Source organism: Variovorax gracilis (assembly GCF_030317115.1).
Lineage (GTDB): Bacteria > Pseudomonadota > Gammaproteobacteria > Burkholderiales > Burkholderiaceae_C > Variovorax > Variovorax gracilis.
On the sequence record NZ_JASZYF010000006.1, the window covers coordinates 1 to 56,356 of the forward strand.

Annotated in this window: 54 protein-coding genes; 30 read left to right on the top strand and 24 right to left on the bottom strand. The window is 64.7% G+C overall.

What is annotated here, in order from left to right; genetic code table 11:
* On the top strand, positions 1–1,322 hold a 1,322-nt coding region (locus QTH97_RS13705), incomplete at its 5' end, for a hypothetical protein (RefSeq protein ID WP_286568741.1).
* Positions 1,323–1,326: 4 nt separating this feature from the next.
* Positions 1,327–1,704, top strand: a complete 378-nt coding sequence (locus tag QTH97_RS13710; protein WP_286568743.1) for a hypothetical protein — start codon at positions 1,327–1,329, stop codon at positions 1,702–1,704.
* A gap of 101 nt (positions 1,705–1,805) precedes the next feature.
* Here QTH97_RS13710 and QTH97_RS13715 read toward each other — a convergent pair whose 3' ends face one another.
* Both QTH97_RS13715 and QTH97_RS13720 read right to left on the bottom strand, forming a co-directional pair.
* Positions 1,806–1,991, bottom strand: a complete 186-nt coding sequence (locus QTH97_RS13715; RefSeq protein ID WP_286568744.1) for a hypothetical protein — start codon at positions 1,989–1,991, stop codon at positions 1,806–1,808.
* 67 nt (positions 1,992–2,058) lie between these two features.
* Positions 2,059–3,114 carry a sugar phosphate isomerase/epimerase family protein gene (locus tag QTH97_RS13720; protein WP_286568745.1) on the bottom strand — a complete coding sequence of 352 codons (1,056 nt, stop codon included), beginning with the start codon at positions 3,112–3,114 and terminating at the stop codon, positions 2,059–2,061.
* 176 nt (positions 3,115–3,290) lie between these two features.
* Between QTH97_RS13720 and QTH97_RS13725 the strand changes: the two genes are divergently transcribed.
* On the top strand, positions 3,291–4,172 hold the full coding sequence (locus QTH97_RS13725) for a gamma-glutamyl-gamma-aminobutyrate hydrolase family protein (protein ID WP_286568747.1): 882 nt from the start codon (positions 3,291–3,293) through the stop codon (positions 4,170–4,172).
* Here the strand turns inward: QTH97_RS13725 and QTH97_RS13730 are convergent, their stop codons facing one another.
* Both QTH97_RS13730 and QTH97_RS13735 read right to left on the bottom strand, forming a co-directional pair.
* Entirely contained in the window at positions 4,173–4,349 is a 177-nt protein-coding gene (locus tag QTH97_RS13730) for a hypothetical protein (RefSeq protein WP_286568748.1), read from the bottom strand.
* 17 nt (positions 4,350–4,366) lie between these two features.
* The gene (locus tag QTH97_RS13735; protein ID WP_286568749.1) at positions 4,367–7,291 is read right to left on the bottom strand and encodes a DNA topoisomerase III; all 2,925 of its coding nucleotides are present in this window, start codon (positions 7,289–7,291) and stop codon (positions 4,367–4,369) included.
* A 181-nt stretch (positions 7,292–7,472) separates the two neighbouring features.
* Here QTH97_RS13735 and QTH97_RS13740 point away from each other — a divergent pair, with 181 nt between their 5' ends.
* Genes QTH97_RS13740 through QTH97_RS13750 form a run of 3 tightly spaced genes read left to right on the top strand, consistent with a single transcriptional unit; the run spans position 7,473 to position 9,102 of the window.
* The gene (locus QTH97_RS13740; protein WP_286568751.1) at positions 7,473–8,117 is read left to right on the top strand and encodes an SET domain-containing protein; all 645 of its coding nucleotides are present in this window, start codon (positions 7,473–7,475) and stop codon (positions 8,115–8,117) included.
* Positions 8,118–8,119: 2 nt separating this feature from the next.
* Positions 8,120–8,917, top strand: a complete 798-nt coding sequence (locus tag QTH97_RS13745; protein WP_286568752.1) for a biotin--[acetyl-CoA-carboxylase] ligase — start codon at positions 8,120–8,122, stop codon at positions 8,915–8,917.
* Positions 8,914–9,102 carry a sporulation protein gene (locus QTH97_RS13750; RefSeq protein ID WP_286568753.1) on the top strand — a complete coding sequence of 63 codons (189 nt, stop codon included), beginning with the start codon at positions 8,914–8,916 and terminating at the stop codon, positions 9,100–9,102. Before QTH97_RS13745 ends, QTH97_RS13750 begins: the two co-directional genes overlap by 4 nt.
* Here QTH97_RS13750 and QTH97_RS13755 read toward each other — a convergent pair.
* From QTH97_RS13755 to QTH97_RS13765, 3 genes are all read right to left on the bottom strand, one after another.
* On the bottom strand, positions 9,099–10,571 hold the full coding sequence (locus QTH97_RS13755; protein ID WP_286568754.1) for a sensor histidine kinase: 1,473 nt from the start codon (positions 10,569–10,571) through the stop codon (positions 9,099–9,101). The two genes, QTH97_RS13750 and QTH97_RS13755, sit on opposite strands and share 4 nt — an antisense overlap.
* 160 nt (positions 10,572–10,731) lie before the next feature.
* The gene (locus QTH97_RS13760) at positions 10,732–11,406 is read right to left on the bottom strand and encodes a response regulator (protein ID WP_093165483.1); all 675 of its coding nucleotides are present in this window, start codon (positions 11,404–11,406) and stop codon (positions 10,732–10,734) included.
* Between the two features lie 70 nt (positions 11,407–11,476).
* A complete protein-coding gene (locus tag QTH97_RS13765; RefSeq protein ID WP_286568758.1) occupies positions 11,477–11,962 on the bottom strand; it encodes a MarR family winged helix-turn-helix transcriptional regulator in 486 nt (161 codons plus the stop codon).
* A 146-nt stretch (positions 11,963–12,108) separates the two neighbouring features.
* Here QTH97_RS13765 and recA point away from each other — a divergent pair, with 146 nt between their 5' ends.
* Positions 12,109–13,191: a recombinase RecA gene (gene recA, locus QTH97_RS13770; RefSeq protein WP_286568759.1), complete on the top strand. Its 1,083-nt coding sequence runs from the start codon at positions 12,109–12,111 to the stop codon at positions 13,189–13,191.
* A 75-nt stretch (positions 13,192–13,266) separates the two neighbouring features.
* Positions 13,267–13,716 (top strand): recombination regulator RecX, encoded by a 450-nt coding sequence (gene recX / locus QTH97_RS13775; RefSeq protein WP_286568761.1) that lies wholly within the window; start codon positions 13,267–13,269, stop codon positions 13,714–13,716.
* A gap of 121 nt (positions 13,717–13,837) precedes the next feature.
* Here the strand turns inward: recX and argC are convergent, their stop codons facing one another.
* Entirely contained in the window at positions 13,838–14,761 is a 924-nt protein-coding gene (gene argC / locus QTH97_RS13780) for an N-acetyl-gamma-glutamyl-phosphate reductase (RefSeq protein ID WP_286568762.1), read from the bottom strand.
* A gap of 183 nt (positions 14,762–14,944) precedes the next feature.
* Between argC and sucC the strand changes: the two genes are divergently transcribed.
* From sucC to QTH97_RS13865, 17 genes are all read left to right on the top strand, one after another.
* Entirely contained in the window at positions 14,945–16,111 is a 1,167-nt protein-coding gene (sucC, locus tag QTH97_RS13785) for an ADP-forming succinate--CoA ligase subunit beta (protein ID WP_286568764.1), read from the top strand.
* Between the two features lie 9 nt (positions 16,112–16,120).
* Positions 16,121–17,014: a succinate--CoA ligase subunit alpha gene (gene sucD / locus QTH97_RS13790; RefSeq protein ID WP_286568766.1), complete on the top strand. Its 894-nt coding sequence runs from the start codon at positions 16,121–16,123 to the stop codon at positions 17,012–17,014.
* A 91-nt stretch (positions 17,015–17,105) separates the two neighbouring features.
* Entirely contained in the window at positions 17,106–17,792 is a 687-nt protein-coding gene (locus tag QTH97_RS13795) for a TerC family protein (protein WP_286568767.1), read from the top strand.
* A 26-nt stretch (positions 17,793–17,818) separates the two neighbouring features.
* Positions 17,819–18,628: a Stp1/IreP family PP2C-type Ser/Thr phosphatase gene (locus QTH97_RS13800; protein ID WP_286568769.1), complete on the top strand. Its 810-nt coding sequence runs from the start codon at positions 17,819–17,821 to the stop codon at positions 18,626–18,628.
* A gap of 67 nt (positions 18,629–18,695) precedes the next feature.
* On the top strand, positions 18,696–19,352 hold the full coding sequence (locus tag QTH97_RS13805; protein ID WP_286568770.1) for an FHA domain-containing protein: 657 nt from the start codon (positions 18,696–18,698) through the stop codon (positions 19,350–19,352).
* Between the two features lie 39 nt (positions 19,353–19,391).
* Complete coding sequence (locus tag QTH97_RS13810; protein WP_286569096.1) at positions 19,392–21,659, top strand: CHASE2 domain-containing protein; 2,268 nt, start codon at positions 19,392–19,394, stop codon at positions 21,657–21,659.
* Between the two features lie 39 nt (positions 21,660–21,698).
* Positions 21,699–22,496 carry an MBL fold metallo-hydrolase gene (locus tag QTH97_RS13815; protein ID WP_286569097.1) on the top strand — a complete coding sequence of 266 codons (798 nt, stop codon included), beginning with the start codon at positions 21,699–21,701 and terminating at the stop codon, positions 22,494–22,496.
* Positions 22,497–22,701: 205 nt separating this feature from the next.
* A complete protein-coding gene (locus tag QTH97_RS13820) occupies positions 22,702–23,175 on the top strand; it encodes a pilin (protein WP_286568771.1) in 474 nt (157 codons plus the stop codon).
* A gap of 201 nt (positions 23,176–23,376) precedes the next feature.
* Positions 23,377–24,006: a class I SAM-dependent methyltransferase gene (locus tag QTH97_RS13825; protein WP_286568772.1), complete on the top strand. Its 630-nt coding sequence runs from the start codon at positions 23,377–23,379 to the stop codon at positions 24,004–24,006.
* Between the two features lie 38 nt (positions 24,007–24,044).
* On the top strand, positions 24,045–25,859 hold the full coding sequence (locus QTH97_RS13830; RefSeq protein WP_286568773.1) for a sulfatase-like hydrolase/transferase: 1,815 nt from the start codon (positions 24,045–24,047) through the stop codon (positions 25,857–25,859).
* Positions 25,860–26,193: 334 nt separating this feature from the next.
* The gene (locus tag QTH97_RS13835) at positions 26,194–26,700 is read left to right on the top strand and encodes a type IV pilin protein (RefSeq protein ID WP_286568774.1); all 507 of its coding nucleotides are present in this window, start codon (positions 26,194–26,196) and stop codon (positions 26,698–26,700) included.
* Positions 26,694–27,272, top strand: coding sequence for a GspH/FimT family pseudopilin (locus tag QTH97_RS13840; RefSeq protein WP_286568775.1), 579 nt, complete (start codon positions 26,694–26,696; stop codon positions 27,270–27,272). Before QTH97_RS13835 ends, QTH97_RS13840 begins: the two co-directional genes overlap by 7 nt.
* 2 nt (positions 27,273–27,274) lie before the next feature.
* Positions 27,275–27,796: a type IV pilus modification protein PilV gene (gene pilV, locus QTH97_RS13845; protein WP_286568776.1), complete on the top strand. Its 522-nt coding sequence runs from the start codon at positions 27,275–27,277 to the stop codon at positions 27,794–27,796.
* Positions 27,797–27,800: 4 nt separating this feature from the next.
* Positions 27,801–28,955, top strand: coding sequence for a PilW family protein (locus QTH97_RS13850; protein ID WP_286568777.1), 1,155 nt, complete (start codon positions 27,801–27,803; stop codon positions 28,953–28,955).
* Entirely contained in the window at positions 28,952–29,542 is a 591-nt protein-coding gene (locus QTH97_RS13855; RefSeq protein ID WP_286568778.1) for a pilus assembly PilX family protein, read from the top strand. The genes QTH97_RS13850 and QTH97_RS13855 overlap by 4 nt, the downstream gene beginning before the upstream one ends.
* Positions 29,543–29,553: 11 nt before the next feature.
* Positions 29,554–36,330: a PilC/PilY family type IV pilus protein gene (locus QTH97_RS13860; protein WP_286568779.1), complete on the top strand. Its 6,777-nt coding sequence runs from the start codon at positions 29,554–29,556 to the stop codon at positions 36,328–36,330.
* Positions 36,331–36,392: 62 nt separating this feature from the next.
* On the top strand, positions 36,393–37,085 hold the full coding sequence (locus QTH97_RS13865; RefSeq protein WP_286568780.1) for a TonB family protein: 693 nt from the start codon (positions 36,393–36,395) through the stop codon (positions 37,083–37,085).
* 8 nt (positions 37,086–37,093) lie between these two features.
* Here the strand turns inward: QTH97_RS13865 and QTH97_RS13870 are convergent, their stop codons facing one another.
* Positions 37,094–37,429, bottom strand: coding sequence for a hypothetical protein (locus QTH97_RS13870; RefSeq protein ID WP_286568781.1), 336 nt, complete (start codon positions 37,427–37,429; stop codon positions 37,094–37,096).
* A 47-nt stretch (positions 37,430–37,476) separates the two neighbouring features.
* Complete coding sequence (locus tag QTH97_RS13875; protein ID WP_286568782.1) at positions 37,477–37,953, bottom strand: DUF4124 domain-containing protein; 477 nt, start codon at positions 37,951–37,953, stop codon at positions 37,477–37,479.
* A 186-nt stretch (positions 37,954–38,139) separates the two neighbouring features.
* On the opposite strand from QTH97_RS13875, the gene QTH97_RS13880 reads away from it, so the two are divergent.
* On the top strand, positions 38,140–38,436 hold the full coding sequence (locus QTH97_RS13880) for a putative quinol monooxygenase (protein ID WP_286568783.1): 297 nt from the start codon (positions 38,140–38,142) through the stop codon (positions 38,434–38,436).
* A 47-nt stretch (positions 38,437–38,483) separates the two neighbouring features.
* Here the strand turns inward: QTH97_RS13880 and QTH97_RS13885 are convergent, their stop codons facing one another.
* The 7 genes from QTH97_RS13885 to moaC form a co-directional block, all read right to left on the bottom strand.
* Positions 38,484–42,344 (bottom strand): pilus assembly protein, encoded by a 3,861-nt coding sequence (locus tag QTH97_RS13885; protein ID WP_286568784.1) that lies wholly within the window; start codon positions 42,342–42,344, stop codon positions 38,484–38,486.
* 56 nt (positions 42,345–42,400) lie between these two features.
* Positions 42,401–43,078, bottom strand: coding sequence for a pilus assembly protein PilX (locus tag QTH97_RS13890; RefSeq protein WP_286568785.1), 678 nt, complete (start codon positions 43,076–43,078; stop codon positions 42,401–42,403).
* A gap of 2 nt (positions 43,079–43,080) precedes the next feature.
* Positions 43,081–44,364 carry a PilW family protein gene (locus QTH97_RS13895; protein WP_353655631.1) on the bottom strand — a complete coding sequence of 428 codons (1,284 nt, stop codon included), beginning with the start codon at positions 44,362–44,364 and terminating at the stop codon, positions 43,081–43,083.
* 2 nt (positions 44,365–44,366) lie between these two features.
* Entirely contained in the window at positions 44,367–44,735 is a 369-nt protein-coding gene (locus tag QTH97_RS13900) for a type IV pilus modification PilV family protein (RefSeq protein ID WP_286569100.1), read from the bottom strand.
* A gap of 99 nt (positions 44,736–44,834) precedes the next feature.
* Positions 44,835–45,434, bottom strand: a complete 600-nt coding sequence (locus tag QTH97_RS13905; RefSeq protein WP_286568786.1) for a GspH/FimT family pseudopilin — start codon at positions 45,432–45,434, stop codon at positions 44,835–44,837.
* A 12-nt stretch (positions 45,435–45,446) separates the two neighbouring features.
* Entirely contained in the window at positions 45,447–45,926 is a 480-nt protein-coding gene (locus QTH97_RS13910) for a type IV pilin protein (protein ID WP_286568788.1), read from the bottom strand.
* Between the two features lie 224 nt (positions 45,927–46,150).
* The gene (gene moaC, locus QTH97_RS13915) at positions 46,151–46,645 is read right to left on the bottom strand and encodes a cyclic pyranopterin monophosphate synthase MoaC (RefSeq protein WP_286568790.1); all 495 of its coding nucleotides are present in this window, start codon (positions 46,643–46,645) and stop codon (positions 46,151–46,153) included.
* Between the two features lie 54 nt (positions 46,646–46,699).
* Here moaC and QTH97_RS13920 point away from each other — a divergent pair, with 54 nt between their 5' ends.
* Complete coding sequence (locus QTH97_RS13920; protein WP_286568791.1) at positions 46,700–48,286, top strand: M48 family metalloprotease; 1,587 nt, start codon at positions 46,700–46,702, stop codon at positions 48,284–48,286.
* A 60-nt stretch (positions 48,287–48,346) separates the two neighbouring features.
* Here the strand turns inward: QTH97_RS13920 and QTH97_RS13925 are convergent, their stop codons facing one another.
* From QTH97_RS13925 to QTH97_RS13935, 3 genes are read right to left on the bottom strand one after another with little or no spacing between them, the layout of a single operon-like run.
* On the bottom strand, positions 48,347–48,700 hold the full coding sequence (locus tag QTH97_RS13925) for a phage holin family protein (RefSeq protein WP_286568792.1): 354 nt from the start codon (positions 48,698–48,700) through the stop codon (positions 48,347–48,349).
* A gap of 17 nt (positions 48,701–48,717) precedes the next feature.
* The gene (locus QTH97_RS13930; RefSeq protein ID WP_286568793.1) at positions 48,718–49,182 is read right to left on the bottom strand and encodes a hypothetical protein; all 465 of its coding nucleotides are present in this window, start codon (positions 49,180–49,182) and stop codon (positions 48,718–48,720) included.
* Positions 49,183–49,232: 50 nt separating this feature from the next.
* On the bottom strand, positions 49,233–49,970 hold the full coding sequence (locus QTH97_RS13935; protein WP_286568794.1) for a TerC family protein: 738 nt from the start codon (positions 49,968–49,970) through the stop codon (positions 49,233–49,235).
* A gap of 419 nt (positions 49,971–50,389) precedes the next feature.
* Here QTH97_RS13935 and QTH97_RS13940 point away from each other — a divergent pair, with 419 nt between their 5' ends.
* Positions 50,390–50,851: a DUF3717 domain-containing protein gene (locus QTH97_RS13940; RefSeq protein WP_286568795.1), complete on the top strand. Its 462-nt coding sequence runs from the start codon at positions 50,390–50,392 to the stop codon at positions 50,849–50,851.
* Positions 50,852–50,879: 28 nt separating this feature from the next.
* On the top strand, positions 50,880–51,185 hold the full coding sequence (locus tag QTH97_RS13945) for a putative signal transducing protein (protein ID WP_286568797.1): 306 nt from the start codon (positions 50,880–50,882) through the stop codon (positions 51,183–51,185).
* A gap of 50 nt (positions 51,186–51,235) precedes the next feature.
* Here the strand turns inward: QTH97_RS13945 and QTH97_RS13950 are convergent, their stop codons facing one another.
* From QTH97_RS13950 to QTH97_RS13965, 4 genes are read right to left on the bottom strand one after another with little or no spacing between them, the layout of a single operon-like run.
* On the bottom strand, positions 51,236–51,796 hold the full coding sequence (locus QTH97_RS13950) for a YaeQ family protein (protein WP_286568799.1): 561 nt from the start codon (positions 51,794–51,796) through the stop codon (positions 51,236–51,238).
* On the bottom strand, positions 51,796–53,175 hold the full coding sequence (gene purB, locus QTH97_RS13955) for an adenylosuccinate lyase (RefSeq protein WP_286568800.1): 1,380 nt from the start codon (positions 53,173–53,175) through the stop codon (positions 51,796–51,798). Before purB ends, QTH97_RS13950 begins: the two co-directional genes overlap by 1 nt.
* Positions 53,176–53,211: 36 nt before the next feature.
* The gene (locus QTH97_RS13960; RefSeq protein ID WP_286568802.1) at positions 53,212–54,276 is read right to left on the bottom strand and encodes a M48 family metallopeptidase; all 1,065 of its coding nucleotides are present in this window, start codon (positions 54,274–54,276) and stop codon (positions 53,212–53,214) included.
* Entirely contained in the window at positions 54,273–55,415 is a 1,143-nt protein-coding gene (locus QTH97_RS13965) for a YjgN family protein (protein WP_286568804.1), read from the bottom strand. Before QTH97_RS13965 ends, QTH97_RS13960 begins: the two co-directional genes overlap by 4 nt.
* 100 nt (positions 55,416–55,515) lie before the next feature.
* Between QTH97_RS13965 and QTH97_RS13970 the strand changes: the two genes are divergently transcribed.
* A complete protein-coding gene (locus QTH97_RS13970; protein WP_286568805.1) occupies positions 55,516–56,127 on the top strand; it encodes a glutathione S-transferase N-terminal domain-containing protein in 612 nt (203 codons plus the stop codon).
* Positions 56,128–56,356: the final 229 nt, after the last annotated feature.

Sequence of the window (56,356 nt, forward strand, 5' to 3'; positions counted from 1 at the left end):
GCACGATGGTCTCGATGGCGGTGCTCAACGCCGTGGCGTCGCTGGTGCTGCAGATGATGCAGCGCGTGGCGGCGGCCTTGTGGAGTGCCGATGTCGTCAACGCCCTCACGGAGCTGGATGCCGAGGGCTTCACCAACCAGGCGCTGCAGCAGGGCGGCTTCGGGCTGCTGATGACGGTGCTGATCGTGTGCGCACCGCCGATGGCCGCGAGGTTCTTCCGGGGGGCGATGAGGAGCTTCATGCCGTTCTCGGCGTTTGGGCAGGGGCAGGCAGCGGCATCGACGGCGCATCGGCAGGTAGAGCCCCACACCACAGGCATGGACCGAGATGCCTTCCGTCTGGCCACCGGAGGCATAGTGGATGAAACCAAAAATGGCGTCATCGGGCGGAACGACAACTGGGCCAATGCGTCAGCGACGCTTGCGTCGCCTGATAGCATCGTGTCGAGCCGGCGAACGTCCAACAATCCATACGGGTTGCCGGCCGCTACGTCCGGACTGTCAACGGATTTGCCGGGTCCGAAAGAATCAACGAGATTCGATGATGGCGCTGGCTTGGCTCAGCACGAGTTCACAGATCGAACGCGGCAAGCCTATGGAGCGGGAAGACTGCAACAGGCTAGCGACCGGACGTCTGGCATCGCTGAGACGGTCCACTCTGAGGCGATGGAACGAGCGCGCGCAGGAGCCGTTTTCCGGGATGCTGCCAACGTGTTTGGTGCCAAGGCCGTCACAGCTTACAACAATGGCAACGCCACCGAAGGCGATCGCTTCCTCAAATACTCGGCCGACTATTCGACGGAGAGTGCAAATGAGTTTGCGAGATCCAAGGCGCTCGAAGCCACCGCTCCAAAGTTCATGGTACCGGAACCGTTGATTCGCTTGTCGCAACTAGACCCATCTGACACCTACTATTTAGCGGGGGCCGTCACCGGGGCTGTCGTCAAAGGAAGCACTCTTCAGGCGGGAATTTTTATGAATCCTGGCCGCGGTGCCTCTGCTTTCGATTTTGGGATCACGTGGTCCACAGGTTCAGGCTGGGGGCTCGACGTCACTGCTTCTTTGGCTGCCGGATTTAGTAGAGGTCCGGCGGACAATCTTGCGGGCAGCTCGGTTTCGAATAATGTGGGAATTTCCATGGGCCCGGGTTTTGGCCAATCCAGTACTGTGATCGATGGCAAGGTAGCGGGCGGATCTCTCAGCATAGGAGTAAAGAACCTTGGAATTCCTGGAGGCACTGCATCAACCATGGACATGACGACCCGTACTTTTGGATATAGCGACATTCGCAGATTTTTTAGTGAACTGCAAAGTGACGACTGACGCTATGGCTGCATTACTAAGAAGATTTTTCTGCGTCTGGACTGCATCCTTTTCATCGGCATATTTCGTTTTCTATTTTTTCCTTGTTCCGTCTTGGATTTCTGAAGAATCAAAAAGAGCGATAGCAGCAACGATGCTTGCAATACTGTTTTCGGCAGTGATTGCAGCCTCTCTCTCTTGGCTTGGAATTTTGCTAAATTTCGCCAGATTGATCAGAGGAAAGCAAGACCGAATGGCCCCGGATCAAATTTTCCTGCTGCAATTGAGTGATAGAAATTTGGACACTCAAGGCAAATTGGCCAAGAGGCGAATGGTTGTATACATCGTCTTGTTTCTGCTTTCTCTTGCCTTGGGCGCAGCTCCAAAATTCATAATAGGCTGACGTGTCTTTGCACAAGGCAGCGGCCAACGTGCATAAAGGACGACCAAGCAGTCTTGATGGGTTTTTCGCCAGAGGGCTGCCCCAAGCCATCAACGGGCTTTTCACCGCTCGTCCGATCCGCTTGAAAAGGTCATCGACCAGAACCTGGCCTGGACCCAGCTGGCCGCAGGCGCCATCGACAGCGTCCAAGTGCCCGTGAGCGACCTGGCCACCGCCAAGGCGAAGGCCACTGCCGTGCTCATCGCCACCCTGGGGACGGCCCTGCTGCCGATGTACCAGTTGTCCACGGCGCTGATCCTCGGGTTCGCTCCGCTCTTGTGGCGGCGGCCTTGTGGAGTCCCGCCGGCACGGGTGTCAAGTGATTCCGAGCATCTTCTTGTTGGCGGCCGTATTGACCCCGCCACCCGCAAAATCATCGAACGCCCGGTCCGCCACGCGGATGATGTGCTGCGCAATGAACTCCGCCCCTTCACGCGCGCCATCCTCGGGATGCTTGATGCAGCACTCCCACTCCAGCACCGCCCAGCCCGGGAAGTCGTAGGCGGCCATCTTCGAGAAAATCGCGCCGAAGTCCACCTGTCCGTCGCCCAGCGAGCGGAAGCGCCCTGCCCGGTTCAGCCACGACTGGAAGCCGCCGTAGACGCCCTGCTTGCCGGTCGGGTTGAACTCGGCGTCCTTCACGTGAAAGATCTTGATGCGCTCGTGATAGTGGTCGATGTAGTCGAGGTAGTTGAGCTGCTGCAGCACGAAGTGGCTCGGGTCGTAGAGCAGGCAGGCGCGCGGATGGTTGTTCACGCGGTCGAGGAACATCTCGTAGGTCACGCCGTCGTGCAGGTCCTCGCCCGGGTGGATCTCGTAGCAGACGTCGACGCCGGCCTCGTCGAAGCGGTCGAGGATCGGCCTCCAGCGCCGTGCGAGCTCGTCGAAGGCTTCCTCGATGAGGCCGGGCGGGCGCGGCGGCCAGGAGTAGAGGTACGGCCATGCCAGCGCGCCGGAGAAGGTCGCGTGGGCTGTCAGGCCGAGGTGGGCGGAAGCCTGTGCGGCGTAGTGCAGTTGCTGGACCGCCCATTTCTGGCGTTTGGCCGGATCGTTGCGCACTTCGGCCGCGGCGAAGCCATCGAAGCCTGCGTCGTAAGCAGGGTGCACCGCGACCAGCTGGCCCTGGAGATGCGTCGACAGCTCGGTGATCTCGAGCCCGTGCGTCGCGAGCGTGCCCTTCACTTCGTCGCAATAGGTCTTGCTCTCGGCCGCCTTCTGGAGATCGAAGATGCGGCCGTCCCAGCTCGGGATCTGCACGCCCTTGTAGCCAAGGCCCGCCGCCCAGCCGGCAATGGCGTCGAGCGAGTTGAACGGCGCGGTGTCGCCGGTGAACTGGGCCAGAAAAATGGCCGGCCCCTTGATGGTCTTCATCGCTTGTCTCCTGGTCAATCGGCGCAAATGATGCACTGGATTGCGATCGCACAGGGTGAGGTGCCGTCCGACACGCCCCGGCGCCCGAGGGCGGTGTGCGCGTTGCGCAGGAACGTTTCACAATGGGCGCTCTGTCCACCCCGAGGGCGGCGCGCTTGCGCGGTGCCCCGATAGCGATGTCACAAACGGTTTCCGGGCGTCTGAAGATCGGCTTGTCCGCCTGTTTTTCCCATGCCGACCCCGCGCGCTCCTTGTTCACCAACAAGACGCTGCAGTACGTGGAGCAGTCGATCGCTCACTGGCTGATGTCGGCGGGAGCGATGGTGGTGATGGTCCCCTGTCCGACCGGCGAGACGGCACGTGGCGACACCAAGCTCTCGCACTATGCGGAGTGGCTCGACGGCGTGGTGATGCACGGCGGCGCGGACGTCTGGCCCGGCAGCTATGGCGAGGTGCCGCTCAAGGACGCGTGGGTCGGCGACCGCATCCGCGACCTCTACGACCTCGCGCTGGTGGAGGCCTTCGAGCAGGCCGGCAAGCCCATATTCGGCGTCTGCCGGGGCTTGCAGCTCATCAATGTGGCTTTCGGCGGCACGCTCTACCAGGACATCGAGGCGCAGCATCCCAACGCGCAGCGGCATCGCGATCCGGTCACCTACGACCAGAACTTCCATGAGATCCGGGTCACGCCGGGGTCTCGCCTCGCGCACCTCTATCCGGGCATGGAGACCGCGCGCGTCAACAGCATCCATCACCAGGGCGTGAAGGACCTCGCACCCGGTTTCGAGGTCGAGGCCTGGAGCATCCCCGACCATGTGGCCGAGGCCATCCGCCGCCGGCCGGACCGCGGCCGCAGCTACATCGCGGCGACCCAGTGGCATCCCGAGTTCCATCAGTACGGCGCCACCGACACGGTCGACGACACGGCCATCCTGCAGGACTTCCTCTGGGCTTGCGCGACAGCCAAGGTCAGCCCGCGCGGGCCGCTGCGCACCGCGCCCGGCCGCATCCGCAACCGCGCAGCGCGGCTGCTGCGGCAGGCGCTGCTGATGACCTGACTAGCGGCCGCTCTGATTCTTGTAGCCGCTGACGCCGGCATCGATCGTGCCGAACACGGTGATGCCGCTGCTGCCCGTGCTGCCGCTGGAGGCCGAGCCGCCGCCGGCGCCCGGCGCGGCGCAGCCGGCGAGCAGGCACACGGCTGCCGCGAACGAGATGGCAAGGAACTGCTTCATGCGAATCTCCGGTCTGTTTACGCCAGGTGCTTGCCCACGATCCCGGCCAGCTCGAACATCGTCACCTGGTCCTTGCCGAACACCGGCTTCAGCTTGGCGTCGGCATTGATGGCGCGCTTGTTGGCCGCATCCTGCAGGCCGTTGGCCTTGATGTAGTCCCACAGCTTCTTGATGACCTCGGTGCGCGGCACGGGCTCCGCGCCGATCACCGCAGCCAGTGCGTCGCTGGGCTTGAGCCCGGCGCCGGGCTTGCGCGGTGCCTTGGGCGCCGCGGCCTTCTTCGCTGCGACCTTCTTGGCGGCCGGCGCCTTTGCGGCCGTCTTCTTCGCCGCCGCCGGTGCGGCCTTGAAGGTCTTGCGCGGCGGGAACTTGCTGGTCCGGGGCTCGAACTCGAATGCGACCTTGCCCTCCTCCTTGTTCCACGCAAGGAAGGCCTTGAACGACCGGCGCGTACGCATCGAGACGAACTTGTCGAGCAGGTCGGTCTTGCCGGTGGCGAGCAGCTTTTCGACCTGCGCGCGATCCACCGGCTGCTGCAGGATGATCTTGCCGGTCTTGAAGTCGCAGCTTGGCGTGGGCTGCGCCTCGGTCGGCACCGACTTCTCGCAGACATAGTTGCTGCCGTACTCGAACACGCGAGCGGCACATTTCGGGCACGGGCCGAGCGATTCCTGGCCGGCGAAGTCGACGATCTCGCCGGTCTCGGCGTTCTTGTCGTCGCCGAAGTCGAACTCCAGCTTCCAGTTCTTCGCCTCGTCGTCGAACTTGAGGACGATCTCCGAGGTGAAAGGCCAGCCAGCCTTGGAGCGGAAGCCCTCCAGCGGCCCGATCTGCTTGTCGCGCAGCAGTTGCTCCGCCTCCTCCACTTCGAAGGTGCGGCCCGCGGGCGACTTGCCGAAGGAAAAGCCGCAAGGCTCCTGCCCGGGTTTGCCGGTGCAGGAATAGCGGCGGTAGTTCTCCTTCACCACGCCGCCGCAATTGGGGCACGGCGTTGCCAGCGTGGCGTAGTCGCCGGGCACGGTGTCGCGGTCGTACTCCTTGGCCTTCTTGACGATGTGCTCCGTCATCTCGGCGATCTCGCGCATGAAGGCTTCGCGGCTGAGCTTGCCGTGTTCCATCTGCGCGAGCTTGTATTCCCATTCGCCGGTGAGCTCGGCCTTGGACAGTTCCTCCACGCCGAGGCCGCGCAGCAGCGTCATGAGCTGGAAGGCCTTGGCGGTCGGGATCAGCTCGCGGCCTTCGCGGTGGATGTACTTCTCGGCCAGCAGGCCTTCGATGATCGCGGCGCGCGTGGCGGGAGTGCCGAGGCCCTTCTCCTGCATGGCCTCGCGCAGCTCGTCGTCGTCGATGGTCTTGCCTGCGCCTTCCATCGCGCCGAGCAAGGTGGCTTCCGAATAGCGCGCGGGCGGACGGGTCTTCAGGCCCTTGGGCTCGACGGATTCGACCTTCACCAGCTCGCCGGGCTTCACCGGCACGAGGCGCTTGCCGTCCTTGTCGTCTTCCTTCTCGTCGTCTTGGGCTTCCTTGCCGTAGATGGCGAGCCAGCCCGGCTTCACGAGCACCTTGCCGTCGGTGCGGAAGGGGTACTTCTTGCCGGCGTGCTCGACCGTGCTGATGCGGGTGGTCACCTGGTATTCGGCGCTCGGGAAGAACACCGACATGAAGCGGCGCACCACGAAGTCATAGAGCTTCTGCTCGGCGTCGGACAGGCCGCTCGGCGCCTGCAAGGTCGGGATGATCGCAAAGTGATCGCTGACCTTGGCGTTGTCGAAGATGCGCTTCGAAGGCTTCACGTAGTTGCCGTCGATCGCCTGCTTCGCAAAGGGCGCGAGGTGCTTCATGCCGCTGTCGGCGAGCATGCCCATGGTCTGCTTCACGACCGGCAGGTAGTCCTCGGGCAGCGCGCGCGAGTCGGTCCGCGGGTAGGTCAGCGCCTTGTGGCGTTCATAGAGGCTTTGCGCCAGCGCCAGCGTGGTCTTGGCGCTGAAGCCGAAGCGGCTGTTGGCCTCGCGTTGCAGCGAAGTCAGGTCGAACAGCAGGGGCGACGCCTGCGTGGTGGGCTTGCTTTCCTCGGTCACGGTGGCGGTCTTGCCGCGAGCGGCCTCGGCGATCTCGCGGGCTTCGCGCTCGTTCCAGATCCGGTCGGCCCGCTGCTCGGGGTCCGCCACGCCGTCGGGGCCGGGCGGCGGCTTCTTCCAGTTCGGGTCGAACCACTTGCCCGGGTACTCGCCCGCCTCTGCCAGGAAGCTGCCGTGCACTTCCCAATAGTCACGGCTCACGAACTTGCGGATCTTTTCCTCGCGCTCGACCACGACGGAGAGCGTCGGCGTCTGCACCCGGCCCACGGTGGTCAGGAAGAAGCCGCCGTCGCGCGAATTGAACGCCGTCATGGCGCGCGTGCCGTTGATGCCGACCAGCCAGTCGGCCTCCGAACGCGAGCGCGCGGCGTCGGCCAGCCCCTGCATCTGCTGCTCGCTGCGCAACTGGTCGAAGCCGTCGCGGATCGCCTGCGGTGTCATCGACTGCAGCCACAGCCGCTTGACCGGCTTGCCCAGCGGCGACTTGCCGCCCGCGTACTGCTCGATCAGGCGGAAGATCAGTTCGCCCTCGCGGCCCGCGTCGCAGGCGTTCACGAGCTGGGTCACGTCCTTGCGCTTGGCCTGCTTCACGACCGCGTTCAGGCGGGTCTTGGTCTTGTCGACCGGCTTGAGGTCGAAGCGAGGCGGGATCACCGGCAGGTTGGCGAAGCTCCACTTGCCGCGCTTGACGTCGAACTCCTCGGGCGCCTGGATCTCCACCAGGTGACCGACGGCGCTGGTCACGACGTACTTTTCGTTCTCGAAGTGTTCTTCGTGCTTGTCGAACTTGCCAGCCACGGGCGTGAGCGCCCGGACGATGTCCTGGGCCACCGATGGCTTCTCTGCAATCACCAAAGTCTTCATCAACGATTCCATTCTCAAAAAATAGGCCGACGCCGGGCCGCCCCAAGGCGGCCTGCGGCCCCCTCGGGGGGCAGCGACGACACGCAGTGCGGGAGCGTGGGGGCCACATCTACAATCTGGCGCTTCTCGCGTGCGTACGCGCACGCGCATGCGTACATATTCAAACTAACAGACTTCCGCGATGCCATCCAAATCCCCCGTTTCCGGCGGCCGCCGCATCCAGACGCGGCGCTCCGGCGTTCATGGCAACGGCGTCTTTGCCGTGCAGGATATAGCGGAGGGCGAAACGCTCATCGAGTACAAGGGCGAGGTCATCACCTGGAAGGAGGCGCTGCGCCGCCATCCGCACGACCCGACGCAGCCCAACCACACCTTCTACTTCCACATCGATGACGGCCGTGTGATCGACGGCGGCGTCAACGGCAATGCGGCGCGCTGGATCAATCATTCGTGCGAACCCAGTTGCGAGGCCGACGAGCAGGACGGCCGGGTCTTCATCAAGGCGCTGCGCAACATCGCGGCCGGCGAGGAGCTGAGCTACGACTACGGCCTGATCATCGACGAGCCGTACACGAAGAAGCTGAAGGCCGAATTCCCATGCTGGTGCGGTTCGGAAACCTGCCGCGGCACGCTGCTCGCCCCGAAGGACGACAAGGAAAAGAAGAGCGGGAAGAAGGGCAGGAAAAGCGGCAAGAAAAGCGGCAGGAAGGCCGAAAAGAAGCTCAGCAAGAAGCTTGGCAAGGACGGCGCCGAGGCGCTCAAGGAACCGAAGAAGAAGGCCAAGGCCGCCAAGGACGGCAAGTCGGCGAAAACCGGCAAGCGCTGATCATGGCCGCACCCTGGTTCGAGGACGAGATCGCGGGCGCATTGGCGCCCCTGGTGCCCGGGTTCGCCGTCGAGGTCGTTCCCGAGATCGATTCCACCAGCAGCGAACTCATGCGGCGTGCCCGTGACGGCCACCGGGCGCCCGTGCTGCTCGCCGCCGAGCGGCAGACCGCGGGGCATGGCCGGATGGGCCGCGCCTGGCAGAGCGCGCAGAGCGAGCGTGAACCTGCCACGCTGACCTTCTCGCTCGGCCTGCCCCTGGCGCCCAGGGATTGGTCGGGACTTTCGCTTGCCGTGGGCGTCAGCGTCGCGGAGAGTCTCGATCCGTCCAGTGCGGTGGGCCTGTCGCTCAAGTGGCCCAACGACCTGTGGTACCAGGAGCGCAAGCTGGTCGGCATCCTGATCGAGACCGCCGTGCTCCAGCCGGATGCCGCAGAGCGCTACCTGGTGATCGGCATCGGCATCAACATCGGCGCTCGCGATGCCACCGGCCTGAGCACGCCGCCCGCGTGGGTGCAAGAGTGGCGTCCGCTCGCCACCCCGGCAGAGGTGCTCCGCGACATCGCGCTGCCGCTGGTCCGCGACGTTCAGCTTTTCGACAGGGACGGCTTCGTGCCTTTTGCCGCCCGCTTCGCCGCGCGCGACGTCCTGCGCGGCCGCGAGGTGCGGCTCAGCGACGGCACCGAAGGCCTGTGCGAAGGCGTGGGCTGGGGCGGCGAACTGCTGGTGCGGACGGCTTCGGAGGTGAAGTCGATCATCAGCGCGGAAGTCAGCGTGCGGCCCGTGCGCACGCGGCCATGATGCTGCGGTTGCTGGTCGTTGTGCTGCTGCTTGCGAACCTCGGCTACTTTGCCTGGACGCGCGGCGGGCTCGCGGTCTTCGGCACCGAGCCCGCTCGCTTCAGCGAGCGCGAGCCGCAGCGCCTGACGCAACAGGTGCGGCCGCAGATGCTTCAGATTCGCAAGGTCGAGGCGCCCAAGCCCTAGGCGCGGGACCGGTCGGCGCGGCGCTCGCTTTCGTTCGCGTCGAAGCGCAGGCTCACCAGCGTGCCCGGCGGTTGCTGGCCCGGGTGCGCATCTTCCAGGCGCACCGTCGCGAAGTGCTGGCGTGCGATCTCCAGCACGATCGGCAGGCCCAGGCCCGAGCCGTCCGCTTCATTGCCCAGCACGCGATAGAAGGGCTGGAACACCAGCTCCCGCTCGCTCTCGGCGATGCCGGGCCCGTTGTCCTCGACCTGCAGCACGACGATGCGGCCGAAGGGATCGGCCAGCACCCGCGCGGTGATCACACCTGTCCGTTCCGGCGTGGAAGGCGTGTAGTTGATCGCGTTGTCGAGCAGGTTGCGCACCAGTTCCTTGAGAAGCGTGGGGTTGCCCTCGAAGGCCACGCCGGGCGCGCCCGGTTCGGCGCCTTCGTAGCCCAGGTCGATGCGCTTGTCGATCGCGCGCGGCACCGCTTCACGCACCACTTCGATCGTGAGCCGCGCGAGGTCGCAGGGCTGCCGCCCGCGACCGATGTTGGCGCCGCTGCCCTCCGCGCGAGCGAGCGACAGCAACTGGTTGACCGTGTGCGTCGCGCGCACGCTCGCGCGGCCGATCTGCTTGAGGGATTGCTTCAATTCATTGGCGTTGGCGCCCTCGCGCTGGGCCAGGTCGGCCTGCATGCGCAGGCCTGCCAGCGGGGTCTTGAGCTGGTGCGCCGCATCGGCGAGGAAGCGCTTCTGGGTGCCGATCGAATCGTTGAGCTTGTTCAGCAGGTCGTTGACCGACAGCACCAGCGGGACCACTTCGAGCGGCACGGAGGACTCGTCGAGCGGGCTCAGGTCGCCCGGCCGGCGCTCGCGGATGCGCGCTTCCACCACGGACAGCGGCTTGATGCCGCGCACCAGCGCCAGCCAGATCAGCAGCACCGCCAGCGGCAGGATCGCGAACTGCGGCAGCAGCACGCCCTTGATGATCTCGGTCGCCAGCACCGACTGCTTCTCGCGCGTCTCGGCCACCTGCAGCAGCGTCGGCGGCGCATCGGGCGTGGTCCCGGCGAGCCACAGCGAGGCGATGCGCACGGCCTTGCCATGGATCTGGCCGTTGCTCAGGTAGACCACGCCGGGGGTCGGGGGATCGTCAGTGCCGGGAAACGGAATCTCCCGTTCGCCGCTGAGCAGCGTGCCGTGCCCGTCGAGCAACTGGTAGTACACGCGGTCGACGTCGTCGCCGCCCAGGATTTCGCGCGCCGGCTGCGGCAGCACGAACTGGATGCGCCCGTTTTCCACGTCGACCAGCCGCGCGAGGATCTGGATGTTGGCTTCCAGCGCCCGATCGAAAGGTGCATTCGCGATGCCCTGCGCCACCAGCCATGTGACGCCGATGCTGACCGGCACCAGCAACAGGAGCGGCGTGAGCATCCAGTCGAGGATCTCGCCAAACAGGGAGCGCTGTGCGCGCTGAAAGAGTTTCAAGCGGGCCCCCAGGCTTGCCCGCTGCGTGTGGCGGCCCACTCCTGGCCGGGGGCAACACCAGCGGCCCGGCGAAGCCGGTTCCGCGGTGTTTCACGAACGGGCCTGGCCGCGCCGGCCGGCCGGTTCATGGATCGCTGGTTGTGCGAGACGCCATGAGGCATCAGGAGGGGATTTTCTCGAGGCAATAGCCCAGGCCGCGCACGGTGGCGATGCGCACCGGCCCCTTCTCGATCTTCTTGCGCAAGCGATGGATGTAGACCTCGATCGCATTGAGGCTGACTTCCTCGCCCCATTCGCACAGCCGCTCGACGAGCTGGTCCTTGCTCACCAGGCGGCCGGCGCGTTGCAGCAGCACTTCGAGCAGGCCGAGTTCGCGTGCGGAGAGTTCGATCATCTTGCCGTCGATGGTCGCGACGCGTCCGGCCTGGTCGTAGACCAGCGGTCCGTGCTTGATCGCGTTGCTCGTGCCACCCATGCCGCGCCGCGTGAGCGCACGCACGCGGGCCTCGAGCTCCTGCAGCGAGAAGGGCTTGGCCATGTAGTCGTCGGCGCCGTAGTCCAGGCCCTTGACCCGCTCCTCGACGCTGTCGGCGGCGGTCAGCACCAGAACCGGCAATTGCGAGCCGCGCGCACGCAGCCGCTTGAGGATTTCGAGACCGTGCATGTTGGGCAGGCCGAGGTCGAGGATCAGCAGGTCGAATTCGCTGTTGGTCATCAGCGCCGCGTCGGCTTGCGAGCCGGTCGCGACATGGTCGACCGCCGAGCCGGAGGTGCGCAGGCTGCGCAGGAGTGCGTCGGCCAGCACCTGGTCATCTTCCGCAATCAGTATCCGCATGCCGTGCCTCCAGACATCGCGGCTCGCACATGCTGCCGCGCCCTTCTACCTGTCAACTCCCTTTCGAATTCTAGGCCGCCGCATAGGCTTCGAGGCCGATGGTTACCACGGTGGCGATTTCGTCGCCGACGCTGGCGCGGAACTCCGTTTCCGCCTGCGCGACCGCGTTTCGGAAAGCCTCGAGCCAGGCAAGGCCGTCGGCCGTGAACAGCACGCGGCGTGCGCGAGCGTCGAGCGGATCGGGCCCGCGCGTCACCAGGCCCCAGGCCTCGCACTGGTCGACCAGCGCGCCCATCGCCTGCTTGGTCATGCCGGCGCGCCCGGCGAGTTCGGTCAGGCGCGAGCCGTCGCGGGCGAGGTGCCGCGTGATGTGGACGTGCGCGGCGCTGACCTGCGCACGCGCGGCGAGATTCGAGAGCGCGAGCGGCACCTCGGCGTCGTGGGCCATCAGCGCGAGCACGCGCTCGTCGAACCGGCGCATGGCATGGCCGAGCAGGCGGCCCAGGTGGGTTTGCCGCCAGGCATCGTGGTCGATCGGAAAAACAGGGTCGGACATGGCGCCCTGATAGTAAAGCAAACTGACCAAAAAATGAGTTTACTCGCACTCATTGGCCTCTACACTACTGTTCAAGCATCCAGCCTGTAATTAAAAGCAGCGGGATGAATCCCACCCAACCCGTTGATATTCAAGGAGTTTTCCACATGGACGCAGTCGTCAAGGGCGCAAGCATCTCGGTCGCCAGCAGCGAAAAGGCCAAAGCCCTCCAGGCAGCGCTGGCCCAGATCGAAAAGCAGTTCGGCAAGGGCACGATCATGCGGCTCGGCGAAGGCGAAGCGCTGGAAGACATCCAGGTGGTCTCCACCGGCTCGCTCGGCCTCGACATCGCGCTCGGCGTCGGCGGCCTGCCGCGCGGCCGGGTGATCGAGATCTACGGCCCGGAATCGTCCGGCAAGACCACGCTCACGCTCCAGGTCATCGCCGAGATGCAGCGCCAGGCCGGCACCTGCGCCTTCGTCGATGCCGAGCACGCGCTGGACGTGCAGTACGCGCAGAAGCTCGGCGTGAACCTCTCCGACCTGCTGATCAGCCAGCCCGACACCGGCGAGCAGGCGCTCGAGATCGTCGATTCGCTGGTGCGTTCCGGCGCGGTCGACCTGATCGTGGTCGACTCGGTCGCCGCGCTCACGCCCAAGGCCGAAATCGAAGGCGAAATGGGCGACTCGCTGCCCGGCCTGCAGGCCCGCCTGATGAGCCAGGCGCTGCGCAAGCTGACTGCCACCATCAAGAAGACCAACTGCATGGTCATCTTCATCAACCAGATCCGCATGAAGATCGGCGTGATGTTCGGCTCGCCCGAAACCACCACCGGCGGCAATGCGCTGAAGTTCTACGCCTCGGTGCGCCTGGACATCCGCCGCATCGGCACCATCAAGAAGGGCGACGAGGCGATCGGCAACGAGACCAAGGTCAAGGTGGTCAAGAACAAGGTCTCGCCACCTTTCAAGACGGCAGAGTTCGACATCCTGTTCGGTGAGGGCATCAGCCGCGAGGGCGAGATCATCGACATGGGCGTGACCGCCAAGATCGTCGACAAGTCGGGTGCCTGGTACGCCTACAACGGCGAGAAGATCGGGCAGGGCCGCGACAACGCGCGCGAGTTCCTGCGCGAGAACCGCGAGCTGTCGCGCGAGATCGAGAACAAAGTGCGCGAATCGCTGGGCATTCCGCTCCTGTTGGCCGAGGCGGCCGACGCACCGGCACCGGTCGAGAAAGAGAAGAAGTAAGAGCCCGCGGGGCTCGCGCCACCCGCCCGGCGCGGCGGGTGCGCTTCGAGACGCAGCAGCGATTCAACGTACGCCATGGCCTTTGCCGCTCCATCTCTCAAGGGGCGCGCGCTGCGACTGCTGAGCCAGCGGGAGCATTCGCGCGCCGAACTCGAACGCAAGCTCGCGAAGTACGAGGAACAGTCCGGCGAGCTGGCACGCGCGCTCGATGAGCTGGCGGCCAAGGATTTCATCAGCGAGGCGAGGGTGGTGCAATCCGTCCTGCATCAACGCGCGGCGCGCCACGGCGCGGCGCGCGTGCGCCAGGAACTCCTGCACAAGGGCATCGCGCCCGAGGCGGTCGCCGAAGCGGTCGCCAGCTTGCAGGGCAGCGAACTCGACCGTGCCCGTGAAGTCTGGCGCCGCCGTTTCGGCGAGCTGCCGCAGGATGCGGCGGAGCGGGCAAAGCAGACGCGATTTCTCCTGGCCCGCGGATTCGCCAGCGCCGTGGCCGCACGCGTGCTGCGCTACGACCCCGATGAATAGGCCAACGCCGGCGTAGCCAGCCCGTTCCAGAAACACCGCGGAACCGGCTTCGCCGGGCCGCCGGTGTTGCCCCCGGTCGGGGGTGGGCGGCCACACGAAGTGGGCAAGCCTGGGGGCGAGGTCAGATCCCCAGCATCAATCTGAGGTTTTGCACGGCGGCGCCGCTCGCGCCCTTGCCCAGGTTGTCCAGCCGGGCGATGACGACCGCATGGCGGTGGTCTTCGTTCGGGAACACGCGGATGTCGAGCTGATTGGTGTCGTTGAGCGACAGCGCATCGATCTTGCCGTCCTCGGTGGGCGGCAGCACCTTCACGAACTGCTCCGGCGTGTTGCTCTTCGCGTAGTGCGCGGCAAGTGCATCGTGCAGGTCGCTCGCCTTCGGGCGGTCGGGCAGGTCGTCCAGATGCAGGGGCAACTGCACCAGCATGCCCTGCTTGAAGTTGCCGACGGAAGGAATGAAGACCGGCCGGCGCGTGAGACCGGTGTATTTCATGATCTCGGGGATGTGCTTGTGCTTGAGCCCGAGCGCATAGGTCTCGAACAGGGGCGCCTGGCCGCTCTCGTAGGCTTCGATCATCGTGCGCCCGCCGCCGGAATAGCCGCTGACGGAGGGCAGGGCGATCGGAAAGTCGGGCGGCAGGAGCCCGGCGTCGACCAGCGGGCGGACGATGGCGATGGCGCCGGTGGCGTAGCAGCCGGGGTTGGCCACGCGCTCGGCCTTGGCCACGGCTTCCTTCTGTCCGGCGGCGAGTTCGGGGAAGCCGAACACCCATCCCGCCGCCGTGCGGTGCGCGGTGGAGGCATCGATGATCTTGGGGCGGCGGCCTTCGAGCTGGTCGATCAGCGCGACGGATTCACGCGCGGCATCGTCGTGCAGGCACAGCACGACCAGATCGACGCCGGACATCAGCTCGCGCTTGGCGGCTACATCCTTGCGCAGCTCGGGGGCGATGCTGACGAGTTCGACCTGCGGCATCTTCTGGAGCCGCTCGCGGATCTGGAGGCCGGTGGTGCCGGCTTCGCCATCGATGAAGACCTTGACCATGACGGGGAGCCTCTGGATGCTTCTGGAGAAAGTACGTATTGACCACAGCGACGGGTCTGCCGTTGGTGCGGCGCACCATGATACAGTCCTCTGCTGTCCGCCGCCCCCGCCGTCAGGCGCCGTGGCCCGTGGACAACAGCCAAATTCTCCCGTTCTCTAAACCTCGATCCGAGAGACACCCTCATGAAGATTCACGAGTACCAAGGCAAGGAAATTCTTGCCAAGTTCGGTGTGCCTGTGCCGCGCGGCATTCCGGCGTACACAGTGCAGGAGGCGGTCGAAGCCGCTCAAAAGCTCGGCGGCCCGGTCTGGGTTGTCAAGGCCCAGATCCACGCGGGTGGCCGCGGCAAGGGCGGCGGCGTCAAGGTCGCGAAATCGATCGAAGACGTCAAGAAGCTCGCCGGCGAAATCCTCGGCATGCAGCTCAAGACGCACCAGACCGGTCCTGAAGGCCAGAAGGTCCGTCGCCTCTACATCGAGGACGGCGCCGACATCCAGAAGGAATACTACGTCTCGGCCGTGACCGACCGCGCCACCCAGAAGGTGGCCTTCATCGCTTCGAGCGAAGGCGGCATGGACATCGAGGAAGTGGCGCATTCCACGCCCGAGAAGATCATCACGGTCTTCGCCGACCCGAAGGACGGCCTGACCGACGCGCAGGCCCGGCAGATCGCCGACGGCATCGGCATCCCGGCCGAGTCCACCGCCCAGGCCGTGGACATCTTCAAGAAGCTCTACACCTGCTACATGGAGACTGACGCCTCGCTGGTCGAGATCAACCCGCTCAACCGTGACAGCAAGGGCAACATCATCGCCCTGGACGCCAAGTTCAACTTCGACAGCAACGCGCTGTTCCGCCACCCCGAGATCGTGGCGCTGCGCGACCTCGACGAGGAAGACGCGGCCGAAGTCGAAGCCAGCAAGTTCGACCTCGCCTACATCAGCCTCGACGGCAACATCGGCTGCCTGGTGAACGGCGCCGGCCTCGCCATGGCGACGATGGACACCATCAAGCTCTTCGGCGGCGAGCCCGCCAACTTCCTCGACGTGGGCGGCGGCGCCACCCCCGAGAAGGTGACCGAAGCCTTCAAGATCATGCTGAAGAACAAGAACGTCGAGGCCATCCTCGTCAACATCTTCGGCGGCATCATGAAGTGCGACACCATCGCCACCGGCGTGATCGCAGCCTGCAAGGCCGTGAACCTGCAAGTGCCGCTGGTCGTCCGCATGAAAGGTACCAACGAAGTCGAAGGCAAGAAGCTGCTGGCCGATTCGGGCCTGCCGATCATCAGCGCCGACACCATGGCGGAAGCGGCCCAGAAGGTCGTGGCAGCAGTCAAGAAAGCCTAAGGAAACGTCATGTCGATCTACATCAACAAAGACACCAAAGTCATCACGCAAGGCATCACCGGCAAGACCGGCCAGTTCCACACCGAGAAGTGCCAGGAATACGCGAACGGCAAGAACTGCTTCGTGGCCGGCGTGAACCCGAAGAAGGCCGGCGAGTCGATCTTCAACATCCCGATCTTCGGCTCCGTCAAGGAAGCCGCGACGCAGACCGGCGCGACCGTGTCGGTGATCTACGTGCCGCCGGCAGGTGCCGCCGCCGCGATCTGGGAAGCCGTCGAGGCCGACCTGGACCTGGCGATCTGCATCACCGAAGGCATCCCGGTGCGCGACATGCTCGAAGTGCGCAACAAGATGAAGGCCAAGGAAGCCGCCGGCGGCAAGAAGACCCTGCTGCTCGGCCCGAACTGCCCCGGCCTGATCACGCCCGACGAGATCAAGATCGGCATCATGCCCGGCCACATCCACCGCAAGGGCCGCATCGGCGTGGTCAGCCGCTCCGGCACGCTGACCTATGAAGCCGTGGCGCAGCTCACCGAGATCGGCCTCGGCCAATCGTCGGCGGTCGGCATCGGCGGCGACCCGATCAACGGCCTGAAGCACATCGACGTGATGAAGGCGTTCAACGACGATCCGGACACCGACGCGGTCATCATGATCGGCGAGATTGGCGGCCCCGACGAGGCCGACGCGGCCCGCTGGTGCAAGGACAACATGAAGAAGCCGATCGTCGGCTTCATCGCCGGCGTGACGGCGCCTCCCGGCAAGCGCATGGGCCATGCCGGCGCGCTGATCTCCGGCGGTGCCGACACCGCCGATGCCAAGCTCGCCATCATGGAAGAATGCGGCTTCACGGTGACGCGCAACTTCTCGGAGCTGGCCAAGCGGCTCAAGGAACTTCTCTGATCAGTTCGCTCCCTCGCTGACCACACAAGAAGAAAGCGCCCGCAATTCCGATTGCGGGCGCTTTTTCAATCAATAACAGTGGAATAGAGACATGGAATACTTGCAAACCGCGGACTTCTGGATCGGCCTGCTCAAGATCGTCTGGATCAACATCATCCTTTCCGGTGACAACGCCGTGGTGATCGCCATGGCTGCACGCTCGCTGCCGCCGCACCAGCAGCGCACGGCAGTGCTGTTCGGCTCGGGCGCGGCGGTGGTGCTGCGGATCGCCCTGACCGTGGTCGCGGCCAAGCTCCTGGCGCTGCCTTACCTGCAGATCGTCGGCGGCCTGCTGCTGCTGTGGATCGGCACGCAGTTGCTCAGCGAGGAAGAAGACGGGGAGGGCGAGGACAAGGAATACGGCAGCATGATGGCGGCGGTGCGGACCATCCTCCTGGCCGACCTGGTCATGAGCCTGGACAACGTGATCGCGGTCGCCGCGGCGGCGCAAGGCAGCATGGTGCTGCTGATCCTCGGCCTCGCGATCAGTATTCCGTTGGTGATTTTTGGCAGTACGCTCATGATCAAGCTCATGGAACGTTTCCCCATCATCGTCATGCTCGGCGCCGCCCTCATCGGCTGGGTCGGTGGCGAGACGATCGTGAGCGATACGATCCTGCGCGCCGTCCTGGCGGCCAACCCCTGGCTGCACTACGCGGCCGCTGTGGCCGGCGCGGTCTTCGTGGTGGCAGTGGGCCGGTGGCTGCAGCTGCAGAAGCGTGCGCGCACCCAGCACTGATCGTTCGCATTTCAACTGATTGAGTCATGGCAAATTCCGGCGCACCCGTTTCCACCGAATCCGGCGTGCTGACCTGGGATTTCGCCGCGCTCACCGATCCCGGCCGGGTGCGCGCCAACAACGAGGACACGATCGCCTTCGATGCCTCGCTGGGGCTGGTGCTCCTGGCCGACGGGATGGGCGGCTACAACGGCGGCGAAGTCGCGAGCGGCATGGCCATCGCGTTGCTCCAGGCGAGCTTCGGGCGCTGGCTGGCGCATGCGGGGCCTCACGCCAACCCGAAGGCGATACGCCGCGCCTTGCAGGCGGGCACCGACGAAGCCAATGCGGCCATCCTCGAAGCCGGCATCGCCAACGTGCAGCTGCAGGGCATGGGGACCACGCTGGTGCTGGCCGCTTTCGGTTCGCAACGCGCCATCATTGGCCACATCGGCGATTCCCGCTGCTACCGGCTGCGGGACGAAAAATTCGATCTGCTCACACGCGACCACTCACTCCTGCAGGAGCAACTCGATGCCGGCGCCATCACGCCGGAGCAGGCAGTGCAGTCGCCGCACCGCAACCTGGTCACGCGTGCGCTGGGAATCGAACGCCACGTCGAACTGGAGATGCACGAACACAGCGTGATGCCCGGCGACCTGTTCCTCCTGTGCTCCGATGGCCTCAGCGAGATGGTTTCGGACGCGCAGCTTTTCACACTTTTGTTACAAGATATCGGCCTGCCTGAGAAAGCAACACTTTTGGTTGCAACTGCCAACGACAATGGTGGCCGGGATAACATTTCGGTTGTCCTGGCTCGGGCAGGTGGGAGCGAGACGCCCGAGGTCCCCGGATAGCAAGGTCAAGGAAACATCCACCGCAAGGGCCCGCTGTGAATAGAAAAAAGAGATGCAGGAGTCGGTCATGCCGAAATTGATCGTTTCGATCGACGGTGTCGTCATCAAGGAGGTGACGCTCGCCAAGGACCGCACGACGCTGGGACGGCGGCCGTACAACGATATCGTGGTCGACAATCTGGCGATCAGCGGCGAGCATGCCGTGCTGCACATGATCGGCGGCGATGTCTACCTGGAAGATCTCAACAGCACCAACGGCACCTACGTCAACGGACGTGCCATCAAGAAGCAGGCGCTCGAGCAGAACGACATCATCGAGGTCGGCAAGTACAAGGTCCGCTACGTGGCGGCCGCCGGCGCGCCTGAAAGCGCGACAACGACGCGCACCATCGTTTCTCCTGCGCCCTCCGGCCCGATCCCGCTTTCATCGGCACCCACGGTGCAGGCACCGCTCGGCGGTGGCACCGCGGGCGTTGCAGTCATCCGCGTCCTCTCCGGCTCCGGAGCCGGGCGTGAGCTTTCCCTGCAGAAGGTCGTCACTACCATCGGCAAGCCCGGCGTGGCCGTCGCTGCCGTCACGCGGCGCTTGCACGGCTACGTGGTGGCGCCGATCGACGGCGGTACCGCGCTCAACGGCGAACCCCTCGGCAGCGAGGCCGTGGCGCTGCAGGACGGCGATGTGCTCGAACTCGGCGGCACGCGGATGCAGTTCGTCGTCACCTGATCTTTCTCCGCGGGCCCGGATGAGCGCATGCGAAGCGCGATGAACGCGCTGCGCCAGCGCTGGGCGCGGATCGCCATCACCCTCTTGCCCATCGCGCTCGTCGTGGCGCACGTGGTGGGTGCCTGGCGCCTTCCGCTGCTGGAGGGCCTGGACAATTTCATCCATGACGCGCGCCTGCGGGCCACGATGCCCCGCACCCTGGATCCGCGCGTCGTCATCATCGATATTGACGACGCCAGCCTCCAGCAACTCGGCCAATGGCCGTGGAGCCGTGACCACCTGGCGCGCCTCACGACGGAGGTCATGAACCGCCAGCAAGCCTTGGTGCTGGGCTTCGACATCCTCTTCGTCGAGCCCGATGAAAGTTCAGGCCTCGACGCCCTCAGGCGGCTGGCGGACGGACCGCTGCAGCACCAGATCGGCCTCGCCGAGGAAATCGAGCGCCTCGCCCCCCGCCTGGACCATGACGCGGCCTTCGCCGATGCGCTGTCCGGACAGCGCGTCGCGCTGGGCTTCTATTTCACCCAGACAGCCGAGCCCCGCGCGAAGGGCGTGTTGCCTTCGCCGCTCCTGCTCCCCGGCGCGTTCCCTGAAGGGCGCTCCTACGCGACACGCTGGAACGGCTTCGTCGGCAGCATCCCGCAACTGGAGCGGGCCGCGCCCGCGGCCGGATTCCTCAACGTGCTGCTTGACGCCGAGCGCGACGGCATCGTGCGATCGGTACCGCTGATCGCGCAATACACCGGCACCAACGCACAGCCCGGGTACTACGAGTCGCTGGGCCTGGTCGTCTATCGGCTGGCTGTCGGAGCGGACGCGATCGTCCCCGTGTTTGCGCCGGCGGGTGCGAACACCGGCCCGCCGCCCCTCGCGGCCCTGCTGCTGAAGGCCGGCACGAGGTCGCTGCGGATTCCAGTCGATGGGACCGCCAGCATGCTTGTGCCGTTCCGTGGTCCCGGGGGCGCGCGTGGAGGCTCGTTCCGGCACATCTCGGCGATCGACGTCATCCGTGGCGCGCTGCCGCCCGGCGAGTTGAAGGACAAGGTGGTGCTCGTCGGTTCCACGGCGCCGGGTTTGGAAGACCTGCGATCCGCACCCGTCGGTGCAGCCTATCCCGGCGTCGAAGTGCACGCCAACATCGTCTCCGGCCTGCTCGACGGCCGGATCCCGGCGGTACCCGACTACGCACTGGGATACGAGCTGGTCACGGTGCTCGCGGCCGGGCTGGTGCTGGCCTTCGGCCTGTCACTGGGCGCTGCGCCTCGCGCCGTGCTCATTGCCGTTGTCACGACCGTGGCGCTGATCGCCGTCAACACATGGCTCTTCGTCCAGGCGGGCCTCGTGCTGCCCCTGGCGTCAGCCCTTGCGGTGGTCGGGCTCACGTTCGTCCTGAACATGAGTTGGGGCTACCTCGTCGAGACCCGCGCCAGCCGGAACCTGGCCCACCTGTTCGGAACCTACGTGCCGCCGCAACTGGTGAACGAGATGCGGGCAGATCCCGCGCGCTACAGCATGCGTGCCGAGAGCAAGGAACTCACGGTCATGTTCTGCGACATGCGCGGCTTCACCAAGCTGGCGGAACAGATGGCGCCTGTCGACCTGCAGGATTTCCTCAACGCGGTCTTCAGCCGGCTCACGGAGGTCATCAGCGCGCACCGGGGAACCGTCGACAAGTACATGGGCGACTGCGTCATGGCGTTCTGGGGCGCGCCCGTCGACATGCCCAACCATGCGGAACTGGCCGTGCGCGCCGCCGTCGAGATGGCCACGGCCGTGCAGGCGCTGAACGAGGCGCACCGCCAGAGCGGCCGCCCCGAGATCAGCATCGGCATCGGCATCAATTCCGGCGTGATGAGCGTCGGCGACATGGGCTCGGCCGTCCGGCGCAGCTATACCGTCGTCGGCGACGCGGTCAATCTCGCCTCGCGCATCGAGGGCCTGGGGGCCCGCTACGGCGTCGAGATCGTGGCCGGCGAGGCCACGCAGCGGCAGGCCCCGACCTTCGTCTGGCAGGAACTCGATTGCGTGCGGGTGCAGGGCAAGATGGGCAAGGCGCGGATCTTCACCCCCGTGGCCCGCCGCGCCGATGCCAGCCGGCGCCAGTACGCGGACTTGGAGCAGTGGAATAGCGTCCTTTTTGCTTATCGGGCGCAAGATTGGGAGGAAGGTCAAGCTATGCTTGCGCCCCTCCTTGCGGTGGATGCCAAAAAAGTCCTTTACCAGTTGTATGCGCAGCGTTTAGCCTCGATGTCGTTGCAGCCCAAGGATTTGAACTGGGACGGGGCAACCCGGTTCGAAACGAAGTAAACAGCCCTCCAGGGCTGCCAGATGAAGGGTCTCGCGAAAATGCAGGTGCGTGTGTTGGGGTGCTCAGGCGCCATCGCCAAGGACTGCCGCACGACCTCCTTCCTGGTCGATAGCGACCTGCTGGTCGACGCCGGCACCGGCGTCGGCGACCTGACCCTCGACGAAATGGCCGCCATCGACGACGTGGTGCTCACCCATTCGCACCTCGACCACGTCGCCGCGCTCCCCCTCATGATCGACGCCGTGGCCAGCCGCCGCACGCGGCCCCTGCGCGTGCACGCGCTGCGCGCCACCATCGAGGCGCTGCGTGCCCACGTGTTCAACAACGTCATCTGGCCCGACTTCGCGAGCATTCCCACCCGGGAGGCGCCTTTCGTGTGCTTCCATGACCTCGTGATCGGGCAGCAACTGCAGATCGGGACCCGCAAGCTCAAGCACATCGAGGTACTGCCCGCCGTGCACACGGTGCCGGCCTGCGGCTTTGCGGTGCGCTGCGCCCAGGGCGGGCCGAACTGGGTGTTCAGCGGAGACACGGAGCGGAATGCGCCCTTCTGGGAGCGGGTGAACCAGCTCGACGTGGCGATGCTCGTCATCGAGACTGCGTTCAGCAACCGGGAGCAGGCGCTCGCGCAGCGCAGCCTGCACCTGTCGCCGGCGACGCTGGCCGGCGAACTGGCGCAGATTGCTGACGGAAAGAACTATCCCGTCTACATCACCCATACCAAGCCAGCGGAAACGGTCGAGATCATGAGCCAGATCGATGGGCTGACGGACGGCCTGGAAGCGCGCGGGCAGGACATCCGGTGGCTGCAGGCGGCCGAAGTGCTGGAGGTGTGACCACGATTGACTGTCGTCTGACAAAAGTGTCAGGGGGCGTCGACATACGGCAACAGTTTTCGTCACACGTTGTAACCTGAACGTGAACAAATCCGCAGCAAAGCGGGCTTGGGAGGGCGAAACAATGCTGGCACAGTTGCTGCGGTTACATGAGCGCACCGGGGGCCCACCTCGGGCTCTCTGTAACTAACCTGGAGTAACTGAAATGAACCGTCGTTCCATCGCACGCAATGTGCAAAAGGGTTTCACCCTTATCGAATTGATGATCGTTGTGGCGATCATTGGTATTCTGGCCGCCGTCGCGTTGCCCGCTTATCAGAACTACGTAGCCAAGTCGCAAGTCGCCTCGGGCCTCGCTGAAATCACCCCCGGCAAGACGGCTTTCGAGGATGCGCTGACGAACGGAAAGGTTATCGCAACTGCCGCTGATGTTGGTCTCCAAGGATCGACCAGCCGCTGCACCGTGACCGCTGCCTCGGCCGCTACGCCTGACGGCTCGGGCTCCATCTCCTGCGCCTTTGTCGCCAGCAGCACGCCGCGCCTCGTCGGCAAGAAGATCACCTGGACCCGCGGCACTGATACCGTCGCGGGCTCTGCCGGCGGTCTCGGTGGTGCATGGACCTGCACTTCCGACGTCGCAGACACGACGCTCCTGCCGAAGACCTGCGGTGGTACTTGATAGTTTGATGACAATGCGAAAGCCGCCTTCGGGCGGCTTTTTTGTCGAAAAATCGGCGCGCTGATTGCAATTTCAATGCAACCCATGTTCTGAAATATGAATGCACGACTCGCACGACAGAGGTAATGGGCCTCATGGTTTCTGAATAGGCCTAGGGCCGCCGCCTCTTGCGATAATCTAGCACTTCATTTCAAGCTATATATGTCAAAGAGCATCACGACGCAAAGTATCGTTCGCGCCTACAAAATGTACGCGCCTGTCTACGACAGAATTTTTGGCGCCATCCTTGAGCCGGGGCGTAAAGCATTGGCGCGCAAGGTGGATGAAATAAAACCAAATTCGATGCTCGAAATTGGAGTCGGTACTGGGTTGACTCTGCCAAGATATCCTGAATCTACCAAGGTAACTGGCATCGATTTATCCAGCGAAATGCTGGCTATCGCAACTGCACAGGCAAATCAGCTCGCCGGAAGAAAGATCGAGTTGGAAAAAATGGATGCAGAGGCGCTGACCTATCCAGATAGCCATTTTGACTGCGTCGCCATTCCATACGTCCTGTCCGTCACGCCAAATCCTGACGACTTGGTTGCAGAGGCTCGGCGCGTCTGCAAGCCGGGTGGTGCAATCATCATAGTTAATCATTTTAGCGGTGCTGGTGTTTGGCGACTATTTGAGAAGATCGTCGCGTACTTCGGCGACAAGATCGGCTTTAATTCAATATTCTGCTTCTCCAGACATATTGCGAATCATGATTGGAAGATTGTTTCGGTAGAGAGCGTCAATTTATTGGGGCTTTCGAAGATCGTTGTGATCGAAAATAGCCCTAAATAGTGTCTATGCGACTAAAGGCGTTTATTGTCGAATCGTGCTTGTTGGCTCTCGTTGTTGGAGTCTTTGTTGTCTGGCTAGCAGTCCGTCATTCATTGTCTGCCGTCGCTGCTTTGCGTCACATCGAAGTAGTGCTCACTTTGGGGCTCGCGCTACAAGCCGCGAGGTATTTCGTTGTGACGTTGTTGGACGGTCGCCGCCTTCCGAAAATTCTTGGCGTAGGAGGCTACGCGCTTTTCTTAACTGCGCTGGTTCTCTACTACATTTTGGTAGCAATCGGGTTGACCTCGTGGGGGCGGGTGATCTCCGCCGATTTGATTTCGACGTACCTCCTAGACGCGATTGCCCTTTCGGATGTATTGGGGGTGCCTTTCGCTATTCTTCCTGCCGCAGTGGGGGGCCTGCTTGCAATCACATTTGGTCTGGCATGGGTCTGTGCTGATAACCGAGCGCCCAAGTACGTCTTTCCTTCGACGGTCGCAAAGAAAAAATGCCTCGCATTAAGTCTGGCTGCTTTTGGGTTTTTTTCGATTCAGATATTTGATTGGTGGCAATTCGACATCCATGCATGGGCGAAACTTGGAGAGCCAATCGGCTTGTCGATCCATCCAGGCTCGAAGGAAGTGAGGATCCAAAGCAACGCGATTGATCTCCAGCGCGCCAATGCGATCGATGTCGACGAAGACGCCGCGCGCGCAAGCTATCCCGCGCGCGCCGCTGAAAATCGTCGTAACGTTGTGCTAATCATCTCGGATGCTTTGCGTGCAGACCATATCAAGGCCTACGGGTATCCCAGGGAGACTACCCCGCATCTATCAGCTTATGCTGCACAGGGAAAATTGGCGGTTTTTCCTGCAGTGCACACGTCGTGCGCAGAATCAACCTGCGGACTTTTCAGCTTGGCAAGCTCGAAGTACACGCACGAATTTTCGGCCCGCCCGTTTACCCTGCAACAGGCTTTAAAGAAAAACGGCTACGAAATCCACATGGTTCTAGGCGGAGACCATACTGCGTTCTACGGCCTCAGAGAGATGTACGGGCCTGTCGATAGTTATTTCGACGGCAGCATGGTCAAGAAAACCTACAGGAATGACGATCAATTGGTGCTTGACCGCCTAGAAGGTCTCGATACATCGAGTCGCGGCCCGAAAATGCTTCAAATTCATTTGATGTCGTCTCATGCTTTGGGATCCCGATCGAAAGACATAGAATCGTTTGAGCCAAACTCGAATTACGCAATAAATTTTAGCACCACGGCGACCCAGGCGAGAGCGCCCGAGCAAAAATTCACTAATTTCTATGACAATGGGGTGTTGAGTGCGGATCGGACTATCGCTCGAATACTTGAAATCCTGTCGCAAAAGAAATATCTTGAGAATGCCTTGGTGGTCATAACCGCCGATCACGGCGATGGGCTGGGCGAGCACGGTTTTTTCTCTCATGCAAATAGTGTGTTTGAGGAGGTTATCAAAGTTCCGCTGCTCGTATTGTCCTACGGTGCTCCGCTTCCGCCCCTACACCAAGGAGTCCACTCTCCAGCGCAGATTGATATCGCGCCCACTATTCTGGACAACTTGAATATTGAGGCGCCGAAAACGTGGAGAGGAAAGTCGCTCTTGAGCCATCCAACGCGAGGGCTTATTCATATTCAACAAAATGAATATGTAGGATTTATAGATAGAGACAATCATGCGCTGGGAAAATACTGGATCAATTCCTCCACCAAGGAGGAATATTATTACGAGCTTGCCAACGACCCGTTGGAGACAAAAAATCTGATCCATAAAGTAGATGCAAATCAGAGGGCGAAGTGGAAGTTCGATGCTCTTGGTCTTGCTCAAACGGTGCCGAACTGAAGTCGACCAGTAGGACGTTCTTTTCCCCTCCCAATGTTTTCGAGGCACGCAGCTGTTCCATCTGGACGCTGCACCCGATACATCGGCGAAAGCGTATGGCTGCGGCGAAGTCCCGCGGCTGCTAGATCTCAGCCGGGCTATTCGCCCGTCGCTCCTGCCCCTCCTGTCGCTAGGCGGCGATCGGCGGTGGTCGCTCGTGCTTCCGGTATGCGCGTGACGGTCTGAGGAGTTCTCTGCTGGTCCAGCCAAGCGGCGCAGGAGAGCGGACAAACGGTGCCGAACGGAGCGAAATGGCTTGTTACCATCCGCGCCACCCGTAGACACTTATTTACAAATGTTTCAGCACTCGTACCCCAAGCACGGCTGCGCCGCCTTCCAAGCCCTGACGGGCGATGGGCTCAATGCGGCGCGTCGGCGACATCGCCTGAGTGGCTTCACGCTCATCGAGGTGATGATCGTCGTCGTCATCATCGGCATCCTTGCGGCCGTTGCTCTCCCGGCGTACAGCGACTATGTCAAGCGTGGTCGCCTCACCGACGCAGTCGGCAAGCTGTCCGACATGCAGGCGAAGCTGGAGCAACTCTTCCAGGATCGGCGCTCTTACGCCGACGCGTGCGCTGCCGGTACCGTTGCCCCCCAGCCGGCCGACACTGACTACTTCGAGTTCCGCTGCCCTACCGCGACCGCCACGACGTACAAGGTCACCGCGACTGGCAAGGGCCAGATGGCCAACTTCGTCTATTCGGTCACCCAGGACGGAACCAAGGCCTCCTCGGTTCCCACTGGCTGGGGCAGTGGCTCCACCACCTGCTGGGTCCTCAGCAAGGGCGGCTCGTGCTGACCTCGAACGCCCAGCGCGGTTTCTCGCTGATCGAACTGGCGATCACCATCGTCGTCCTGGCGGTGCTGGTCTCGCTGGCCGCGCCTTCGATGTTCCAGTTCAACGCCAACTCCAAGATCCTCGGCGTCGCCGAACTGTTCGTGGCATCGGCGCAGAAGGCCCGGACGGAGGCCATCCGGCGCAACGAACCGGTCGAGCTCATCTTGACCAATCAAACGGCCAGCGCATCCAGCGTCGACACCACCGGCCTCACGAACAGCGGACCCAATTGGCTGATTCGCACCGCGCCGTTGGCTACGGGCGCGGGCCACGCCTTCATCGACGGCAAGGCTGCGGCTGAAGGCGGCGGGAACAACCCGGTCGTGATCGCCGCCAATGCGAGCTCGGTGCAGTTCAACGCCCTGGGCGTACTGACAGGCGGCAATGCGGTGACCGTCGACTTCTCCCACACGGGCAGCGCATGTGAGCCCACCGGCAGCACCCGCTGCCTGCGAGTTGTCGTGAGTTCGGGCGGGCAAGCCCGGCTTTGCGATCCCGCCGTCACTGCCGCCGCCGACAACCGCAAGTGCTGACCATGCAGAGACCTACGCATCCCAGCCGCCAGGGCGGCATGTTCCTGATCGAAGCCCTGGTCGCGATCCTGCTGTTCGCTGTCGGCATCCTGGGCATGGTCGGCCTCAGCGCCTACGCCACCGCGGCGCAGTCCGACGCGGAGTACCGGACGCTGGCGGCCAGCCTCGCTGGGAAGATCGCCCAGGAGGCCTGGCTGAGTGTCGACCGGGTGACGGGCACCGACGTCGCCTCGCGCGCGAACTCGCTGCGCACGACGCTGGAGACTTTCAAGCACAACATCAGCGGTACGAACTGCAACTTCTCCGGCGGCGCTTCGGCCAATCCGGTCGTGACGACGTGGGCGACCCAGGCGACGACGACCAGCTCCTCGTGGTACTTGCCTGGCGCGACCTCGTCGATGCAGCAGATCCTGGTCGACGCCGATCCGGTGACGGGCTTCAACCGGCTCACGGTCACTGTCTGCTGGTCCGCGCCCTCCAACCCGGCCAAGCGCCAGCACGTCCTCGTGACGTACGTGAACTGACGTCATGAGTACCCTTCGCATTCCTCTCCGGCGCAGGCGGCAGCTGGGCATCTCGTTGATGGAGATGATGGTGGGCATCACCATCGGCCTCGTGTGCGTGCTGATCATCGTGCAGCTGCTGTCCGTGTGGGAGGGCCGCAAGCGCACCACCTCGTCCGGCAACGACGCGCAGACCATCGGCACCATCGGTTCCTTTTCCCTCGACCGGGACCTTCGGCTGGCCGGCTACGGGTTCGGCACGGCCCCATTCAGCATGATGGGTTGCTCGGTCGTCGCCTCCAACTCGTCGCTGACTGCGCCCAGCGTCAACTTTCCGCTGACCCCGGTGGACATCACCAAGGGCGCCACGGAAGACAAGCCGGACACCGTGCGTGTGCTGTATGGCAACTCGCCGTACTTCGTGGGCGCGCAACTCTTGAACAAGTCCACTGCCGAAAGCAAGACGCTGGAGAAGTCGCGCGACGGCTTTCTGGTGGGCGACAAGGTGGTCGTGGCGAGCGACAAGTCGGCCGACTGCCAATTGGTCGAGATCACGGGCCTGGCACTTTCCGATGCAGTCACCGTCGAGCACGAATCAGGCAAGACCTATACGACGGTGACCGGCATTTCCAGGACGGCGTCGATGAATCCGGCCGGGGGCACGGGCACCACGTTCAGCACCGGCTCCATGTTCAACCTCGGGCAGGGACCGGCCCAGCAGATATGGACGGTCGATACGGGCAGGCAAATGCTCACGCGATACAACCGGCTGGGGGAGGATCCCTCCAAGGCCGTCGACGTCGCCTCCGACGTGGTGACCCTCAAGGCCCAGTACGGCGTCGACAACAACGGCAACGGCATCGTCGAATCGACCGAGTGGGCCGATACCGTCGCTTTCGCCGACCGGGTCAAGGTCCGCGCAGTCCGGTTCGCGTTGCTCGTCCGCAGCCGTCAATTCGAGCGTCCCAACGGCACGACCCCGGTGACTGCCGCCGCCCCGACATGGGCCGACGGGGGCAAGGCCTTCGTGCTGAACAACGTGGACGGCACGACCGATTCCGGTAGCGGCGCCAGCGCCATCACTGGCGCGACCGCTTCCAACAACTGGCGCAACTACCGCTACCGCGTGTACGAGAACGTCGTGCCGCTTCGCAACATGATCTGGGGGACGGCGCCATGAAGCCGAGCATTCGACAGCGCGCGTCTGCGCGACCTGCCTCGCAGCGCGGCGTCGTGCTGATCGTGGCCTTGGTGGTGCTGGTGGTGATGACGCTCGCCGGGCTGCTGATGTTCCGCTCCAGCCGGACCGGGGTCGAGGTGGCGGGCAACATCGGCTTCAAGCAGAACGCCACATCGCTCGGCGACCTGGGCGTCGAGACCGGACGGGCGTTCCTGATGGGCTTTGTGTCCGACGGCAATCCGCTGCTCGACGACATTCCGGCGAGCGGCTACTACGCCAGTTGGAACGAGGGCTTCAATCCCTTGAGCTACGACTGGGACGAGGCCTCCAAGGAAGCAATTGCGGACGACGGCACCGGCAACCGGGTTCGCTATGTCATTCACCGCCTCTGCAAGGTCGTCGGCGCCACGACGGCGCCCGGGCAGCAATGCGCCATCCCCTCGACGGGCTCCGGCGCGGCCGCGGACAAGGGCGGCAGCAATCCGGGCCTGGGCGCCGGAACGACCGGCCAGCCCTACTACCGCATCACGTCACGTGTCGACGGGCCACGCAGCACCGTGAGCTACGTACAAGTCATCATGTTTTGAGGGGGAAGAACGTGTTCAATTTCAACCGACCCGTTTTTGCGGCCGTGGCGCTGCTGCTGGGCCTTGGAGGCATCGTTCTTCAGCAGGCCGCCGCAGGCCCCATCGACATCAGCAACACGCCGGTGGCCTCCACGGGCATTGCAGCCCCCAAGCCCAACGTGATGCTGCTGATGGACACCTCCAAGTCCATGGCCTTCACGCACATGCCCGATGAACTGGAGGACACCCAGAACTACCAGCAGTCCATCGGCTATCGCAGTGCGCAGTGCAATCCGCTCTACTACGACCCCACCAGGACGTACACCATCCCGAAGAACGCGGCACAGTTGCCGCTGCCGACGCCCAGTTTCCAGGCGGCGCGCTACAGCTACTACTCTTCGTCCGACACCAGCCTGGTCGATCTCTCGACGAGTTTCCGTGCCTACGACCGGAACACGCTGGCCGTCGCGATCGCGAACACGCGGGAAGATACCGCGCAGCCCGCCTACTACTACGTCTACACCGGCGCCGGAACGCTGAGCTACGCCAGTGCGCCTTGCACCGACAAGGAGTCCGTCGTTTTTGCCGGTGCCGACTTCACGCAGACCGTCAGCCGGAACACGACCTACACCAACGCATCGGGGACTTCTGTCACGGGAACCTGGAAGCGCGTTCGGGTGGGCTCGACTTCCAGCCCGAGCGGCGCCGATGAGACTGCCAACTTCGCGATCTGGTACACGTACTACCGCACCCGCATGGCGATGGTGAAGAGCAGCGTCAGCACTGCGTTCGCACCCATCACCGACAAGTTCCGGATCGGCTTCGTCAGCATGAATCCGCTCAACGACTCGACCGTCGCGAACAGCGGTGTCGCGACGGGCAAATACCTTGCGATCGACGATTTCACCGACGGCCAGAAGACGGCGTGGTACAGCAAGATCTATTCGCAGGAACCCAATGGTTCCTCTCCGGCGCGTGAGGGCCTCGCGCGTGTGGGGCGCCACTATGCGGGCAGGTCCGACGGCATCAATACGAGCATGAGCCCGGACCCCGTGCAGTACAGCTGCCAGCAGAACTTCACGATCATGACCACGGACGGGTACTGGAACACGGCCCAGGAGACGGTCGGACCGGTCATGCTGGACGGCACCACCAAGGTGGGCAACCAGGATGGCTCACTCACGCCGAAACTGTCCCTGGACAATACCGATCCGACCCTGTATTCGCACCGCCCCATCTGGGACGGCACGACATCGGGCAAGCGGACCGACACGAACCGCTTCGAGCAGAAGCGCTATGCGCCTTGCGAAAGCGGCGAGTTCTACAAGACGACCTCGATCATCCGCATGTCGACCTCGCAGACCCTGCAGCGGACGCAGGCGCTGACGATGAGCACCAGCCAGATCTCGATGTCGACGCGGCAGACGACCAGCTCGACCAGCCAGGAACAGAAGACGACCGCATCGGCCACGCGGCAGACCCTGCAAGCCCTGGCCAGCACGCAGCAAACCACCCGGTCGACGCGCCAGGAATTCAAACGCACGGTCTTCTACGTGCAGGGAACCAGCACCGTCACCCGAAGCACGAGGCAGGTCCTTCAGACGACCGCCTACACCGAGAAGCGGCAGACGACGCGACAGGCGCAGACGACGCAGATCACCCGGACGGTGAGCCGCCAGCTGCAAAGCACGAGCCAGCTCCAGAGAACCACGCTTCAGTACAAGGTCAGCACGAGCCAGAACCTGAAGACCGACACGACTTACTACCGTTCGACGACCACGACTTCGCAGGCGACGTCCCAGATTCGGCAGACCACGACGCGCCAGTTCCAGAGGACGAGCCAGCTCGTACGCTACGACGGCGCCACGGAGCAGGCCACGCCCGCCGCAAGTTGCACGCAGAGCGGCAACATCAGTTGCCTCACGCTCGTCACCGGCCCGACCGCCGTGGCGAGCTGCACGCCCCAATCCGCAAGCGCCGGCAACAACTACCTGGCGGTGACCTGTGACACGCCGACCGTGGTCGGTCCGACCCCCGTGCAGTCGTGCACGCCCGCTTCGGCCTCGTCTTCCAACAACTTCACGTCGACCACCTGCGCCACGCAGACCACAGGCCCGACGGTGGTCGTTGCCTCCAGCTGCAGCGCGGCCAGCGCCAGTTCCAGCAACAACTGGACCCAAACGACGTGCACGCCCACAACGACGGCCGAGACCCAGGTTGCCTCCTGCTCGGCGGGCACGAGCGGCACCACGACGACCAACTGCCGCGCAGTGGTTCTGAGCTCGGACGTCCCCGTCCAGACCTGCAGTGCGGGCACGAGCGGCACGACCGCAACGACCTGCCGCACGGCGACCACCGGCCCGACGGCCATTGCCTCGTGCGCGAATGTCACGGCTTCCTCGGGAAACAGCTGGACCACGACCACCTGCACCTCGACCTCCAACGGACCCACGGGCGTGCAGACCTGCACGGCCGCTTCCCCCACTTCCGCAAACAGCTTCACGCAGACGACCTGCAACACCGCCACCACGGGGCCGACCCAGGTGGCCTCGTGCGCGGCATCTGCGGCAGCCAGCGGCAATAGCTGGAAGGCGACGACCTGCGCGGCGGATTCGTCCGTCGCCTCGACAGGTTTCGTCCAGAGTTGCACATCCCAGACTCCAGCGACAGGCAACAGCTTCGTCAAGATCGACTGCACGTCGAACGTTTCGTCCTGGACGAACAATGCTTCGTGCACGACCACCGCGGCAAGCTCCACCAACAACTACGTCTCGACGGCCTGCCGGGATTTTGAGACCCTTGCAGCCACGCCCGTCCAGCCAACGGCCTGCACGGCCGGCACCTCCAATGGCGTCACGACCACCTGCACTCCGGTGACGCTGACGGACGTTCCTGTCGCTTCCTGCACCGCAAGTACCACTAGCACGGGCACGGTGACTTGCCGGACGGTTGCGACCGGGCCCACGGCTGTTGCGTCCTGCACGCCAGCGTCGGCGACTGCCGCGAACAGCTGGGTCGAGACGACCTGCAATACGACGAACACGACCATCGGCAACGTGCAGAACTGCACGCCGGTTGCAGCGGGCCCGGGCAACGGAAACGTGGCGACGACCTGCAACACGAGCGACATCACGCTCGCCGTGCAGCCTGGCACCTGCGTCGCGCAGACAGGCTCCGCGGCCAACAACTGGGTGACCGTCACGTGTCCGGCCGCGCAGACGACGGGACCGACCCCCGTGCCGCTCAACAGCTGCACGACGACGGCGCCTACGGCGGGCAATAGCTGGGTCGCGACCACCTGCACGACGACGGGTCCGACGACTCCCGCACCGGTTGCCAGTTGCACGTCGGGCACCAATCCCACCACCTACGTCGTGACGGCCTGCACAAACGCCAACAGCGCAGTCCAGAGCGTCGCCCCCGGCTCCTGCACGAATGTTGCAGCATCGGCCGGCAACCAGTGGACGCAAACGGTTTGCACGGGCACGAGCAACACGGTGAACGTGGCCGCCGGCACCTGCACGCCCAGCGCGCCCGGCGTCCTGCCCGTGGTCACCTGCAACACCGTGACCACCGGACCGACCTTCGTTGCCGACGGCTCGTGCTCGGCCGGCACCGACAACAACTTCCTGACGACCACCTGCAACACGACCCGGACGGGCCCGACGCTTGTGGGCGCCTGCACGCCGAGCACCGACGCGAACTTCAAGGTGACGCGTTGCTCCACTGCGACGACCGGCCCCACGCAACTGGCGCTCGGCACGACTTGCAGGAGCGAAGCCGCCAGCGCTTCCAACAACTGGATGACGACCGTCTGCAGCCCGTCCGATGACACCGTCGGGGTGGCGGCCGGTACCTGCACGCCGAGTGCACCCGGCGTCCTGCCGGTAATCACTTGCAGCGTGAGCACGACCGGCCCGACACCGGCTGCGGCGTGCACGCAAGGCACCAGCGGCAACTTCCTCGAAACGAGTTGCGCGATCACCACCACGCCGCCGGAGCGCACCACGAACTGCACCCCGGTGGCCCCGTCGGCCGCCAATGGATTCCAGTCCACGGCTTGCGAGGCGATTCCTGGCACCAAGGTGCAGATCAAGACGCAGACCACGACGACCACCTCGACGGTGAGCGGGCCGAATGTCGTCCCGGGTACCGAAGTTGCCGGACCTGTGGTCGAAACCCCGTGGACGGACGTCGCCGGCGGCATCTGCTATGCGAACGGCGCGACCTTGCCGACGATCGACGCGTCGACAGACTGGAAGCAATCGACGACCGACATGCCTTCGGGATGCAGCAAGTGGCCTTGCACGGGAGAGGTCAACACCAGCTCTGCCATCGCGGGAAGCCTGAATTCGCTGGCCGACGTTGCGCAGTACTACTACGTCACCGACCTGCGGCCAGACGCGGCGGGAACCCCCAACAAGTCGAGGAACGACGTGCCCAAGCTCGGCTCCGGCATCGAGGACGACCGCGCTCCGTGGCAGCACATGACGACCTTCGTTCTGGGCCTGGGTGTGTCGGGCACGCTCAAGTTCCAGTCGGACTACAAGAGCGCCTTGAGCGGCGACTTCAGCAAGATCCGCAGCTACGAGAACACGCCTGCGCTGAACTGGCCCATCTGGCCCACCAGCGAACCGATGCCGTCTTCGCTCGCCTACAACGATGGCCGGTCCATCGACGACTTCTGGCACACGGCAGTCAACGGGCGTGGCAAGTTCTTCGCCGCGAACGATCCGGAAGCCGTCGTGAGCGGGTTGAAGGAAGCGCTGGCCGGCATCGCCGCGCAGGCCGGTGCGGGCGCAGGTGCATCGACCTCGACCCTCAACCCCGTGGCTGGCGACAACACCGCCTTCACGGGCAGCTACACCAGCTCCGAGTGGACAGGCGACCTGAAGGCCGAAGACATCAACCTGACGACCGGCAACCTGTCGGGCACGGTGAAGTGGACGGCTCGAAGTCTCCTTGACCTGACGGTGGGCCAGTCTTGCGACAACCGCAAGATCTACGTGCGCGATCCTGCGGGTGCCTCGCTGGTCGACTTCACCTGGAACACCAGCGCGTGCAATACCGCCGGCAATCCCGCGGGAAGCACCAGCTCGAATCTGCCGAGCGCGCTCCGGAGCTACTTCACCGACGCGAGCGTGATCGGCAACGCCTCGACCGGCCTCAGCCAGTATTCCCTGATGAGCAGTAGCCAGCGCACGGCCGCCGTCGGACAAAACCTGGTCAACTTCATTCGCGGCCAGACGCTGTACCAAGGATTCGTGGCCAACGATGACGCCAAGCTCTACCGTACGCGGACGCACGCACTGGGCGACATCGTGAGCTCGCAGCCGACCTACGTGAAGGCGCCAAGCCTGAGCTACCAGGACACCGGCTACGCCGAGTTCAAGGCTGCCAATGTCGACCGCACGCCGATGATCTATGTCGGAGCCAACGACGGCATGCTCCATGCCTTCTATGCGCCGAACAAGTCGACGGACGCGAACTACGCCAAGGCGGGCCAGGAGGCATGGGCCTACATCCCGACGGCCGTGATCCCGAATCTGTACAAGCTCGCTGACGCCAACTACGCGGAGAAGCACACGTTCTTCGTCGATGGGACGGCGACCTCGGGTGATGTCTACGACGCGGGCGCGTCGAAGTGGCGGTCGATCATCGTCGGTGGGCTGGGCGCAGGCGGCAAGGGCTACTACGCCCTCGACGTGACGAACCCCACGTCGCCGAAGTCCCTGTGGGAGTTCAACTTCGCGGCCGGATGCTCGACCAATCCCGTCGGCGCCACCTCCGACTGCAATGTCGGTCTGTCCTTCGGCCGGCCGGTCATCACCAAGCTGAAGAACGGCAAATGGGTGGTGATGGTCACCTCGGGCTACAACAACATCTCGGGTTCCGGCGCCGATGGCAAGGGCTACCTGTATGTGCTGGACGCCTCGTCCGGCGCGGTGATCTCGCGCATCAGCACCAATGCGGGCGACGTGAGCACGCCAAGCGGCCTGAGAGAACTGAACTTCTTCGTGGACAACATCGCCTACGACAACACCGCGCTGCGCGTCTACGGGACCGACATCCTCGGCAATGTCTGGCGCTTCGACATCAACGACATCATTGCGCCCGCCGGCATGGAGGCCACGCTGATCGGAACGGCCAGGGATGCGAGCAATCGCGCTCAGCCTATCACCACGCGTCCCGCACTGGCGGAGGTCAGAGGCAACACCATCGTGCTCGTCGCGACGGGCCGGCTGCTCGCCACGAGCGATCTGTCGGACACCAGCGTCCAGACCGTCTATGCGATCAAGGATCCCATGTCGGCCACTTCGCCTTCGTACACCGACCTCCGTGCCTCCCTGTCCAGGATGCAGATGACCCAGACGGGCTCGGGCGCGACGGCGACGCGTACCACCGGCTGCTACGGCGCGACGGCCACCGATTGCGCGAGCGACAACGGCTGGTACATCGACCTTCCGGACGGCGGCGAGCGTGTCAACATCGACCCGCAGATCGTGCGCGGCACGCTCGTGTTCGCGAGCAACGTCCCGAGCGACACCATGTGTCTTGCGGGCGGCTACAGCTGGCTGAACTACTTGAGCCTGGTCAGCGGGAAACCCGTCGCGACCAGCCCGAATGGCGTTGCATCAGTGCCCTTCTTCTCGGATTCCCTGGTGGTCGGCATGGGCCTGATCGGAATCGGCGACAAGATCAAGGCGCTGGGGCGCAGCCAGTCGGGCGAGATCGAATCGAAGGAAGTTCCTCCGGACGCCCCGCCGCCGATCGGCAAGCGCATCAGCTGGCGCGAAATCACTCAATAGGCGGCGATAGGCGGCAAAGGCAAGGCAACTTGCCTTTGCCCGCTCCATGGTGTCTCGATGAAATGGTGAACGGACGAGGCTGGCAGGTCGGCGCGGCGGTGAGCTTGTCGCTGCTCATGCACGCGGTGCTTCTCATCGGGCTGACGGACCTGCTGATGCCTTCGGCCACGGTGGCCAGTGGCAGCGCGCCGATGCAGGCGCGCGTGATCCCGGTGGCCGCGGTCGCACCGGAGCCCAAGCCGGAAAGAACCCCGCCCGAGCATCGTCCGGAGCCGGCGCCGGAAGGCGTCGTCCAAAGGGCACCCATTGAAAGGCCCGCACGCGCGGCAAGCGTGCAACCTCAGGCCGCGCCTGCGCGAGCATCGACGCCGCTGGCCGACAGCGCATCGAAGAGCGCTTCCGCCGGGCCCGCGACGCCGGCCTACAGACTGGCCGCCGAGCTGGATCCTCCTCCGCATCCATTGGGAGATATCGACCCCGAATACCCGGCCGCAGCAGGGCTCCGGCAGGGCACCGTCGTGTTGCGCCTGCTCATTGGCGCAGACGGTGCAGTCGATGACGTGGTCGTCGTGAGCGCAAGTCCGGAGGGGCTGTTCGAGGCATCGGCCGTGGAAGCCTTCGGCAAGGCCAGGTTTTCGCCGGGCCGGTTTCTCGGCGTGCCTGTCCGCAGTCAGCTCACGATTGCAGTGGACTACACGCCGACCAATCGAGGTGGCGCGGTGTCGGGGCAGGGCGGCATGGCCCCCAAGCCATAGACAGGAATCTAGAACTTCTTGAAGCACCCGGGGGCGCCGAGTTCCTTGAGTTCGGAGCACTTCATGACTCGCGTGGTGTTCGAGTCATCTCCATAGAAGACGATGCCGTAGTTGTCGCGAGAATTGCAGGCGACGTTCCATACCGCGTTCTTGTCGAGCTTGCCCTGGAAGAATGTTCGCTGCACGGCTGGGCAGTTCGCGCCACTCTGGCGGATGAGCATGCCGGTGAAGTTGCGGCGGCCCGATTCGGACATGGCGCTGACCTGGTCACTCAGTGAGCCGGCACTTGCCGACATGGCCGAAACAGCCAACAGGATGCCGGCAAAGATGCGCTGCTTGTTCAAATTGCTTCTCCAATACGTGCAAGTACAAACCGAGTTGCGCGGCCGTGTCATTCGCATTTGCGTGCCGCGCATTGAAGGCGCAAGGCGCCGAGCTGTTGCTGAAGCTCATTCACCTTGGCAATGCAGCGGGCGGCTGCCATGTTCGCGGAGGCGTCATTGACGTTCTGCGGATAGACGGCGCTGGTGATGCTGCGACTCGCATCCGCATTCCTCGTGAAGATCACGCCATGGTCGCGTTCGCAGGACGCCTGGTATCTCGTGAACTCCGCGAGCTTGTCCCGAAGCGCGTAGGCGGCTTCGCGGCGCAGTCGCTCGCTTTCCATTGAATCCAGCTTGAGCTGGTCGGATGTGGGGGTTGACGGCGCGGCCACCGTGGGTGCCATCTCCGGCTCTTGCGCTTCGTACTGCGAGCGGATTTCTGTCTGCCTGGCGCCGGCCGTGCACGGCAACTCCTGGAAAGTCGTCTTCCCGTCGGCAATGCACTTGAACATCGCGAAGGCGGGCATTCCAGCCAGCGTCAGCATCCCGGCCAGCATCCAGGTTCGATATGGGGCCGTTGCACCGAGTCCAGACTTTCGAAAGGAGAAAGCGCTTCGCATAGGGATTGCCTCGTGATTGAAAGATGCGGTCCGAGGCATGACTGAAGAGTCGAGTTTAGCGTGCGATAGACTCCGCGCATTCACAGCAGCAGCGACAAAACAGCGACAAAAATGGCGAATTCCCTGCGTATCGTTGCAACCCTGGTGGCTCGAAGCGGATCGGAAGACAAAGTACGAGCGCTTCTGGCTCCTGCCGTGCATGCCTTCCGGCTCGACCCGGGTTGCGAGGGCTACATCCTCCTCGAAGACCGTGAGCGGCCCGGGCGTTTCATGACCTATGAGACGTGGGCCAACGAGGCCGCGCTGGTGCGCCACATGAAGTCACCGACCATGATGGCCCTCGCTCCCAGGCTCAAGGAACTCCTGGAGAGCGCCATCAGGCAGGATTTCTTCACCGTCGTCGTCTAGACGACATCGATCGGCCGTGCTTCCGCGCACGGCCCGGCCCCCTGCCGTCAATCCGCCAGCTCGCGCCACGAGTTCCGATGCGGCACCCCTGCCGACCCGCCGCCACCCGGTGGCCTCTCGGTCTTGATCGTCCCGTCGCTGCTCTGCCGGATGATGCGTGTCTCGCCGTTTTCCAGCTTCACCCAGCTCTGCCCGACGACCAGGGCATTCGCGCTCCATAGCCCCCCGGCCGCCACGTTTTCGAAGCCGTTGCCGTTGGCAGCATTGAGGAAGTAACGCCAGGACGAGCCGCCCGAACTGCAGGCGTCGCCGTTGGGGATGGCGGTATCGACGGAAAGCGTCCCGAACTGCAGCGCCATGTCTGCCGCGACGCGCTCGCCGGAATGCGGCAGGTCGACCCACCACCCGTCCTGCGTCCCCCAGTTCACCTGGTTGCTCGAGATGTTGGCGATGTCGCCCGTGAGCGTGAAGGTCTGGCGCACCATCTTGTTGTTCAGGCGGACATCGCCCACGCCGGTGCTGGCCAGCGAATCCTTGACCGCATAGATGCTCTGCTGCGTCGTGTCCTCGATGTCCGAGGTGCCGAGGTAGCGGCCGGTGCCCACGATGATGACCGGCTTGCCTGCCACCTCGGCCATTTCCGGCATGGTCGTCACGGGCTGGGGCGTCGTGGCGCTGATCTGGAACTTGGCCAGTTGCAGCGCGCCCTGGTTCGGCGCGACCAGGTTGTCGACATCGAATCGCCAGAGATTCCCCTGCAGATCGCCGCCGTAGAAGCGCTTGGACGTGTTGTCCGACGGGTCGTCGACCCACGAGTTGATCTTGGTGAGCCCGCTCGGATCCGTGGTGCTGCCGGCGGTGGTCGAGATGTCGAGCAGCTTGACGCCGGTGTTCGCGTTCAGCACGAACAAGTGGCCCTTTCCGTCCCCGTTGCTGATGTTGTTGTATCCCGATGCGAAGGCGACCACCCAGGTTCCGTCCGCGCGCTTGGTGATGATGGGGTTGCCGAAGCTCAGGCCCAGGTTGGTGTCGGTGAATTCCCAGAGGGGCAGGGGGTTCGCCGGGTCGGTGATGTCCAGCGCGTAGTAGCTCCGGCCGCCCTTGCCGAGGCCGCCCACGAGTATGGTCTTCCAGGTGGTGCCGACCTTGATGTCGCCGACGACGGGCGGGCCGTCCACGAAATAGCGATGCCGGGATTCGTAACTGGCATCCGCCAGCCGGTACAGGTTGGGCATTACCCAGCTCGGTACGTAGGCCCAGAGCTCGGTCCCGCCGTCGTTGCCGGTCCCGGTCGCGGCCGAGAAGGCATGCAGCATGCCGTCGTTTGCCGCGGCGTAGACCACCCGCTTGCGGCTCGCCTTGGCGGTGACGAAGGCCGCGTAGCCCGTGTCGGCATAGGTGAAGGGCGGCTTGCCGACGAAGACCGGCGCACCGTTGACGATGTCGCCGAGCACGCCTGTGCGGGGGCGGTACAGCGCGCGCGTGGTGCTGTTCGTGGTGCTGGCGGTCTCGAAGGTTCGCACGCCGCGCAGGTACTCGACGAGGTTGGGGCCCGAGTTGGCTGCCGTGAGTTCGGCCGTCGCGAGGCTGGCGCACTGCGAGGCCACCAGGGTCTGGGAACACAGGCTGCTGAAGTAGGCGCCGTAGCCGTCCGCATTCAGGTTGGTCCAGTTGAATGCGCGCATCGTCGTCGTGGCCGTCGGTTGCCGGTAGTAGATCTTGCGGGCGCTGGGCGTCGTGCTCGTGGTGAGCTTGGCCTGGGCGGACCACAGGGGTGTGGAGCCGACGCTCCCGTTGTCCCCGTTCAGCGTGAACGCCTGGATGTCGCCCGTCCAGGTCTTGGTCGTGTAGCTGGCCCGGTAGACCTGGTTGTTGTCGCCCGCCACCAGCTCCAGCGCGCTGGTCGATGCGGCGGCCCCGGAGCCGTTTTCTTCCATGATCGTGTTGACGACGCCGCTGATCGCATCGCCGAGCTGGCTGGCGTTCTGGGCGGAGTAGTACTGCCCGCGCCCGTTGACGGCGGCATGCCACAGGTCATCGACATTGCGTGCGTCACCCGAATTCCCCGAGATGGTGGTGGTCGGCACGGGCCAGGTGACGGTGCCGTTCTTGAGGTTGACATAGTCGCCCGCTGCCTGGGTCAGGTAGTTCCTGTCGTAAGTCAATGTGCCCCCGACGCCCAGGCCGATGGTGAAGGTCGTCATGTGCTGGTGCGGTGCCGTGTCCCGGCCGTTGGGCTTGAGGATGTTGCTGCAGACGTTCTGGGTCGTGCCCGATGTCGTCGACGTGCAGTTGCCCAGGCCATCGGTGCGCAGGTCGGTCTTGTAGTAGTACTCGGCCACGTCGGCCAGGGTGTCGGAGGAGCCGCCGGAGGTGACAGCGGTGGTGGTCGGGGCGCTGCCTTCGCTCTTGCCCGCGAGGTCCGCGGCCGTCTTGCCGTTGACGATGACCGTCGTGCCGACCACGCAGCTGTCCTCGCCGGTGCCGCTGTTGGACCAGACACCGCCAGAGAAGGTCTGCGGCTGTGCCGTGACGTTGTAGCGGTTGACGCCGCTGCGGCGGCACGAACCGAGTGTGCCGACGATGTAGAGCGTGCGCGTCGTGACTGCGGTCGTGGTGGTGCCGTCGAACATCGGGCGCTCTTCGGTGCCGTCCTGGTTGGCCACCAGGTTGCCGCCGAGATCGCGCGGGCCGTAGTTGGCGTTCTCGACACTGCCGCCGTTGTTCCAGTAGCCGTCGGTGGACAACAGGGCGTAGTTGCGCTGGCACGAATACTGGACCGGATCGACCTGCCCGGCATAGCCCTTCGCGAAATACCGCCCGGCCTTCGACAGTGCACCCCGCAGCGGCGTCCCGCCGCTGGCGGCGGCGCCATAGAGCTTGGTGTAGATCGCCGCCCTCTGGGCCGTGCCGAAGTCGTCCACCGGATGAAAGCCGTCGCTGGTCGTGACGTCGGTGCTGCTGTTGATGGTCGAGAAGCCCACTCGATATCCGTCGTCCAGCGTCTTGAATGCGCGGCCGACCGCGGTGCGCATCAACAGCGAGCGGGTCCGGTAGTAGGCATACCAGTTGGCGTAGTTCTGGGCGTCGGCCGAGGTGCTCTTGACGCTCACCTTCGTGAACACGGCGCTGCCCGGCGAACTGCCGACGGTGCTCAGGCACTCGTTGTAGAAGGTGTTCTGCACCGGCCCCGTGCTCGTATAGGACCAGCTCATCCGGGTCTGCGTGCCGGTGTAGGCGTAGTAGTAGCTGCCCGGAAAGCGGGTGGCGGTCCAGCTCGACGACGAGCCGCTGCCGGTCACCGACGAGACGGACATGACAAGCGTCTTGACCCCGTTGGTATTGAAGTTGGTGGCGCTCCAGGCCGTGACGGTGCCGGTCATCGACCTGCCGCTGCTGGCGCTCAGCGTGATCGTCTCGCCGACCGTGAAGGTGCTCGCGGAATAGCCGGCGCCGGTGAAGACGAAGGTCTTGGTTCCCGTACCGGTCGAGACGCTGCTCGTCGTGCTGATGGTGGTGATGGTCTCTGAGGAACCGTTGAGATTGGTGCTGCCCGATTGCGCGAAGCCGTTGGTCCATGCCGCCGCGAAGCTGGGCGTCGCCAACGGCTGGCCGGTTGAATCCAGCGGCAGCGCGTAGACGACGGTCGGGTCGTATGCCACCCCGTTGCACTGCGCGGATCGATAGCCGTAGGTGCCGGCGTCGCTCATCGCGTCGGGCATGTACTCCGAGGCCATGCTCCCCGAGTCGTCCAGGATGAACATCAGGTTCGGCTTCGCCTTGACATTGGGCCGGGTCGCCAGGGGCTCGTCGAGGATGAACGTCTCCGCGGCAAGGGCGAGGGAGGCGGCAGATGCGGCGGCGCCCATGCCGAGGATGATGGTCCATTGCGCAAGGAAATTCCGCATGGGCAAGCACGCTCGCCGTGGGGATGGCGTGGGATGCGGTTTCATGGACGAAGACCTTATTGGAAGCTGACGATGGACTCGGTGAAGCTGGTCGTGTTGCGCGCGCCGAGCACGCGAACGACGACGCGGTAGTAGGGGCTGGCGCCGCCGGCAATCGGCTGCCTGCCGTAGGAGATGCTGCCCTTGTTGGAGGAGCCGCCGCCACCGCTCAGCGGCTTGGAGCAGCTGTTGTTGAGGTCGTCGTTCGAATCGCCCGAGGAAGCGCAGAGCCGGAAGATCACATAGCTCATCTTGTTGCCGTTGATGTCGTCGACGCTCACGGTCTTCAGCGTGCAACTGGCAAAGGTGCCGGCGGTCGCGTAGTCGCATCGGGTGTCGTTGTCCCAGTCGATCAGCTTGCGCGTCCGGTCCGACGGAAACTGCTGTCCCGTCGCATCCACGCGGGTGGTCGTCTTGTCGGCATTCAGTTCCTTGGTGCTCGCGTAGTAGCCGTTGGTGGCGGCATCGTTGTCCAGCGAGGTAATGTTGGCTTTCAGCCATGCCACGGCCTGGCGCGTGGCCTGATCGCCAGTCGCGGTGGCGTCCTGCTTGAAGCCGATGTTGCCCATCACCAGCCCGCCGGTGTCGACCGAGCGCACCAGAGCGAGTGTCGCGAGTGACAGCGCGGCCAGCGCGAGGAGGGCGAACAGCAGCGACACGCCGCGCTGTTGTGGATTCGAATGTCGGGCGTTCATGATCAACTGCCTGCCCCGTTCCAGAGCATGTTGCGCAGCGGAACCACCGTGTCGTAGACCTTGTAGCGGTAATGCTTCCAGTCGGGCACGCTGCTGATGCCGAGCGTCAGGCACTTGCTGCCGTTGTGGCAGTTGACGGTGCCCGCGATGGTGGTGCCGGATCCCACGTCCCACAGCGGTTCCGTCTGCGTGACTTCGTCCTTCTCGTACTGGCTGCTGCGTGCCACCACGGCGACGCGGATCGCCAGCACCTGCTGCCATCCGGCGGCGGTGGTCGGCGTGACCGTGTCGTAGGTGTCCACCTGGCCGTCGGCGGTGGTGTCCTTGCCGTACATCGCCTGGAGATTGACGATCTGCGGGTAGAGCGCGGTGGAGGTCGTGGATGCGGCACCTGCGGTCCGCGACGTGACGACCAGGTTCTTCTGGGCGTCGACCTCGTAGGTATTGAGCGACATCGTGCCGAGATTGAGCAGGTAGCTCTGCGCCGGATAGCCCGCGTCGGGAAAGACGCTGCTGCGATTCCATTTGCTGGTGCCGCCCGAGACGTGCGGCACGTGCTGGAAATCGAGCGTCGTGCTGGTCGCCGGCGAAGCGCCATCGTTGGTGACGCTGAATACCGTGCACCAGTTGTCGACGCTCCAGGCGCCGCCGGCGGGCACGACGATCATCAAGTCACCCGCCGCCACGCCGAGTGACGACTTGACCGCGAAGAACTCATCGGTCTTCGCGTGGGAATGCGTGACGCTGACAGGCGCCGAGAACCCCGGCGTGCGGCTTTGCAGCACCGTGATCCGGTCCGGCGCACCACTGGCACCGTCCTCGATGACCACCGGCGCCAGCGTGGGCGAAAACGCGATCGACGGCGTCCCTGCCGGCGCGGCCGGGTCCCTGAACTCCCCCTTGATCGGACACCCCAGCGCAGCCGGCTCGTTGGCGGTCCCGTACCCCGCCGCCTGGATATCGCGCTGAAGGGTGTAGAGCGACAGCGCCCCATTGGTCTGGGCATCGCTCCCCATGGTGAGCGTGCGTTTCTTGCCTTCCGACGTGGACAGCACTTCGCTGATGACAAGCGTGGTCAGCAACCCCAGGAGCAGTCCGACCATCAATTCCACCAGGGTGAATCCGCGAGCCCCACGACGCCCGAAACCGCCACCTCGCGAACGCGGGAATCTCGCGGAACCGGCTCCGCCGGGCCGCCGGCATTTCCCCCGGCCGGCGGTCGAGAGGCCACACGACCTGGGCAAGCCCGGGGGCGCGTTCGGCAATTCGAGTCTGGGAGCAAGCATGATCAACCTGCGGTCTTTGCTGCAATGGTCGTTTGCGTCACGTACTGATGCGTGTCGCCGTTGGGCGTGGCCCACGTGACGGTGACCGAGACGTCGCCGGTCGCCTCATCGACTTCGATGGAGGCGCCGCCACCTGGAAGCATCTGGCCGACCTTGCTGCGCCACTCCGTGCAACTCGCGGCGCTGCAACTGGAATCGCCCGCGTAGCTCGTGAGGTTGTTGATGTCGACCCACATCCGGCCGATGACCTCGCTGGCGAGATAGGCCGCATCCGCGCGCATCTTCGACTCGGTCTGGGTGCGCGTCAACGAGCCCTGCATGCCGATCAAGCCGAGCACGCCGAACATGAAGATCAGCATCGCGACCAGCACTTCGATCAACGCAACGCCGCGGGCCGCACTCCGCCTCGCCCTCATGCGGGGCGAAATGTGCCGATGTTTGCAAAATCCGTGCATCTGCTTCTCCCGTGCTCAGCATTTGCGGGGATCGTTGGAGTCCGCAGGCACATGCGGATCGCACATGCGGATCGCGCCCGCGGTGGTGATGCGCACTTGCAGGTTGCGGTAGGCAGCGCCGTCGATGGGCCCGGTGATGTCGATGCGGGCGATGGGGTCCGCGTTGACCACGCGCCCGAAGCCGTTGAACGTGACCGTGGTGCCGCTCGTGGTTCCATCGGCCTGCAAGCCGCTGACTTTCACTTTGCCGCCGCCCTCGCCCACAGGACGCTTGAGCACGATCTTGGGCGCCACACTGGTCGACGGGGCGCTGGCGCACTTCGTGTCCGGCGATGTCGCGCTGACGACCCAGGAGCCGCTGTTGGCCGACAGAGCGCAGCTGTTGTCCATCACGCCGGGGTTCGCCAGAGAGACAAGGTAGAACGAAATGCTCTGATTGCGGCCCACGGCTTCGCTGCGCGCAGTCTGCAGTCCGATCTGCAGCGACTCCGCGGCGTTGCGGATGCGTGTGTTGTCCATCCATGCGCCGATGCTCGGCGCGGTCGCGAACAAGACCAAGGCCAGAACCGCCACGGTGACCACCAGTTCGATCAGCGAGAAGCCGCGCTGCTTCATGGCAGGTCCCGATCAACAGGTGGACGTCTTCGTGAGCCAGCAGGCGGCGGTCACGTCGTTGCCCTTGAACTTCGTGGTGGCGCGGTCACCGTTCTGGTTGATCGTGTACACGTGGCCGATGGCCTTGCCCGCGATGCCGGTCGCCGTCACCGTGTAGCCCTGCTGCGCGTTGGTCGTCGCGCAGTCGACGGAGAAGAATTGCGCGGTCCTGGGAAAGGTGTTCCAGCTGCTGGCGCTCGCATCGGTCGCGCACTTGGCGGCGGTGCCGTAGTTGCGGCTGTCCTGGTAGTACTGCTCCATCTTGGCCCGGTACTCCGACAGCAGCGTGAACGCCTCGGGGATCTGGCCGCGCCGCACATAGTCGTTGTAAGAGGGAAGCGCGATGGCCGCCAGGACGCCGATGACCGCGACGACGATCATCACTTCGATCAACGTGAACCCGCCGGCGGGGTGCCGGCTGCTTTCAAGGCGGATGCAAGCCTGTTTCTTCACGATGGGGCTCCGGAAGCGCGGCATGCGGGATTGCAATTCACTGACGATCTTTTCTGATTGTGTGAATGGCGGGTCTCCAAGCCCCAGACCGCTTGTCAGCAAGCGCACACCTTCCGTCCGATGGCCTACAGACGTACACATCGGTTGCACGAAGTCACATTTGGCGCGGGGCGCCGGCCGAGGGGGAGAGGTCCCTGTACCCGCGTTGCGCGGGTCAGCAATGCCTAGCGCGGCGTCGATTCCCCGGCGGTGTAGCTGCCCGACTTGCCGCCGTGCTTTTCGAGCACGTGGACGTCGGTGATGCGCATGCCGCGGTCGACCGCCTTGCACATGTCATAGATGGTAAGCAGCGCCACCTGCACCGCGGTCAGCGCTTCCATCTCCACGCCCGTCGGCCCCACTGTTTCGACCGTCGCCGTGCAGCACACCTTCGGCAAACCGCCCTCGGACATGGCAAACGCCACCGCCACCCGCGTCAGTGCCAGCGGATGGCACAAGGGAATGAGGTCGCTCGTCTTCTTTGCGGCCTGGATGCCGGCGATGCGCGCGATCCCCAGCACGTCGCCCTTTTTCGCGGTGCCCGATTCGATCAGCGCCAGGGTGGCCGCCTGCATTTCTATGCGCCCGGTCGCCACGGCCACGCGATGGGTCGCCGGCTTGGCGGCCACGTCGACCATGTGCGCCTGGCCCTGGGCGTCAAAATGTGTAAGGGAGCTCATCTGTGAACGTTCGGCGAAGTGCCGCATCATACGAGGCCGAACCATCGACGAGGAATGTTGCGGTTGACTCCAGTTCCCCACCCCCCCAGCGCCGAGGGACCTGCCCGGCGTCTCGTGCGCAGCGCGTGCGCCGCGGCGGTCATCGCGGCGCAACTGGCGTTGCCGGCCCCCGCCCTGGCCCAGTTGCCGGGCATGGGCGACGGCGGCGAGATGACTGCCAGCGCCGAGCGGCATCTGGGCGACCAGATCGCACGCGAGTTGTACCGCGATCCCGACTACATCGATGATCCGGTGCTCGCCGAGTACGTCGACGACATCTGGCAACGGCTGCTCGCCGCGGCGCGAACGCGCGGCGACCTGACGCCTGAACTCGACGAACGATTCGCCTGGACCGTGGTGCTCGGGCGCGACCGCACCATCAACGCGTTCGCGTTGCCGGGCGGCTACCTGGGTGTCAACCTGGGTCTGATTGCGGTGGTGGGCAGCCGGGACGAGCTCGCCACGGTGCTCGGGCATGAGCTGTCGCACGTGACCCAGCGCCACATCGCGCGGCAGATGTCCAAGCAGAGCAAGCAGATGCCGCTGATGCTCGCAGGGCTGATCCTGGGCGCGATCGCCGCCAGCAAGAGCCGCAGCGCGGACGCCGGGCAGGCCGTGATCATGGGCAGCCAAGCCGCCTTCATGCAGAACCAGCTGGGCTTCTCGCGCGACATGGAGCGCGAGGCCGACCGCGTCGGCTTCGGCGTGATGACGCAGGCCGGCTATGCGCCGCAGGGCGCGGCCTCGATGTTCGAGAAACTGCAGTACGCATCGCGTCTCAACGACAACGGCTCCTATCCGTACCTGCGCAGCCACCCGCTCAACAGCGAGCGGATCGCCGACATGCAGGGACGCTTCCAGTTCAAGCCCGGAACGGCACCCGCGCCGCTGCCCCTTGCGATGGATCACGCCATGATCGCCTCCCGGGCGAGGGTGCTGACGCGCCCCGGCGTCGACGTTCTGCGGCTGGCAATCGACTCCGCCTCGAGCGGCGAGTTCGCGAAGAGCTCGCCGGCGCAGCAGGCCGGCACGCTCTACGCGGCAGCGATGGCGGCCAGCGAGCTGCGCGACTTCAAGACGGCACGTGCGCTGGCGCAGCGGCTCGTCACGCGCACGGCGGGCGATGCGCCGGCCTCCCGTCTCGCGCGATTGCTGTCCGCCGAGATCGAACTCACGGCCAACGCGGCGCCCGCCGCGGCGGCACTGCTCGATCCCAAGGCCAAGGACCGGCCCGAGATGCTGCTGTCCGCGCAGGCCGCGGTCGCCATGCGGAACCCCGCGCCGATGATCCCGCCGCTGCGCGATTGGGTGGCCGTCCATCCACGCGATGCGTCAGCCTGGCGCACACTGGCCAATCTGTACGGGGCGCAGAACGACACGGTGCGCGCGGTGCGGGCGGATGCCGAGGCCAACGTGGCGATCCTGGACTATCCGGGTGCGCGCGATCGTCTCAGGGCGGCCCAGGATCTGATCCGCAAGGCGTCGCAGGGGCAGGCCGGCGGCATGCCTGTCGATCACTACGAGGCGTCGATCATCGATACGCGCGCACGCGCGGTGGAGGCGCTCTTCAAGGAGCAGGCGGCCGAGGCGCCGCTCAGGTAAGGAAAGAGGGCGAGAGAGAGCGGAAGCGCGCGGTCCCGTTGCGCGCCGCGGCGCCATGCGTCAGCGTTTGGAAAAAAGGCCGCCGAGCGCCGATTCGATGATCAGCCCGAGGAGCGAATAGATCAGCGATCCGATCAGCGCGGCAAGGAAGCCGTCGACGTGAAAGCCCGGCAGCAGCCCGGATGCGGCCCAGAACAGCAGGGCGTTGATCACGAACAGGAAGAGGCCCAGCGTGACGATGGTGACCGGCAGCGTCAACACCACCAGCACCGGCCGCACGAACATGTTGAGAAGGCCGATCACTGCGGCTGCCAGCAGTGCCGAGGGGTAGCTCGTGACCTGGACACCGCTGTAGAAGTAGGTGACTGCCAGCAGCGCGAGCGCGCTGAGCAGCCACTTGATCAAAAGTCGCATTCGGCGAGTGCGGGAACCTATTCCGACAACTCGTTGGCGAGCATGAGCAAAGCGCCCATTCCCACGACGGCGCCCGGCAGCGCCCAGCTCGACTGCCCGGGCGGGGCCACGTCGGGTGCCACGGGTTCGAGGTCGACCCCGATCTTGGGCCGACGGGCATCGACCACCTGCGCCGCGCCGTGCTCCAGCTTCAGCCGCTTGGTCAGGTCGGTCAGCGGTCCCTTCGCGAGAACCGGGATGACCTGCCCGCCTTCATGCGCCAGCAGCGGCAGCACCTGCTCCTGCACCTTGGCGAACCACTTGGCGCGCCAGTTTTCGCGCGCGCTGTGGCTCACCCATTTGCTGATGCGGTGCGTCATGCGCGGCGCGCAAGCCACCAGCACCCACTGCCGCGGTCCGCCACTGCCTGCGTCCGCTACGACCTTGGCGAGAAACTCGCGCGCATAGGCCGCATCGTCGACATACAGAATGATCTTTTCCATAGGTGCTCCTTCTTGCATTGGTTGGAGTGGCAGAGTCATGGGGTCGGAGATCAGGCAGTCACGGCCTCGGCAGGCTTGGGACGGCGTGCCGCGACCCACTTGCCGATGGCGAGCACCAGCAGCGCACCGAGGATGCCGGCAGCGTAGCGAACCACATCGGTTTGCGGCAGCTTCGGCACCCACGTCCACGCCGCTGCGTTGGCAACGGCCGGGTCCGACACGGCCATGGTGCCTGCGATCCAGCCCAGCAGCATGCCGCCGAGCGTGATGATGAGCGGGAAGCGGTCCATCAGCTTGATGACGAGCTGGCTGCCCCACACGATGATCGGGATGCTCACGAGCAGGCCGAAGATCACGAGCGGCATCTGGTGGCCTTCGCCGGCACCTTGCGCGGCGCCTGCGATGGCGATCACGTTGTCGACGCTCATCACGAGGTCGGCCACGATCACGGTCTTGACGGCGGCCCAGAGCTTGTCGCTCGCGGTGATGTTGCCGTGCGCGTCGTCATGCTCGGGCGCCAGCAGCTTGATGCCGATCCACACCAGCAGGATTGCCCCGGCGAGCTTCAGGAAGGGGATGGCCAGCAGCGTGAGCGCAAAGAAGATGAGGATCACTCGAAGCAGGATTGCGCCCGCGGTGCCCCAAAGGATGCCCTTGGTGCGTTGTGCCGGCGGCAGCTTGCGGCAGGCCAACGCGATCACGACGGCGTTGTCGCCACCCAGCAAGATGTCGATCATGATGATCTGACCGACAGCGACCCAGAACTCGGGGGTCATCAACAGTTCCATAAAGTCCTCCATTCGTTTCGAATCAGCCCCTGCGGGTTCGGATGAAGCGGCTGACTGAGGATCGGGGAACCTCGAGGAACTTGCAATCGCTTCGATCAAACCAGCATGGGTTCAAATCGAAGGTCTTGCTCGGCAGCGCGATGGCTGCCCGAAAGGCCGGAAGTGTTGTGCTTCGTATTGACGACCTGACGATGCCCGCTCTCGTGAAAGCGGACGGGAGCTACTCCCCTTCGTGAGCGCGATTAGAGCATCGAAAACCGTCGCGTGGCAACCCGATGTGGCGGGCTCTTTAAGAAAAACGCGCTGGAATCCCGCGTCTGTGCGGCGATTGTTGCTATGTATTTGAGAGCACACAATTCCTTCGCCGGCTGCGGGACTTTGCCGGACTATGATGCCCGCTCGCATTTTTTCGTCCTCCCATGGCCGCCATTCACATCACCGACATCGAGGCCGCCATCAACTTCTGGCGCGACAGGACACCTTCGCCCGACGGCATCACCCTCGCGCCCGAGTTGCGCGCCTTGGCCGAGGTCTACGCCCTGATGGTGTTTCATCACGAGGATGAAGTCGACGAGGTCGGCTTCCCATCCGAAGCGTGGGCCGCGTGGCTCACCTGGTACCACGGCACCCCCGACACGCCCTGCATCGCGATCTGCTCCACCAGCCAGGGCGACGACGAATGCAAGGGCTGTGGCCGAAGCTTCGACGAGGTGCAGCACTGGCCTGCGATGTCGCCGGCCGAAAAGCGATCGACTTGGCGCCGCATCACCATGCAGGACAGTGCGTGGCGCTTCAACAAGTACGCGGAGCGCGCACGCGAGGCCGAGCATGTGTGGCCCGACGACGATGCCGGCGAATCGGCATCGGACAAGTCGGACTGATTGGCTGGCTGACTGAGGGACCTTCGCCATGCGCCGCCTCGTGCAAGCTCCCAATCTGGCCATCGCGACGCTGTGGGTGCATGCGCTGCGCGAGGATGGCGTCGAGGCCTCCATCCAGCGCGAGTATCTCGGCGCCGCGGCCGGGCAACTGCCGCCCGACCAGTGCCTGCCCGAAATCTGGGTGGAGGACGACGAGCAGCACGCGCTCGCCGAGCGCCTGCTGCACGAACTGCGTCATCGCCCCCAGCGCCGCTGGCATTGCGTTTGCGGCGAACTGGTCGAAGGCGGATTCGAGCAGTGCTGGAAGTGCGGCGCGATGATGCCGACGGCCTGACAAGGCCTGCAACACCGCGGCTGGACGAAGTGCGCAAGCCTGGCGGCGAGCTACTTCATGCGTACGGGCTCGATGTCGATGTTGTGCGTGCCGTCGCCCAGCATCAGCGCGCCTTCCTGGATCGTGGCTTGCAGTTGCATCGATCTTTGCGCGAGCGCAGCCAGCGACTGCGACGCCGCCGTTGGCACGCGGAAGACGCTGAGGTTCTGCGGCCGGGTCAGCTTGTTCTCGATGCCGCGCCACCAGATCTCGGCGGCATGGTTGAAGCAGTAGACGATGACTTCGTCGGCCTTGCCGCATGCCTTGATGATGGGCTTGTCTTCGGGCTGGCCGACTTCGATCCACAGCTTGACCTCGCCGGTGAAGTCGCGCAGCCACACGTCCGGCTCGTCGGGGTTCGACAGGCCGGCGCCGAATGCCAGCGTGCCGTCGCCGTTGCACACATCCTGCAGCTTGTACGCGTTGAGCGCCAGCGCGGCCAGGCGGATCATCATCCGCTCGTCGGTCTCGCTGGGATGCCGCGCGAGCGTCAGCGCATGGTCGGCGTAATAGTTGTGATCGATGTCGGCGACGGCCAGGTTCGCTTTGAAGATCGTGGACTTGAGCGCCATCAGACCCGCCGGGCCAGTTCGGCAGCCTTGCCGATGTAGCTGGCGGGTGTCATGGCCAGCAGGCGCTCCTTTTCCTCGTCGGGAATGTCGAGCGAGCGGATCAACCCGTGCAGCGCCTCGGCCGTCACGGTCTTGCCGCGCGTGACTTCCTTCAACTGCTCGTAGGCGCCCTGCACGCCAAAGCGCCGCATCACCGTCTGGATGGGCTCTGCGAGCACTTCCCACGAAGCGTCGAGGTCCGTGGCCAGCGCCTCCTCGTTCAGCTCGAGCTTGCCCATGCCCGTCGCGAGGCTGGCGTAGGCGAGCGTTGCGTAGCCGAATGCCACGCCGATGTTGCGCAGCACGGTGCTGTCGGTCAGGTCGCGCTGCCAGCGGCTGATGGGGAGCTTCTCGCTGAGGTGGCGCAGCACGGCATTCGCCAGGCCCAGGTTGCCTTCGGCGTTCTCGAAGTCGATCGGATTGACCTTGTGCGGCATCGTCGACGAGCCGATCTCGCCCTTCTTCAGGCGCTGCTTGAAATAGCCCAGGCTCACGTAGCCCCAGATGTCGCGGGAGAAGTCGATCAGGATGGTGTTGATGCGCGCCACTGCGTCGAACAGCTCGGCCATGTAGTCGTGCGGCTCGATCTGGATGCTGTAGGGCTGGAAGGTGAGCCCCAGGCCCAGCGGCGCCGGCGTTTCGACGACCTTGCGGCTGAAGGCTTCCCAGTCGAAGTCGGGCCATGCGGCCATGTGCGCGTTGTAGTTGCCGACGGCGCCGTTCATCTTGCCCAGCAATTGCACCGATGCGATCTGCTCGCGTGCCTTGGCCAGGCGAACGGCGACGTTGGCGAGTTCCTTGCCCACGGTGGTGGGGCTCGCGGTCTGTCCATGGGTGCGCGAGAGCATCGACACGCCGGCGAACTTGCCGGCCATGTCGCGCAAGGTCGCGATCAGGCCGTCGATGGCGGGCAGCATCACCTTTTCGCGCGCGGCCTGGATCTGCAGCGCATGGCTGGTGTTGTTGATGTCCTCGCTGGTGCAGGCGAAATGCACGAACTCCGAGGCTGCGAGCAGCTCGGGACGGGCCTCGAACTTCGACTTGATCCAGTACTCGACGGCTTTCACATCGTGGTTGGTGGTCTTCTCGATCTGCTTGATCGCGACCGCGTCGGCCTCGGAGAAGTTGGATACCAGGCCCAGGAGGTACTTGCGTGCCCCCCCGGTGAGGGGCTTGAATTCGGCAAAGCCGCAGTCGGAGAGCGCGATGAACCACGCCACCTCGACCTGCACCCGCCGGTGCATGTAGCCCTGTTCGCTCATCAGCGGACGCAGCGCCGAGAGCTTGGCCGCGTAGCGGCCGTCGAGGGGAGAAAGTGCGGAGACGGTGGAGAAACTCATGGGCGAATTTTAGGTTGCGCCCCGCGGGAGGCAATTTCAGTCCTCCGGCGCGTCCCGGAAGTAGGCCATCCGCTCCGCCGTCGCCGGGTGCGAGGAGAAGGCGAGTCCGATGAGATCGTCGTCGCCCCGGTCACCGCCGTGCGCCGTGTCGCGCCAGCGCTCGATGGCTTCGAAGAACGAGACCATCGCGCGGGGCGGGATGCCCGCGGCACGCATCAGGCGCAGCGACTCGGCGTCCGCCTCGCGCTCCGCATCGCGGGAATAGCCGAGCGAGGCGAGCACCACTGGCGCGCTGCTGATCAGGGTGCCGTAGTCGCCGACGGCGACCGACGCCGCGAAGCCGATCGCAGACACCTGCACGAGCTGCCGCATCGCGTGGCGCTGGCGGACATGGCCGAACTCGTGCGCGAGCACGCCGAGCACGGCGTCATCGTTGCCGGGCATCAGCGAGACCAGCTCGTCGGTCAGCACGATGATGCCCCCCGGCAGCGCCAGCGCATTGGGCCCCAGTCGCCGGCCCTGCTCGCGGCTGCGCCGGAATTCGAGCGTCCACGTCGGCGCATCGACCGCATGGGCCGTGTGCACCATCTGCGCGAAGGATTGGCGGATGCGTTCCTGGTCCGCCGGCGAGAGGGCGCTGGGCTGAAGCAGCGACTGGTCGAGTGATTCGAGGACTTGCACGCCGATCAGCGCGTCGACGCGAGGCGGCACCATCGCGGTCACACCGCGCGCCACCGTCGGGAGGCCCCATTGGTACATCGCGGCGGCGGCCGCCACCAGCAGCACGAAGGCGACGGCGACGCCGCGCCAGCTCTGCTGGGCGCGAACCACCCAGCTGTCGCCCCGGCCGAACTGCGCCACCCAGGCATCCCATGCGGACGTGTCGAGCGCCTGCACGCTGGCGCCCTGGGGCAGTTGCGCGATGCGGCCTCCGTGGCGGGTCCGCTCGGGCCAGCGCACCTGGGCGATGGAGACCGTCAACGGCGGGAACGTCTCGCCCGGCAGGGGAGCGACCGTCAGGACGTCGTCCTGCACGCGCAGCCGCGCCGCATGCGGCTTGCTGCTGCAGCCGTCGAAATAGCGGACGTCGAGGGCGTTCAAATCCCTATGTCCAGGCCGAACAGGTCCGCGGCCATGTCGCCGGCGGCGCCGGGGTCCTCGCGTCCTGCCACCTGCGTGATCTCGTCGAGCGAGATGCGCGTGCGCAGCTCGACAGCGTCGACCTGTGCGCGCCGCGTGTTTACCACCGCGAAGGGCCAGTAGAGCCCGAGCGTCAGGATGATGAGCAGGTAGTTCTTGCATTGCAGGCGCAGATAGGCCGGCAGGAGCAGGCCGCTCTTGAATCGCAGCACCCTGTTGCCGGTCTTGGACCAGATCAGGTTCTGGAGCCGCACCTGGAGATAGGACTTGGGCAGGATATTCAGCAGCAGGATGCCCGCGAATCCCAGAGCCAAGGACAGCCCGACGAATCCCACGCCTCCACCGGCGCGTTTTCCGGCCAGGATGAACGCGCCGATCAGGATGCCCGCGGCCACCACGGCCAGCAGCGTGATGCCGATGAGCTTGATGAAGATTCCGTAGAGCACGCCCACGTCGGCTTCGAGGCGGGTCTGCAACTGGCCGATGGCGTAGTTGCCATGCTGATAGCGCCGCACGCGCCAGAGGAAGTAGGGCAGCCCCGCGAAGAAGGCCAGCATCGCCACGCCGATCAACCCGGATGCCGCGGGCGGCATGCCGCGCGGTGCCATCGCGCCGGCGATGGCGACGGGAAGCAATGCCAGGGCCAGCGGCGGCATCAGGCATGCATACGCGCCGGGCAAGTCGCCGGCAAAGCGGAAGCGCAAGCCGCGCCAGCTCGTGTTGGCCAGCCGGAAGCGCATGGCGGCGCGGAACAGCGCCGGCCACAGGGCCACGAAGGCCAGCGCCGCCAGCAGCGCGGCCCAGCCGGAGAAGTTGCTGCCGACCGAGTAGGTGACCAGGAACAGGGCGGCGATCAGGGTGCCGCGAAGCATCTTGCGCGGCTCGCCGTGGAAGTCCAGCGCGTCGCCGCCAACCCAGGTGTTGCTGTAGAAGTACTTGAGCTTGCGAACCTTGGCCCAGGGAAGATAGATGCCCAGCGTGACGAGGATCAGCAGCAGGTTCACGATCCAGATACGAAAGTATTCGCTGCCCGTCGCCGTGAATTCGATCGGATGGCGATGCGGGACGCTCGCGCCGGGTTCGCCGGATTCCAGATTCACTTTCGCTCCATCTTGTCGGTGATGGGCGTGGATTCTGCACTGCCGCGTTCCCCTAGAATCAAAGCGCTACAACGATGACCCTGATGGGGGGAAAGCTCGCATGAAACTGATCGGATCCGCTGCCAGTCCTTACGTGCGCAAGGTACGCGTGGTCATGGCCGAGAAGCGGCTCGACTACCAGTTCGTGATCGAAGACGTCTGGTCTGCCGACACCACGATCTCCAGCGCCAATCCGCTCGGCAAGGTGCCTTGCCTGATCATGGACGGCAGCGAGGCGATGTTCGATTCGCGCGTGATCGTCGAATATCTCGACACCCTGTCGCCCGTCGGCAAGCTGATTCCGCAGCAAAGCCGCGAACGCGCCGAAGTCAAGACGTGGGAAGCACTGGCCGACGGCGTGATGGACGCTGGCGTGCTCTGGCGTCTCGAAGCGACCTGGGCGAAACGCGGCGACGGCGAACGCAGCCAGGCCTGGATGGACCGCCAGCGCGGCAAGGTCCTCGCGGGCATCGCCGCCATGGCCAAGGGCCTGGGCGACAAGCCCTTTTGCAGCGGCATCCACCTGAGCCTGTCCGACATCGCGGTCGGCTGTGCAGTCGGCTGGATCAGCCACCGCTTCCCCGAGATCGACTGGCGTGCCGACCACACCAACCTGGCCCGCCTGTACGACAAGCTCATGCTGCGCCCCAGCTTCGCCGACACCGCGCCCTGAACACCCCGGCGCCAACAGAAAAGCCCCGCAGAGCGGGGCTTTTTTTCGTGAAACGCCCCGGGTCAGGGGGTGGCGAAGCGACGCGAAGTGCGCGCAGCCTGGAGCCGAGCAATAAAAACGTTGCGAGGCGCCCCAAGACGAAGGAGGGAGGGAGGGAGGAGGAGAAGAATCGCCTCGGGATTTCAACCCGACGGGAATGCCGGGAAGACCTCGCAACATGAAAACGGCC

Bases quoted from the DNA above. Each gene is read 5' to 3' on its own strand.
- QTH97_RS13735 (WP_286568749.1), bottom strand. From the start codon at position 7,291: ATGAAGACTTTGGTGATTGCAGAGAAGCCATCGGTGGCCCAGGACATC.
- QTH97_RS13795 (WP_286568767.1), top strand. From the start codon at position 17,106: ATGGAATACTTGCAAACCGCGGACTTCTGGATCGGCCTGCTCAAGATC.
- QTH97_RS13820 (WP_286568771.1), top strand. From the start codon at position 22,702: ATGAACCGTCGTTCCATCGCACGCAATGTGCAAAAGGGTTTCACCCTT.
- QTH97_RS13865 (WP_286568780.1), top strand. From the start codon at position 36,393: ATGGTGAACGGACGAGGCTGGCAGGTCGGCGCGGCGGTGAGCTTGTCG.
- QTH97_RS13935 (WP_286568794.1), bottom strand. From the start codon at position 49,970: ATGGAACTGTTGATGACCCCCGAGTTCTGGGTCGCTGTCGGTCAGATC.
- QTH97_RS13855 (WP_286568778.1), top strand. From the start codon at position 28,952: ATGAAGCCGAGCATTCGACAGCGCGCGTCTGCGCGACCTGCCTCGCAG.
- QTH97_RS13810 (WP_286569096.1), top strand. From the start codon at position 19,392: ATGAACGCGCTGCGCCAGCGCTGGGCGCGGATCGCCATCACCCTCTTG.
- recX (WP_286568761.1), top strand. From the start codon at position 13,267: ATGGCCTTTGCCGCTCCATCTCTCAAGGGGCGCGCGCTGCGACTGCTG.
- QTH97_RS13880 (WP_286568783.1), top strand. From the start codon at position 38,140: ATGGCGAATTCCCTGCGTATCGTTGCAACCCTGGTGGCTCGAAGCGGA.
- QTH97_RS13760 (WP_093165483.1), bottom strand. From the start codon at position 11,406: ATGCGGATACTGATTGCGGAAGATGACCAGGTGCTGGCCGACGCACTC.
- QTH97_RS13805 (WP_286568770.1), top strand. From the start codon at position 18,696: ATGCCGAAATTGATCGTTTCGATCGACGGTGTCGTCATCAAGGAGGTG.
- recA (WP_286568759.1), top strand. From the start codon at position 12,109: ATGGACGCAGTCGTCAAGGGCGCAAGCATCTCGGTCGCCAGCAGCGAA.
- QTH97_RS13835 (WP_286568774.1), top strand. From the start codon at position 26,194: ATGTTTCAGCACTCGTACCCCAAGCACGGCTGCGCCGCCTTCCAAGCC.
- QTH97_RS13800 (WP_286568769.1), top strand. From the start codon at position 17,819: ATGGCAAATTCCGGCGCACCCGTTTCCACCGAATCCGGCGTGCTGACC.
- QTH97_RS13720 (WP_286568745.1), bottom strand. From the start codon at position 3,114: ATGAAGACCATCAAGGGGCCGGCCATTTTTCTGGCCCAGTTCACCGGC.
- QTH97_RS13930 (WP_286568793.1), bottom strand. From the start codon at position 49,182: ATGGAAAAGATCATTCTGTATGTCGACGATGCGGCCTATGCGCGCGAG.
- QTH97_RS13885 (WP_286568784.1), bottom strand. From the start codon at position 42,344: ATGCGGAATTTCCTTGCGCAATGGACCATCATCCTCGGCATGGGCGCC.
- QTH97_RS13905 (WP_286568786.1), bottom strand. From the start codon at position 45,434: ATGAAGCAGCGCGGCTTCTCGCTGATCGAACTGGTGGTCACCGTGGCG.
- sucC (WP_286568764.1), top strand. From the start codon at position 14,945: ATGAAGATTCACGAGTACCAAGGCAAGGAAATTCTTGCCAAGTTCGGT.
- purB (WP_286568800.1), bottom strand. From the start codon at position 53,175: ATGAGTTTCTCCACCGTCTCCGCACTTTCTCCCCTCGACGGCCGCTAC.
- QTH97_RS13875 (WP_286568782.1), bottom strand. From the start codon at position 37,953: ATGCTGACGCTGGCTGGAATGCCCGCCTTCGCGATGTTCAAGTGCATT.
- sucD (WP_286568766.1), top strand. From the start codon at position 16,121: ATGTCGATCTACATCAACAAAGACACCAAAGTCATCACGCAAGGCATC.
- QTH97_RS13765 (WP_286568758.1), bottom strand. From the start codon at position 11,962: ATGTCCGACCCTGTTTTTCCGATCGACCACGATGCCTGGCGGCAAACC.
- moaC (WP_286568790.1), bottom strand. From the start codon at position 46,645: ATGAGCTCCCTTACACATTTTGACGCCCAGGGCCAGGCGCACATGGTC.
- QTH97_RS13745 (WP_286568752.1), top strand. From the start codon at position 8,120: ATGGCCGCACCCTGGTTCGAGGACGAGATCGCGGGCGCATTGGCGCCC.
- QTH97_RS13895 (WP_353655631.1), bottom strand. From the start codon at position 44,364: ATGCTTGCTCCCAGACTCGAATTGCCGAACGCGCCCCCGGGCTTGCCC.
- QTH97_RS13850 (WP_286568777.1), top strand. From the start codon at position 27,801: ATGAGTACCCTTCGCATTCCTCTCCGGCGCAGGCGGCAGCTGGGCATC.
- QTH97_RS13945 (WP_286568797.1), top strand. From the start codon at position 50,880: ATGCGCCGCCTCGTGCAAGCTCCCAATCTGGCCATCGCGACGCTGTGG.
- QTH97_RS13920 (WP_286568791.1), top strand. From the start codon at position 46,700: ATGTTGCGGTTGACTCCAGTTCCCCACCCCCCCAGCGCCGAGGGACCT.
- QTH97_RS13815 (WP_286569097.1), top strand. From the start codon at position 21,699: ATGCAGGTGCGTGTGTTGGGGTGCTCAGGCGCCATCGCCAAGGACTGC.
- argC (WP_286568762.1), bottom strand. From the start codon at position 14,761: ATGGTCAAGGTCTTCATCGATGGCGAAGCCGGCACCACCGGCCTCCAG.
- QTH97_RS13725 (WP_286568747.1), top strand. From the start codon at position 3,291: ATGTCACAAACGGTTTCCGGGCGTCTGAAGATCGGCTTGTCCGCCTGT.
- QTH97_RS13940 (WP_286568795.1), top strand. From the start codon at position 50,390: ATGGCCGCCATTCACATCACCGACATCGAGGCCGCCATCAACTTCTGG.
- QTH97_RS13730 (WP_286568748.1), bottom strand. From the start codon at position 4,349: ATGAAGCAGTTCCTTGCCATCTCGTTCGCGGCAGCCGTGTGCCTGCTC.
- QTH97_RS13710 (WP_286568743.1), top strand. From the start codon at position 1,327: ATGGCTGCATTACTAAGAAGATTTTTCTGCGTCTGGACTGCATCCTTT.
- QTH97_RS13825 (WP_286568772.1), top strand. From the start codon at position 23,377: ATGTCAAAGAGCATCACGACGCAAAGTATCGTTCGCGCCTACAAAATG.
- QTH97_RS13950 (WP_286568799.1), bottom strand. From the start codon at position 51,796: ATGGCGCTCAAGTCCACGATCTTCAAAGCGAACCTGGCCGTCGCCGAC.
- QTH97_RS13740 (WP_286568751.1), top strand. From the start codon at position 7,473: ATGCCATCCAAATCCCCCGTTTCCGGCGGCCGCCGCATCCAGACGCGG.
- pilV (WP_286568776.1), top strand. From the start codon at position 27,275: ATGCAGAGACCTACGCATCCCAGCCGCCAGGGCGGCATGTTCCTGATC.
- QTH97_RS13970 (WP_286568805.1), top strand. From the start codon at position 55,516: ATGAAACTGATCGGATCCGCTGCCAGTCCTTACGTGCGCAAGGTACGC.
- QTH97_RS13890 (WP_286568785.1), bottom strand. From the start codon at position 43,078: ATGAACGCCCGACATTCGAATCCACAACAGCGCGGCGTGTCGCTGCTG.
- QTH97_RS13925 (WP_286568792.1), bottom strand. From the start codon at position 48,700: ATGCGACTTTTGATCAAGTGGCTGCTCAGCGCGCTCGCGCTGCTGGCA.
- QTH97_RS13750 (WP_286568753.1), top strand. From the start codon at position 8,914: ATGATGCTGCGGTTGCTGGTCGTTGTGCTGCTGCTTGCGAACCTCGGC.